The sequence below is a fragment of the Chitinophaga sp. 05T412 genome (assembly GCF_056396465.1).
Genome location: NZ_JBFTLN010000013.1, coordinates 173015 through 230685, shown reverse-complemented (window position 1 = coordinate 230685; position 57671 = coordinate 173015). Strand labels below are relative to the sequence as shown.

Here is a 57671-nt window from a genome sequence, read left to right as displayed (position 1 = left end):
TACTCTTTATCACTCCCTCCCGGAGCGGGATTGGATCGTACTACCAAAGTTTTACATCAGGCAGACAGCATCCTTAAAAAGCTGCCGATGGTAGAATCTGAAACCAGTATCTCTGGTTATAATATCCTGAGTAATGGCGCCAGTCCGGCTTATGCGATGGGGTTTGTGAAACTGAAACCGATTAAAGAACGTGGCGAAGTACAACAAATTGATGATATCGTAGGCCTGCTGAACATGAAGTTAGGGGCCCTCAAAGAAGGTACTTTCAGTGTATTTACTTTCCCGACCGTACCAGGGTTTGGTACTTTCAACGGACTGGAAATGGTGTTACAGGACCGCACCGGCGGATCTATTGAAAAATTCAGTGAGGTGACAAATCGCTTTATTGGTGAAATGATGCAGACACCGGAAATAGGCGTAGCGTTTACTATGTTCAAAGCGGACTTCCCTCAGTATGAAATCATGGTAGATGCGGTGAAAGCCAAACAGCTGGGCGTAAGTGTGAGCGACCTGATGATGACCGTACAAACTTATTATGGTAGCAACCAGGCGAACGACTTTAACCGCTTTGGTAAATACTACCGTGTAATGGTGCAGGCCACTCCTGAATCGCGCAGTAATGCAGCCAGCCTGGAAGGAATTTTTGTTAAAAATGATCAGGGACAGATGGTACCTGTCAACAGTATCATTACGCTGAAAAAAGTATATGGACCGGAGATGATGAACCGCTATAATCTTTTTAATTCCATTGCCATTAATGCCATGCCGAAACCCGGACACAGCACCGGCGAGGCTATCAAAGCAGTGGAAAAACTGGCAGCCGCTAAACTGCCTGTAGGTTATAGTTACGAGTGGACAGGGTTAAGTAAAGAAGAAACTACTGCCGGCAACCAGATGATCATGATTTTTGCACTGGCTATCATTTTCGTGTACTTCCTGCTGGCCGCGCAATACGAAAGTTATTTGCTGCCACTGGCCGTATTGTTCTCCATTCCTACCGGTATACTTGGTGTGTTTGTAGCCATTTCGCTGGCTGGTATTGATAACAATATTTATGTACAGGTAGGACTGGTGATGCTGATAGGCCTGCTGGCTAAAAATGCCATCCTCATTGTGGAGTTTGCAGTACAACGTCGCAGTGCAGGGAAAACACTTTTGTCGGCAGCACTGGAAGCAGCGAAGCTAAGGTTGCGGCCTATCATCATGACATCGCTGGCTTTTGTGGCCGGACTGATTCCGCTGATGGTGGTAAAAGGGCCGTCTGCACTGGGTAACCATTCCATCAGTATTGGCACCGCCGGTGGTATGTTATCCGGCGTTATCCTTGGTGTGTTTATCATCCCGGTATTATTCGTGGTATTCCAGTTTTTACAGGAGAAGGTAAGCAGTAAAAAAATCACCACGATACCTGAACCGACGATGGCCGCTACCACCGTTTAATCATCATCTTCCAAAACAGAAAAAAAATGAATAAATATATCACACCGTTGCTGATGGTGGCAGGATTAAGCAGTATGATGATGGCCTGCCGGGTGGGTAAGGATTTCAGCAGACCCGACACCGCGCTGCCCACCCAATACCGCAGCGCTACGTTGCCGGCAGACAGCAACAATATTGGTTTACTACCGGCCAAAGCATTTTTCACCGATCCGGTACTGCAAACGCTGATCGATAGCGCCCTGGTTAAAAACTTTGATATACAGGTAGCCATCCGGAATGTTGCCATTGCCGCCCAAACGGTTAAAACAGCCCGTTTAGGCGCCTTGCCCGATCTGAGTCTACAAGTACAAGGCAATCGCAACTATCCCTCTAAAAACAGCTTAAATGGCTCTTTATCGCAGGAGTTCATGGGAACCAAATACATGGACGACTACAACGCCAACCTGGGATTGAGCTGGGAAGTAATGGCGTGGGGGAAAATCAACCGGCTGAAAGAAGCCGCCCTGGCCACTTACCTGCAAAGTACGGAGGCCTCCAAAGCGGTGCAAACAAAAATTGTGAGTGATGTGGCACAGGGATACTACAACCTGCTGATGCTGGATACCCAACAGGAAATTGCTGCCAAAAACCTGGCGCTGACAGACAGCACCTTGCAGATCATGCAACTACAATTTACCTCCGGGCAGATCACGACACTGGCCATTGAGCAAACGCAGGCGCAGCGGCAGGTAGCCGCCGCCCTGATTCCTAAAATAGCACAGGAAATTACGCTGCAGGAAAATGCCTTGCAACTGCTCACCGGTGCCTTACCGGGCGCCATTATCCGCCAGAGCCGCCTGGAATCCATTCGTTACAACCTCCCACTATCAGCCGGCGTGCCAGCAGCCCTGCTCACGCAACGGCCAGACGTACATGCCGCTGAACTGGCCGCGAAAGCAGCCAATGCCCGTACCGGCGTAGCCCGGGCCAACATGTACCCCGCACTGAATATCACCGCCAGCGCAGGCGTCAACTCATTTAAAGCCAGTAATTGGTTCAACATACCAGGCAGCCTTTTTGAAACAGTAGGCGGCAGCATTACTCAACCCATCTTCCAACGGAAAAAGTTAAAAACAGACTGGGAAATAGCGAAACTGGAAGAAGAAAAGTCAGTCATTGAGTTTAAACAATCTGTACTCACGGCTGTTGGAGAAGTATCTGATGCGTTGGTCCGGTTAGACAAGCTGCAAGCGCAGCACGCCATCACACAGATAAGGGTGGAACAGCTGCAAAGCGCCACCCACCATGCCGGCCTGCTGTTTCAAAGTGGTATGGCCACCTACCTGGAAGTACTTAATGCACAAAGCAACGTACTGCAAAGTGAACTGGATCTGGCAGCCCTGCAACGCGATCAGCTAAGCGCCGCCGTAGATCTTTACCGCTCACTGGGAGGAGGCTGGAAGTAGGAAGTACCACCGAATTATCTATATTTAAGCGTGGCTAAATACGCAGCATGAATCAATATCAAAAAAAACAAAACAGATTATTCAACAGGTATTACAGGATACTTATTATTCCCATTATATTCCTCCTGTATTACCTGCTGTCTTACCTGGTAAACCCCTTTAGCAAATACTGGGACGACTTGTCTACCCGGCCCTGGAATGAACTGCTCATCGAATGGCTGGTGCTGATGATCTTCTGTGGACTGGTAACAGAAATCAGCCTGCTATCTGCCAGGTGGATGGACAAACGAATTCCCTGGGAACAATGGCCGTTAAGGCGATTCATTGCACAGCTGTTTTGTCAGATCATCTCTGTATTCCTCTTATTAACGATACTCACCATTGTACTCAACCTCATTTTTGGTCCGGCACCAGAGCCGAAAGACAATGGCCCTGAAAAGCTGGATGAATGGCAGGTAGTGTTTGTATGCGTCATGGTATCTATTCTCCTCAGCGCCGTGCAAACAGGTAATTACCTGCTACAACGCTGGAAAACATCCATGCTGGAAGCTGCCGCCCTGAAACTCAAAGCGGCAGAACTGAAACAGATTGCCATGCAGGCAGAGTTACAGTCGCTGAAACTGCAGCTGGACCCACATTTCATGTTCAATAACTTCAGCACACTTTCTGCCCTTATTGAAGAAGATAAAAATACCGCACTCGCTTTCCTGGAAAATCTTTCCAGGGTATACCGGTATATGATTATTAATCTCCACAACGATATTATCACCCTGCGGGAAGAACTGAAATTCATACAGGCGTTCACGTACCTGATTAAAATCCGCCACGGCGATAACGTAGATATACAAATCACCATTCCGGAATCGAGCCAGTCAAAAGGTATTCCCCCCATAACATTGCAGCTGCTCATTGAAAATGCCATCAAGCATAATGTAGCCTCCACTGCACAACCACTACATATACACATTTACCTGGATGACACCCACCAGCTTATTGTCAGCAACAATATACAGCTCATCCCAACTAATATCCCATCTACCAAACTGGGGCTGGAAAATATCCGGAACCGGTATCGGTTGTTATCTGATCAGTACACCACCATCAAACAGGAGCATGGTCAATTTATGGTGATACTGCCTTTACTTGATTTTTAAAAAATAACTGTCATGCGTGTTGTAATTATTGAAGATGAAAAACCAAATGCGACCCGTTTAAAAAACATACTGCTGGACATTGCGCCAGACATCATTATAGAAGCGGTCCTTGATACAGTATCTGCCAGTGTGGCCTGGTTTAAACAACACCCACACCCGGACGTAGCCCTGATGGATATCCGTTTGGCCGATGGCTTATCGTTCGATATATTTCCACAGGTAACGCTTACCTGCCCCGTTATTTTCACCACCGCCTACGATGAATACGCCATCCGCGCCTTCAAAGTAAATAGTGTTGATTACCTTTTAAAACCCATTGAAAAAGACGATCTCCAGCAAGCACTGGAACGTATACACCAACAACCCGCACCAGCCGGACCTACTGAAATGGTACAACAACTGCTCGAGTTTTTCAAACAAAAAGAAGTGACTTATCGCAGCCGGTTTATGCTGCCTTTCCGCGACGGTTATAAAACCGTATTGGTAGCAGATGTAGACTATATCTTCTATGCCTTCAATGTTACTCATCTTGCCCTGAAAGACAAAACACAAGTCGCCCTCACGCATACCATGGACGAACTGGAAGAGCAGCTGGACCCTTCGCAGTTTTTCCGCGCCAACCGCCAGCATATCATCAATATCAGCAGCATTGATAATATCCAGCATTACTTTAACGGAAAACTGAAAATCTCACTTAAACGAGATCCGGAGAGAGAAGTATTGGTGAGTAAAGAGAAAGTTCCTTTGTTTAAGCAATGGCTGGATAAATAATTACCATTTGTGAAGAAGCGCCAACCCCAACGGTGAAAGCGTATATCCGGGATCGTGGCTAATGGTAAGCCCCAGGTTCTTTAGCTTTCTGACATTCAGCTTTAATACTTCTTTTTCCTCCCCGGTTTTGGCAGCCAGATCTGCCGCCTTCAGCTTTGGATAAGCTTTTATCAGCGTCAATAGCTGGATGGTCCATGGGCCTGTTTTACTATATTGATCCAGCCGGTTCAGCTTTGTGCGGAGTATTTCCAAAGCGTCGACGGTTAACGTGTCTTGCTCCCGTAAAGCGATACGGGGATCTTCTCCCTGGTAGGACACTGCTATTTTATAAATTTCGCCGTCAGGTACGGCTGTCAATAGTTTCAGCAGATCCTCCAATTGCAGATAGCCAGCTGCGATCGCCTCCTTTTGCGTAATGGCGGATAATTGTATCGTTTTCACTTTACCGATATTCACTACTCCGATGGTTGTTTTCATTTCGCTATGTTCCTTAACAGCCGGCTGCTTCCACTTGCGAAAAGCCAGTGTAATGCTACCTGTTTTTATTCCGTTAAGATGTACCTGTTTAAACAGCATATGAGGAGAAGATTATTTTACCAACAATGCTACTTACACAGCAAATTAATCATTTTCATTGGACTGGTGGTTACAAAAAACAGTCGCCGGATTGGATACTTTAGGCGGAAGAGCATCTAATTAACTAAATTCGCCTTTCATGCCGTTTTTTTTAAACACCATCACAATTAGAAAACGATGATCCTGCCCAAAGATAGAGACCCAAGATTTATCACCATAAGACGAGGTGGAACGCTAACAGATTCAAATCATCATTTACTGGCCCTATGGGCCGCTGATTGCGCAGCGCATGTATTGCATTTTTTCGAAGCAGTACGGCCTTCTGACCCTCGTCCACGATTGGCTATCGAGCAGATTCAGGCATGGGTGCGTGGTGAGATTAAAATGATGGAGTGCCGGGCTGCAGGTGGCCATGCTATGGCTGCAGCAAGAGATTTAAAAGGCGCTGCCAGAAATGCGGCTTATGCTGCAGGGCAAGCAGCTGTGACGGCGCACGTGGCAGCCCATGAACTTGGAGCGGCCGCCTATGCCATTAAAGCAGTGAAGGCATCTGTTAAAGAAAATGAGAAAGAAGAGATGGGCAAAAAAGAATGTCAATGGCAGCGTAATCAACTACCGGATGATATTCGCGAGCTTGTAATGGAGGATCAAAAACTTAGAAATCATATCTGTTGGTTTGCATTCAATTGCTGAGATTACCTATTTCCAGTATTCCGGAGATAACGGGATTCGGATCTGCGCAGATGGGGGATACCCACACTTGCTTAAACCATGTCTAAAATAGAAATCAGTTCGCTATTAATAAATCTAGCAATTTTACTTTTTAGTACTTAATACCCCTTGTCTGGTTGTAGATAATGTTCTTTTCTTCATAAGCAAATCTTACAATCGAAACACCTGAAACAAACGGGATGCTTTTAATTTCTTCACCCCTCAAATTTACGAAATGCATAAGGCCTTTATAGTCGTCACCTCCTGACGAGGTAAGGGTAGGAAAAACAATACAGTTATTGGCAAACAGTGGTGCGGACATTTCACCATAACCATATTCTACATTCTCCTCAAATGTCAGCTCCCAACTCTGCGTCTGATTCAATAGATTAAAGCACCTGACATGTATTGAATCCTTATCACACCTGTTAGTTACAATCAATTTATTATCATGGTAAATGCAGCCTCCTCTAATATATTCAGGCTTACAACCTGCGGGAGGTACCTGAACACTTACCTTTTTAAAAATCGCTCCATCTGTAGTGTTTATCGTATAGACATCAAACTTGGGGTAAGATAACGCCGCCAAAATTAGCTGGCCATTTTCAAAAAAAATTGCCTGTCCATCCCAGGCATTACCACCCCAATTTGTTTGCCATTGCAATGATCCATCAGCGATACTATAGCAAGTTACCTTAGCAGCTTCGAACAAATAAACCTGGTTATTTTCCACTTTCAGCCTGGTACTCGAATAATTACTTACGGCAGAGGACCACAAAGCTGAACCATCCGATATTCGATAAGCAGTCAAATACTTCTCACTATTTTTGCCCGTAGTAATAAGTATCACTTTATCAGCCGCCAATACAGGAGTAGTATTAAATATAGAGCCTACAGCATTGCTGTCTACATTATTTGACCATTTCACTGCGCCGGTATTCTTGTTAACACAATGCAGCTTAGCAGGAACTGAGGTCATGTATTCATAGCTGGAGGAAGTAAACAAAATCAGGCTGTCAGTTACCACGGGTTCTCTATATTGAATTCCGGTCGTCCCATACAACAACCAGCGAAATAACCACAACGTTCCTCCATTCTTTTTACTGTATGCAGCCACAGCACCGGTACTTCCAGTATAAAAAGCTGTAGAATCCAATAACATTGGGCTTCCTGATGATGCAAATAAATTACCGCTACTATTTTGCCACACCAGAGAGCTATCAACGGCATTTATTTTGTAAAGCGTTATACCGCCATCAATATATAAAACAGCTGAAGATAGACCAGGCCCGGTAGGTAATTCAGGCCCTGAAGGCAATGCAGTATCCGCTCCTGTTCCTCTCGGTACCGGTTGATTATTTTTAGCGCAACCGAATAAGTACACTATTCCTAATAAAAGTAATAATGAGCGAGTTCCAAGGAATGAATTCATAAAGTAATGCTTAGGTATATAGGATTGTAGCGTTGATATATAAAGAAAGGCAAATCTATCCAAATTCTGGAAAGTTTTAAAAATTTAGTGGAAGCTTGAAAAGCATAATAGCGAAAGGATCTTTATAATCGTCCTAACAGAAAATACCAATTCTGTCAATTGGCGGTTTCACCTCCATAGTGACGGGCGGTGCTATCGCTTTGAAGGATATAAACATAGTGGGGCATAACAAACTAATTCTAAGAAAAACAAAGAAGCCTACTCGTTTCCAGGTAGGCTTCTTTCTTAAGCCAGGATAATTGGACCGGGTTCGAACCTTTTAATCGAAGATTTGGCCAACGGCGTAGGGGTGAATGGCTGGTAATTGAGCCACTATGATCTTTAACCACGGGCCATAAGAAGCATAATAAAAACCGGAGATTGCCTCTTTGGTCGGCCCAGGTATTACCAGGCTCCGCTCCCGTAAGCAATGGCAATATCTCCATTGCTTCCATCGATAATAAAATTCAGCAACTTATAATTCAGCGCAAGAGGCCAAACAGGCATGTTTGGGTTTTTCATTTTAAAATATGGGATTACATTGAGCGTGCGGCTCGTTAAAAGTATTCCGTTAGAAGCATCAGTTACTTCAACTATATAATTGGGGATATATTCCAAAATTACATCTTCGCCCGGCTCGGGGGTTCCTGTTGGAACCACATCCATCATATTCGTTTCAAAAGGGTCGGCATACACCACTGCACCATTTGCTGATGGGCTGTTAATGTCTACCTCTTTGAGCAGTTTAACCTTATGCATTCCGATGGCTGCATCTTCTTTGGCAAGGTAAACTTTTACTTTGACTGCTGTAGTTGTCAGGGGCCCCTGAGTAGCTCTCTTATAGCCCATTTTCAAGAAAACATTTGAACGGTTGGTGGGCTCTGCCCCAGTGTATACGTTGGGAACCATTTCGTCGCCATTCATAATAAAATCGACCGTTTGCCCTTCCTTAAATGGCCCCGGAATTACCCGGGCAAGCGTAGTATCTTTATCATTGTTGTTTATTTTATACAATCGTAATGTATCAGAAAGATTGTTCTTCAATACATAATTATCATAATTAGGCGACATCCAGTCATGTTTATAGGTATAGTACCAGTTGGTCCCACTTGGGCTGCCATAAACGATCCTTACATTCAGCGTGGTATATTGATTAGCTATTTCATCATTCCAGATCAACATAGGCGAACCTATCGGTTTGGCAAGCATAAAAGTTTCATTCCCGGCAATGGTAATATTTGGTATAACATTCTCCGGCGTCTGGATACTGGTATCGAATTTTCCTTCATACCTGTTCAGGTTATTGCCCCGGGCCTGATAAAAACGAAACGTTCCGGTCATTTTATCTTTAGGAATATAGTTAATACCAAATGTCTGGATCAATTCGCCATTGAATGTGACCATGGGAGCAAAGTACTTACTCCAGTCTGTCATTTGTTGAAAAGAGAAGCTTGTATAACGCTCCTCGTCTTCCGGTTTGCTTATCATCCGCAACTCGTCACCCAAGGCTTGGCGAAAACGCAGTTCAGTGCCGGCTTTGATGATCACATTAAATACGACCGGCTTTTGCCGTACTCCAAGATAGATGGGTGTTATCACCAAGTCTCCATTTACAGCACCATTCGCGTCCAACATAGACTTGGAAATACCTGGATTGTCAGTATATGAAGGGTTGGTCTTTACTATTTTATATGTCATATCACCGAACCGCGCCTCATATTCATAATTAGGCGAGGAATAATCGATCTTAATACTAAACTGGATAAAATCTTTGTCGTACAGGCCGTTGTAATCTTTTGCACAGCCTGTGATCAGCAGTACGAGTATATATATTATTAATCTTTTCATCTTACATCTGTTTTTGGGACCTTTAAAAATTATAACTTATAGACAAAGAGTAGCTGGACCCTCTGTTGAACTTGCGGTTCACCCAGTCTTTCCCCTTGTTATAGTTCATATCATCGGTATAGGGTTTAAAATAATCCTGCTGGTCTGTAAGACAACCCTTTATAGGATGTTTGAATCCCATATTTCTATAAATAATAAAAGGCTGCGCCAGCAGATCGCTTACGTTGGCTTTCACCAGCATTCTGTTCTTCAGAAAGCGGGCACTCAGTTGAAGGTCTACAACATGCCTGGGCGCCAGGTATTCATCCTCAAATTCAGTGATAGAAGACCGCGTAAGCTTGCGCCCTGTAGTTCCATAATTGACGGAGGCTCCAAAACGGCCTCCTTCATAGCTAAGCGCGGCATTGATGGAATAAGGCACGAGATCCTGCAACGGCCGGTTACGCACAGAATCTTTACCGTACCCTTCTTCCTGCTGATATTCCACGTTCATTTTCATATACATGGCGTTACCTGAAACATAGATATTTTTAAACCATTTGGGAGCGGAGTTGATGAATCCGAGGGATTTACGCAGATTCAGTTCAAGTCCTTTTCCGGTAGCAGATTTCAGGTTCATTGGCCTGGCGACTAATCTGCCTGCACGCATACTGACATTCAATTCAATAGGATCCGTAAATTTCTTCACAAAACCGGTGATACTAATAATCTCGTCCGGTGATGGATACCATTCCACCCGCAAATCATAATTCTTGATATAGGTATTACGAAGGGAGTCGGTACCATAGGTTTTCATATTCTGTGCAATGTCGAAGTAAGTAGAGGAAGACAGCTCCCGGAAATCGAAGCGGGAAATGGTCTTGGAATAACTACCCCGCAGATTGAGTTTGCTGGTGAGGTTATAGATCACACTGGCCGATGGATACCAGTTGATCTCATCGTCTATACGGGAAGAGTCAATAAATCTACTGTTACCAATGTCCAATTGCACTCCGTCTGTAAAAAAATGAGAATCCTCGCGGCGCACACCTCCGGAAACATGTAGTTTGTTAAAGAAGCTAAAATCACCCTGGATGAAAGAAGATCTTATATTCAGTGATCCATTATAATAGTCTTCCACTGCATTTGGCATCTGTACGCTTAAATATCCCATATAATAATAGGAAGAGTCCAGGAATTTTTCTGGTGTAAGGAGATCCTCCAGGGAGGTGGTGTTTCCATTCCCGGGCTTATTAATACCAACATTTAAAACACTTTGTGTGTAATGGGCGTCGCGGAAACTACTCTGGTAACCAGCCTTGATCTTTTGCAAATTACCCAGTATTGTAAATGGCACTTCTACATCTGCACCATAATTCTTTTTCTTTTCGCTTAGTTTGCCCCTGAAGATATGGGAATACCCGCCATCCGTTACTCCCAGATAACCCCAGGACACGAAGGGATTATATCCATTATCATTATCTCCGTTAATAACATCCCCCCTTATATTGCGCTCATCCAATTGTTCCCTGGTTAAATCATTGTAATCGGCATACCAGGAAAAATTAACCCGGTCATGTAAAACCTTATGTGATCCCTCCAGCCGGGTTTGCAAAACCTGCGTGCGGCGTGGGTCATTGAAAAAAGTAACGTTCTTGGTTTCATTTTCTTTGCGGGACTGTTGATAATAACTGCCATTCACAAAGCGGTTATTGTACATATTCTTCCAACTGATCTTATTGCCACCGTTTTGCCAACCTATATTGGCCAGTACACTCACACCTGTTATAAAATTGAATCTTTTGGAGGCATAGAGCTTGGTGAAATTTTCGTCATTATTATATTGTTCGTTATCGGGATCCAGTTCAGTATCTGAACCATAATCTTCTGTAAGTTCTTCATGACGGTAACTGGCACCGGCAACAATACCGAAACGATTTTTCTTTACCGTAATAGGAATGCCTGCGCTGATCGAATAACTCTGGGTAGGAGCACCTGTGTACCGGTAAAGATTCCAATGGTTAGGCACCTTTGCATTCATTTGATTAGCTGCACCCAGGTTCTTAAATTTATTCGGCGGTGTATTGTAAGCATCTCCGGCAGTTATGTCGCTATACCACCGTGGATTCCAATCCCGCCCGAACCAATAGCGTTCTTTCGCATTACCCAACTGAAAATCCGAACGGTAGCGTTTACCTCCCCAGAAGTCTTTACCCGTGCTGTTTGTATTAAAACCAGTACCGAGGCCCAGGGTCAGAAACTTTTTATTGGGAATGGAAAGTGTGTTTACGCTAACTGAACCTCCGGCAAATTCTGCGGACATTTCTGGTATAAAGGTTTTTGCCACAACGATATTGTCAACCAGTGCTGTCGGGATCACATCGAAAGAAAAGTTCTTGCGGTTAGGTTCCGTGGAAGGCATTTCAGCTCCGTTAAGTTTTACATTGTTATAACGTTCGCTAAGGCCGCGGATGGTAACAAATTTTCCTTCACTGATTGTTACACCCGGCATACGGCGCAATGCCTGGGCAACGTTATTATCTGCGGTTCGCCCTATCTGGGCAGCCGAGACACCATCGGTCATCGATATGCTGGCTTTTTGCTGGGCATATAATGCGGCTACCCCCTCCTTTTTGGCGGATGCCTTTACCACCACAACGGCCAGTTGCCCTTTCCCTCCTTTCAGGGTAATATTGAGCGGGAAAGTTTCATTGTCTTTTACTTCAATCTTATTCACTTCTTTAGTACCATAGCCTAGATAACTAACCGCAGCCGTGTAGCTGCCTTGGGGTAAGGAAATACTGAAAGAACCATCTATACCGGAAGTAATGCCCTTATTACCGATTCGGATGGTAGCTCCTTGCAAGGGCTGCCCGTTTTCTTCATCAATGACCTTTCCGGTTACTTTGCCAGGGTTAGCAGCAGGATTCTTCTCTTCTCTTTTTACTTGTGGGAAAAGTATAATATTGGCACCTTCCAACTTGTACCCAAAGTGGTACTGGCCTAGCAGATGGTTCAATACTTCCGCAAGACTTTTCTGCTGATAGGAGGCATGGGCCACTACCACTTTATCTACCTGCTGCCGGTTGTATATAAAAGGGGTACCGGTTTGTTTTTCAATAGCCGCTAACACAGCGGTGAGCGGCGCATTTGTCATGTCCAGACTTATTTTACCGGATGATTGCGCTTGTCCCAACACGCCAAACAGCATACAGAAAATAGCTATTAGAAATGCGGACCTTCCAGCAAATGTCAATTTTGTCATATTTTTAGAGCGTTAATACACCTTCGGGTGCGTTGATATACTTTAAATGATGCGCCGGTTCGTTCTTCCAAAATTCACCGGCCGTTATCGCAGTAGGACCGGAGCCTTCGTGGTTCCGGTTTTTTTTACTTTTTGGTTGTCTATGTTTCCATGTGCTGCTGTTGATGCCATACTTTTAAATGATGAAATAATTGTTTACTCACAGCCCTTCCCATTCAGGTAAATACTGTCACTTTTAGTGGTATAGCTGAACCCATTGGTCAGGCTCAACTGTTGTAATATTTTCTCCAGCGGAAGATCATTAAAGATGGCCCTGTAGCGGCAACCTTTCATTTCAGGGTTGTTAAACACCAGTGTTTTTCCGTAACGCCTGCCCAGCTCTGCTGCCAGGTCTTTAAAGGAAATATCATTAAAGTCCATCCGGTTTTGCCGCCAGTCCATGGCTTCATAGGATTGAGTAGCGACGGCAGTTGTTTTTTCCTGCACATGATAGGTAAGCAGTTGATTGGGGAGCAGTGAATCCGGTCCTTTTCCATTGGCATTTACCTGTACTTTACCAGTTGCTACCAATACGCTTTGTATTTCTTCGCCTTTATAAGCCCGCACGTTAAAGGAGGTTCCCAGTACCCTGGTATGTATGTCCCCGCTATGCACCACAAAAGGTTGACTGGCATTTTTGGTGACCTTAAAGAAAGCCTCCCCTTCCAAACGGATTTCCCGGATACTATCAGAAAAAGAAAGCGGGTATTCTAAATGAGAACCTGCATTGATATATACAATGGAACTATCTGCCAGCATTATTTTTTGCTGCTGACCGGGTAATACATCTATTGATGCCCATTGTACCGGACTATGAGTGGTTGGATTATTTTGAAAAAACCAATAAGAATAAAGGCTGATGCCTGCAAGAACAGCGGCAGCCGCCATCCATTTTTTCCAACCAGTTTTCCGGTTGGCTGGCAAGGTATAAACCGGGGTGTTTACAGCGGGTTCAAAAGGAGGCAATGAGGGGGCTTCCCGCTTCCCCGCTTCGTAATCTCTGATCTTCTGGTGGGTGCGGTGTAAAAGGCTGCTGTTGTATCCCGGTTCACTGTCCGCCGTTTGCTGCCACATTTTTTTTGCTTCCTGAAATTCCTCCTTCAGTAGAGGAGCACTTTCCAGCATTCCGAAAAGTTTGTCCTTTTCGTATTCGCTTATTTCACCGCTCAGATATTTACTGGTCAGCAACCAGAACTCATTTTTATCAACCATGTTCATCCTGTATTTGTATATAGAATTAAAGAGCCTCCATATACATATCTCATTTTACAGGATAAATGGCCTATTGGCCAATGTTACCATAATATTAAATGCAGGAAAAATAATAGTCTGCCGGAAAAGTGAGAAGGATAGCCATAGCAGCATTGAAAAGGGAAGGAGGGTAAACGGAAAGGTCGTTTCGTAGTGTTTTAATTGCTGTTGCCAATTGGTTCTTTACCGTGCTTTCCGATATATGTAAGACCTCAGCAATAGCTTTGTAGGAAAGTCCGTCAATGCGGCTGAGTTTAAAGATAAGCTTACGTTGGGCAGGGAGCCGTTCAATAAGGCCATGCAACGCTTCAGCCAGTTCTGTGGCATGTAGTTGCTGGAAGGGGTCTACGGGTGAATCCTGAGGCGGGGTTTCATAATTATCCAGCGAAACGATCTTTGTCCCCGCTTTCCTGAATTGGGCGGCTGTTTTCGCCCGATAGCGAATGGCGGTGAACAAATATGATTGAAACAGGGAAATGGGCGGAAGTTCCTGCCTTCTTACCCAAAAGCTAAAAAAAACGTCCGATACAATTTCTTCGGCTGTAAAATGATCGTCTGCTATAGTTGCAGCCAATTCCACCCCCCGACGGCTGTGCCGTTCAAAAAGAGTGTTGAATGCAGGCATTTCCCCCATACGCATCCGTTCCAGCAATGTTTCATCACTGGGTTCGGAATGTTTGGGCACGACACGGTCAACAGCCATGAATATAAATTAAATTGAGCTGGTACAAAATTAATCCATCCATGTTACGCTAACGTTAAGGGCTAGTTGCAAGCTTATGCTTATGCTTTTGATTGGCTCGTTTAATTGGTAAGACGCTAAATTGTGCAGCGTGTTTTTTTGTGCAACATTTACATCCTGAACAAGGTTTCATCGAAACTAAAAACAGGACAAACGAGAATAAATTTCATTTGTCCTGTCAGGTCGGGGCAGCAGCATGCAAACCTGCGACCTTGCCGCTTCCAGCGGTACGCGATATCAAAAACGCTACAATATAACTTACCAAAAACAAAAAAGCCTACTCGTTTCCAAGTAGGCTTCTTTCTTAAGTCGGGGCGGCAGGATTCGAACCTGCGACCTTGCCGCTTCCAGCGGTACGCGATATCATAACGCTACGCCATGGTCAAATAGCCAACGTGATATGCCCCGTTTCTTTATTTGTTTCTCCAAATGAAGCGCATCTGACCGGCTTTCACATGGAATTACGTGAATAACCCGCCAAGGCACTCCATGACGGGTACTTGTTGTTGATTTCGAATTGTGCTTATTTAACCGCGCAGACACATCGGCGGTTTCGCCTGCATAATAGCGCGCAGTGCTATCGCTTTGAAGGATATAAACATAGTGGGGCATAACAAACTAATTCTACCAAAAACAAAAAAGCCTACTCGTTTCCAAGTAGGCTTCTTTCTTAAGTCGGGGCGGCAGGATTCGAACCTGCGACCTCCTGCTCCCAAAGCAGGCGCGATACCGGGCTACGCTACGCCCCGAAATCCCTTCTTAAATCCGCTTTTGTTGCTTTAGCAGTAACCCTTGTGGTGTTCCTTTGCTTCAATTGCGGAGTGCAAATGTAGGAAATTGTTTCACATAAAAACAAATTTTTTTTCCTAAAAAAGGAAAAACACGCAAAATCCAGCCAGCACAAAGCATTTCCAGCCGACAATAAATACGCAAAAGAGGGAGCAGTGAACTGCTCCCTCTTTAACTTCAGGGGGTGAATATCCTTATTCTGCGCTCTTTTTAGAATTGTTCTGTGCATTCATCGCTTTCAGCTGGGTCAGCTGATCTGGTGTGAGAATGGTCTGATACTGCTGTTTGCGGTAAGTAGATATTTCTTTGCCACCAGGTCCGCCTTTTTGTCCGCTGGCTTTCAGGGCATCTTTACGTTTGATACACTCTGTATTTACCGCCAATACTTTCTGGTATTGATCATCCGTAAGGTGAAGCTTTGCTTTGAGCTCATCTGTATAAGCAATGGCACGCTTTTCAGGAGCAGGCAATGCTTTCGGGGTCGCGGCCGGCGTAGCAGCAGTGACTTGCTTTGTAGCTGGCGTTTGTTTTGGAGTAGCAGTTTGTGCGAAAGCCGGAGATACCGCCAGCAGGATAGCAATTGCAGTAATTAACTTTTTCATGTGTGTTTATTGTTTTGTAAGAAGGATAAACCAATTTTCCTGCCAGCGCTCCGAAACTGGGTTAATAGCAGCTTAAAATATCCTTAAAAGGCAATAGATGCTTGTTCAGCCAGACTTTCAGCATAGCCATATTTTCGCTACCTTAGGCTTATTTAAGGTACGCTGTCCATCTTTAAGCATCTCAAACGTCATGTGTGGCAAACTGGTTATTCCTACAACTTAATTAAACAAACATAATGTCATGCCTTTACCAAACATCTTTACCGAAGCCGTTTCAAACAACGTCATTCAACGTATTAATCAACTAACGCCTCAATCTACTCCTAACTGGGKCAAAATGAATGTAGCACAAATGCTGGCGCATTGCAATGTCACCTACGAACTGGTGTATGAAAACAAACATCCTGCACCGAATTTTTTCGCAAAGCTTCTCATGAAGGCATTCGTCAAAAAGTTGGTCACCAACGAAGTGCCGTACAAACACAACGGACCTACCGGCAAAGATTTTCTGATAACTGACAGCCGCAACTTTGAACCCGAAAAGCAACGACTGACTGATTATATCCGGAAAACACAGCAATTGGGCGAAGCACATTTTGATCAGCTACCCTCTCACTCCTTTGGGGTTTTAAATAAAAACGAATGGAATAATATGTTTTATAAACACCTGGACCACCACTTAACACAATTTGGGGTGTAATCAGTCATTTTCAGGCAGCGTACGACAAATAACATTGCCGTACACTGCMTCATCATCCCAATACGGCACAAAATCATTTTACAAAAAGCGAAATACAGCCGATTTCCGCCAATCAAAAACACCCTCACAGCCCCTCGATTAAGAACACTGTTTTTCGTCGCAAAATTAGCCTCATTTAGCATCAAAAAAGGCGTCAAAAACCTTGCACACACCGCATTTTCAAACTATCTTTACATTATCAACAATGCAGGTATTCAGACAACCGGTTGTTGCGTCTGAAAAATATTCACCGGCTTTTATCGCCACATATTTCCCCCGCTTTGCACAGCTATGATGAAAACTGATTATCCAACATAATCAGTCAGGCACTGCTATGCCCATAACGATTTGCAAAGCAACGGAGCAGACATTATTAATTATGGAAGGAACTACTAACACACATCCGGGGTTTAAAACAGCTTTGAAATTCTGGTTCAAATTAGGTTGGATCAGCTTCGGTGGCACAGCAGGACATATTGCCATTATGCACGACTACCTCGTAGACAAAAAGCAATGGATCAGCAACACCAAATTCCTGCATGCACTCAATCATTGTATGTTGTTACCGGGTCCGGAAGCCCAGCAGCTCTCCATCTATATCGGCTGGCTGTTACACGGAAAACGGGGAGGACTGGCAGCAGGGATATTGTTTGTATTACCATCCATGTTTATCCTGCTGGGATTAAGCATTACTTATGTGCTGTTTGGGAACATCCCTTGGGTAACAGCACTGTTTGCGGGATTGAAACCCGCCGTGATTGCACTCATCATAGTAGCGATGTATAAAATAGCAAAGAAAGCATTGCATAGCCCCCTGCATTATTTCCTGGCAGCTATCGCCTTTGTGTGCATCTTCTTCTTCAACATCTCCCTGCTCGCTATCATAGGAGGGGTGATTATATTTGCTATCTGCTGTAAAGTCATCTATCCACGGGCCCTGCAACCTGCTACCGGACAAGTACAGCATGCAGTTGAAAGTAGCTACGTACTGGATCAAAAAACGGCGCAGGTAAGTAATCAATTCACTATAAAAACGATCGTTCAAATACTGGCGGTAGGCATCATTCTCTGGCTACTCCCATTTCTGTTATTCTTTTTACTACTCCCGGATTTTACTTTCTGGAAACAGCTGAGCCTCTTTTTCACGCAAACGGCCTTTGTGACCGTGGGCGGCTCCTACACGGTGTTACCATATGTAGCGCAGTTTACCGTCACCAAATTAAACTGGCTCAGTAAACTACAAATGATGGATGGATTTGCACTGGCAGAAACCACTCCGGGCCCATTGATCATCGTGCTGTCATATGTAGGCTTTATGGCAGGCTACAACCATTTCAACGGCTCCTTATGGATGGGCACCATTGGATTATTAGCTACCACGTGGTTTACATTCCTCCCTTGCTTTGGGCTGATTTTCATCGGTGCCCCACTCATTGAAAAAACTCATGGGAATGCCTTAATTGAGAACACCCTGAGCTTCATTACCGCCGCCGTAGTAGGGGTTATCCTGCATCTTACTATTTACCTTGGGAAAGATGCATTATTCCCACAGGGTATCCATATCAACAACCTTGATTACATGGCGCTGATATGGATTATTGTTTCATTGGTGCTGATACTACGATGGCAGGTAAATATTTTATACCTGATCGGGTTAAGTATGGCGTATGGCTGGGTGCATTATGTCTTGCAATGACCATAATGGATTCATCCATGCAATATCCGTTTTTGTCCATGTTTAGGATGCTGTTTACATAATAGCTTTGTATCGTCAAATGAAACAATAAAAGAATAGCAACATGAAATCCTTAAAAATCCACCTGCTTATCCTTGGTATCTTATTCGCAGCATCCGCGAACGCTCAGCACAAAAAAACGTTTCAATGGATAGGCGGCCCCACCTACGTATTGCAACTGGGAAGCTTTAAAATACTAACAGACCCCATGTTCAGTGCCAAGGGAGATTCTGCATTTATGATTAAAAAGCATCCGTCTACCGGCGCTACCAATGCATATATTCAACGGTATATTGCACCTGCAGCATTTGATACTGCTCATATAGACGTACTCCTGGTAAGCCACCCACATGCGGATCATTTTGACCAGGAGGCAAGAAACGCACTGAATAAACAACTGTCGGTAGTAGCTCCCGGAGCCGATGCCTCCACCATACAAGGCTGGGGCTTTACCCACCTGACAGGGCTTAACTGGGGCGATAGCACAGAATTTAAAAAAGGCAATGAAACCCTGCGAATCATAGCAGTAGAAGCCATGCACGCCAAAGATGATCCATTAAAAACAGCATTAGGAAAAGGGAATGGTTACATCATTGAATATACCGTCAACCATAAAGTATATCGGATATACTGGACGGGAGATACCGTTTGGTTTGATGACATGCAACAATATACGCGTTACGGCAAAATCAACCTGTTTATCCCCGACATGGGCGCCGTAGGCTCCGACGGTAAAATTGGGCGCCGCGGATTAAACTCAACGGATTGTTTGAAAATTATAGAAACCCTGCATCCTGACCTGATTGCACCAGTGCATCATTCTACCTTCTCTATGTATATTGAGCCGATTACGAAACTTCAACAAACATTGGATAGTACGGCCTATGCAAAGAAATTAAGGATTGTTGCGGCGGGAAAAGTAGTGGTGTTGTGATAGCGTATCAAAATGATAAAAATAAAAGCCTTCAAATCGAAAAATTTGAAGGCTTTTATTTTTCCTGACGACCAGGTTCGAATTAATTTAAGATTGACTCCATTTTTTACGGTACCAATTCGTTTCATCATGTGTATATTTTGTACATGATAGAATAATCAGGTAGAAGAAACGTTACCTCTATCTATATACACCTATTTTGGTCATCATCCTTTTGTTTTATGAATCAAAACATTCAACAGAAAATAGAGCAGTATAAGAAATTTGCCCAGAGCAATCAGGACAATGCTCCTAAACCTGCACCATCTAAATCAGTTCGTGTTGATGGCTTAGCCCAGGTAATCCGTTCTCAAAAGGATGCTGAAAACTTCATGGCTGAACTTAATAGTATTGTTAAACGTGCACAATAAGTATTTATATTTCAAAATATAAAAAAGGATGGCCTAGGCCATCCTTTTTTTATTCAACTGACTTCCCTTTCGAACCAGCATAACGATACACAAAATACCACGTAATAAGTATCTGAAATAATATCACTGTTGGCAAAAGAAATGGATAATGTATAAAAGGAGTCAGCGCATCGCCATGTGCCAACATGATCGGCAGATCAATTACGTTGAACACAATAATTACCCAAAGCAATGCCTTGCTTCCTTTAAAATACCACCAGCAGAATATGCCATACGCAAATTCAATGATGAAATTAAGAATGGGGTAATCGATAATACCAAATCCTACAACAGGTGTGGCGGAGAAAGGCGATAACTGAATATCCTTTTCATGGAAAATCAGGTCAATGATAACATGCGACACMACACCAATAGCAAAGGCCACTGCAAGCTTTCTATTGTGATATCCCCAGTTAATCACACAAAATGAAAGGGCCGCCGCTACCACTCCCGAAAAAATGGAATGTGAATAAGGCAGGTAGTCGAGATGAATGTGGCCGGCGGAAATGGAGAAATGTTCCCATCCCAGGTAGTTAAAAAGCACCCATAATACTTCCACCAATTGCACGGCGATCAACAGCGGCAGTAATGGTAGTTTAGGCTCCTTTTTCTTTAACAACAAAGCTGTTGCTGCATGGTTAATTGCATACATAAAATAGCATTTGGATTTACTTATGCAAAGGTCTTACAGCTACTTTACATAAGCTTGTACGATTTGGCTATTCTTCAATAAGAATGAAGGTGCCAGCCCAAACATTCTTTTAAATGTCCGGTTGAAATGCGGAGCATCGGAGAAACCGGCTTCGAGGGCCGCATCTGTGATCCCCCTGGCGTTAAAGATGTACTGTAGTGCTGTTAAAATCCTGACCCACAGGATGTATTTCCTGATTGGAATACCTACCTGCGTTGTAAATAAGTGAATAAGACGACTGGGAGAAAGATAGACAATAGCGGACAAATGACTGATCTTTAGTGGTATCTTTCCCGGCTGCTTAAGCACTTCCAATACCCTGGCGATCCGGTCATCCATATCCTCATTACCCACTGTATTTGAAAGTTCCCAGAGGAATTGGAGCGTAATATTAAAAATACGGTCAACAGCAGTGTTATCCGCTAATAGTGGTTTTACTTCTTTCAATAATACCTCCACAGTTGCTTCAGGTAATGCCGCGATCTGTTTATCGGCCAGGTAAGCCTTCTTAAGACCTCTACCTATTTTACATTCCGGGTCTATATTGATCAGTAGAAAAGTATTGCTGTGGGTTCTGCATTCATGTGGCTCATCGGAGGCGATGATCACCGCCTGCTGTTTCAGCATTGAATTAGATGAGATGATGTCTATTTTATCTTCGAAACTGATAGCAATTTGTAGCGCGTGATGCTCGTGCACGACGGTATCTAAAGCACGACCTATATATATAAAGTATCCGGTTGAGAAAAATAATAGGGGCTGTTCCATGCAATGCCGATGTACATTTAAAAGACACCTTAATAAAGTTACATGATTCAGGCAGATCCAACAAGCATCTATTGCATTGATATTGAGAGCTAAATTGCAAAGCCGCTGAATCAGGAGAACAGGCGTTTTAAGTTTGTTGTAAATCTTAATAAATTAAACTGCGCAATTCCTTAAATTTAAGAATGGATTCCCGTTTCTTGAAGTAGAATAACCCTGACAAAATTTAAACCCAAACAACCATGAAAAGCAACGAATACCATATGATGGCCGGGTTGCGAAAGATCTCCATAGCATCAACCCTGAATTATTGCAGGACGATGCATAGGAAGATGCTCACCATGCTATTACTATTCATTCATCTGGGTGTTTTTGCGCAGAAAGCACCGTCCTATAACATTGGTCAGCGTACTTTTCATTTTAAAGATGAAAAACGTAACCGGCCTATAGTGACGGAGGTATGGTATCCAACAATAGATACACTTAAAGTAAGTGATAAAAAATATATCCCTTTTTTGCGCAACTACACGGTGCGTGATGGAAGTTTGCCAACGGGTAAGTACCCGCTTATTATGGTTTCACATGGTACTGGTGGAAACAGGCATTCATTGGAATGGTTAGCACAAAATTTGGTTCAATCCGGCTTTGTGGTAGCTGCGGTGGATCACTGGGGCAATACGAGCGATAATAAAATTCCGGCTGAATTTATGAAAGGCTGGGAAAGGCCCCAGGATATTAGCTTTGCGCTTACTCAACTGCTAAAAGAAAAGGATTTTAGTACCGTGATAGATGCACAAAGAATCGGCGCATTGGGTTTTTCATTTGGAGGTTATACCGTCATCGCTTTGGCAGGGGGGGTAGTTGATTATCCTTTTTTGATACATTATTATCGCACCATAGGCCGCCGGGAGGTGGAGTTTCCCGAATACCCGGGGTTGGGCCGCTTGTTGTACGACAGTACCTTACTTGCAGCCACTAAACACGTTCCCAATTTAAAAGATAGTCGCATCAGTGCCTTCTTCGCCTTATCTCCGGGCACAGGGCCGGGGTTTATCCGTAAACAGCAGTTTAAAAATGTTCATGGACCTGTTTTTATTACCGGCTCATTGGCAGATAGCATGGCACCTGTTAAAAGCAATGCGAGGGTATATCATCAGCTCATCAAAGGTGCCGGTTATTATGAGTTTGGTGGTAAAGTGGGGCATTATGTAATGTTAGGCGAAGCAGATGACGAACTAAAGAAAGAAGCCCCGATTCCCTTTGTAGATGATCCTTCTGTAAACAGGCATCAGGTACATTTAAAAGTAGACAGTCTTGTCACTGACTTTTTTAAAAGGAATTTGAAATGATGTTGATAAACATATATGGCTAAAAACAGAAAAGCCGCATAATTATATGCGGCTTTTCTGTTCTGCGGAGAGAGAGGGATTCGAACCCTCGATACAGTTTAACCCGTATGACGGTTTAGCAAACCGTTCCTTTCGGCCACTCAGGCATCTCTCCGTATTCCCCGTTAGGGGTTGCAAAAATAAACAAAGTTTTATATTCACCAAAAGTTTTTCATCTTTTTATAAAAAAAGTTGAAACCATTACTTGGCGCGCAGTATCACCCGTACACCCAACTTGCCTTCCATCCCGAAAGCTTTAACGATGACATCTTCGTCTTCCTCCTTTTGCGCATCTTTGTTCCGCGTGTTATCGTTATATAGGCGCGCTGTTTTAACGAATAAAGCATATTGGTTGCTTTCATATAATTCACCCGGATGCCCCCCATTTTCCAGGTTCATTGAATCGGGATCTTTAAAGTCTGGTACCTTTTTATACATCGCATTTTCAAAAGGATTCCCATTCCCCAGTTCCTCCAGCGGCATTACAACCGACACTAATACGCCCGGTTTCACGGTAACTGACCAGAGATTTGCCTGATTATTCCAGGTGATTAAATTGGATTCACTGTGCTTATCTTTAGTCCAGCGGGAATTGATCCGGTTCAAACGGGCGCCAACAGAATCTTCGTTGGTGACTTCTGTCAACAGCTTTTCAAGATCACTTATTTCAAGCCTCCTGCTTTTCTCACCGGTATCTCCCAAAGTAGTGGCATTATCCTTTACCATCCTGCAGATACTGGGATCTCCGGGATAATAGCGCACCATTACTTCCTGTCCACGATACCGACGATTAAACTCACCGGGATCAACTGTAATACCCTGTGAAATATCCTGCCCGTCTTTTGTAGTAAATCTGACGGTGAGGGCACTGGTTGGATTTCGGCCGCCTGTAATACTAACACCATCCTGTATTTGGCCCCATGCATTCACTCCTTGCGTTTCCAGCAGATGATCTACCCGATAGCCGCCCACGACATAGCAAATGATACCAAAGAAAATAGCTGCCAGTGGTGTGAATTTAATCAAGGGATGCCGCCAGTCTCTTTCATCTTCATAAGGACTTAAATCACTGATGCTGCGAAATCCGCAGATGGCCTGTAATAAACAAATGGCAGCCAATACACCGGCAATCAAGGGTAGAATAATCTCCGAATGATAGTACGTGGGAACGCCTATTTGAATATTAAAATAGTAGAGGCTTGCTAACAGTAATAGGCCCCAAATAATTCTTGTAATCATGTGTGGGTTATATACTGTAATAATAGTAATATTTTTTTACATATAAAATAGTATTAATTTATTTTTTTGGAAGAAATAAAAAAAGCTCCGCAATGATTACGGAGCTTTTTTAAATAGGTTATCAGGGTTATTGCTGGTCTTACATTGCAGCCAGTTGTACTTTCTGTTGCAATTCAATGACGCTGTCACGGAAGTTATTATCGGTATCCATCAGATCCTTCACGGTCTGACAACTATGAATCACTGTAGTATGATCACGACCACCAAAATGTTCACCAATAGTTTTGAGTGAATTTTTAGTAAATGATTTAGCGAGATACATGGTAATCTGTCTGGCTTGCACAATTTCACGTTTACGTGTTTTCTGCAGCAACTTATCATATGGTACATCAAAGTATTCACATACCATTTTCTGTATACTCTCGATGGTAATTTCTTTGGAAGATGTTTTCACAAAAGATTTCAATACACGCTTCGCCAACTCCAGGTCTATTTCTTTGCGGTTCAGTGAAGATTGTGCCAGCAAGGAAATTAATGCGCCTTCCAGTTCACGTACATTCGTTTGAATATTATAGGCTACATATTTCACTACTTCTTTGGGCATTTCCAGTCCATCGTTCCGCATTTTCATTTCAAGGATTTCCATCCTCGTTTCAAAATCCGGAATCTGAATGTCTGCGCTAAGGCCCCAACGGAAGCGGCTCAACAATCTTTCCTGTACACCATCCAGATCTTTAGGCGCCTTATCAGACGTTAAGATCAACTGCTTACCAGACTGGTGCAAATGGTTGAAGATCGCAAAGAACGCATCCTGCGTTTTCTCTGCACGTGCAAAAAATTGAATATCATCTACAATCAACACATCTATCAATTGGTAGAAGTGAATAAAGTCGTTGATGATATTATTCTTTGAGTGATCTATAAACTGGTTAATAAATTTCTCTGCACTAACATATAACACCGCTTTATTCGGATGTATACGTTTTACATCATTGCCTACAGCCTGCGCCAGATGGGTTTTCCCCAATCCTACGCCACCATATATTACCAGTGGATTAAAAGACGTACCACCTGGCTTTTCAGCCACGGTTTTCCCTGCGCGTCTTGCTACCCGATTACTGTCACCTTCTACATACGCGTCAAAGGTATAATTTGGATTGAGCTGTGAGTCAATCTGTACTCTTTTAATACCCGGAATAACAAAGGGGTTCTTAACCGGGTTGTGAATCGTTAAAGGAAAATCTACTTCATTGTCTTTCTGAGGTTTTGTAAACTGCGTGGGCATGTTTACTGTTCTGGGATGCTGATGTGGCGTACCGTTCTCGACTACAATGCGATACTCCAACCTGGCTTCTTTACCTAATTCTCTTTTAATAGTTTTTCCTAACAATCCCACATAATGCTCCTCAAGGTATTCATAAAAGAATTGGCTGGGGACCTGGATGGTTAAAACATTGTTTTCAAGTTTAATGGGTTTAATAGGTTCAAACCATGTCTTAAACGGCTGCCATTCTACTATATCCCTAATTATATTAAGACACTTTTCCCAAACTTGTTCGCAAGTTTTATTCATTGAGATAAAAAAAATTAGATTGTTTCTTAATTAAGGATGCTTAGTTCTCGAATTCGAAATTCCTCAACGCAGGATGTTGAAAAATTTTCAGACAGGACGACGAATATCTGTAGAAAATGTTGAAAAAAAAAATTTATCTACCCTTGTTTATATTCTCCTGATTACAGAGTACCCAAACCCCTCGTTCCAATACTGCCGTGGCTTTACAACCCTGACGTGACACGGTTTTCAATACTATGAACCCCATTGATTAACAGTACATTTATCTTCCTCATTCTCCTTTTTATCATAAATATGGATATATAATTGATAAAATAATATTGTATCCCATCTTCTGAAAAAAATCGTTCACTGGTGAAGTGTGAGATATTCACACTTTTTCCGGAGAGGGTGCAAAACTATGTTAGTATCTCCATTAAAAAAAATGAATTCAGCAATAGTTATTATGAAACTATTTTTTTATACCCGCGCGCACTGGGTTAATAAAAAATATTTGCCCGCACTAAGTCGAATACCTTATCTTTGACCCTTCTGAATTTAAAATAATTTTTCTATGAGTTTTGAAATTACCGGAAAGCTGATTGTGAAGTACAACACGGTACAACGTAGCGAAACTTTTAAAACAAGAGAGTTCGTTATAGAGAAGTCCGATGACATCAATGGCCGTGTTATCAATAACTACATTAAGTTTCAGTCGGTGCAAGACCGCACTGGTATTGTTGACCGGTTCAATGAAGGTGAAAACGTTAAAGTTTATTTCAATATCAAAGGCACCAGATGGGAAAAAGATGGTAAAGTAAATTACATCACCAACCTGGACGCATGGCGTATGGAATCTGTAATGGCAGCACCTGCTCCAGGCGCAGACCCAATGCCTAACTACAACGCACCACAAATGCCTGCTGGCGACGGTGGAGACGATCTTCCGTTCTAAAGGCTGAAAGCATAAAGCGAAAAGCACAAAGCTATTGAAGCGAATGACTGTTGCGAAAATATATACGCTACGGACATTCGCTTCAATAGCTTTGTGCTTTTCGCTTTATGCTTTCAGCTTTTCCTTATCTTTGCCACAGTTTTAGGATAAACACCTAACCGTTAGCATGATACAACAACTGTCTCTTAAATTACTGCCGGCTGATGCCGCCTCTCATACACATATCATACAGCACGCCGCTGCTGCACTGAGTGTAAAACCCACTGATATTACCGGTTTCAATCTGCTGAAACGCTCTATAGACGCCCGTTCCAGACAAGCATTCTTTGTACTTACCATACAGGTATTTGTAAACGAACCCTTTGCCGAACGCCAACATACCCATCCGGTATATCCTTCTCTCCCGGCCAATGCTCCAAGGGTACTAATCGCCGGCGCAGGTCCCGCAGGACTCTTTGCTGCATTACGACTCATAGAAGCTGGCCTGAAACCCATCATTATTGAACGAGGCAAAGATGTACGCGCCAGACGCAGAGACCTCGCCGCACTCAATAAAACCGGTATCGTAAACCCCAACTCCAACTACTGCTTCGGCGAAGGTGGCGCCGGCACTTACTCCGATGGTAAACTATATACCCGCTCCAATAAGCGTGGCGATATTAACCGCATACTCAATATTTTTGTTCACTTCGGCGCAGAAGAAAAAATCATGATCGATGCGCACCCACATATTGGTACCAACAAACTCCCGCATATCATCACCGCTATGCGTGAGCAAATTATCAACAGTGGCGGAGAAGTACACTTTGAACAAAAAGTATCATCTATACAAATAAAAGATGGCGCCGTTACCGGCGTACAAACCGCCTCCGGACAATACTTCGAAGGCAAACAACTCATCCTCGCTACCGGCCACTCTGCCCGCGATATTTTTATCATGCTGCACCAACAGGGTATTTTACTGGAAGCCAAACCCTTCGCCCTCGGCGTACGGGTAGAACATCCGCAAGAGCTGATCGACAGCGCCCAATATCACTGCCCTACACGCGGCGAATTCCTGCCACCCGCCAGCTATAGCCTGGTAGAACAGGTAGATGGTCGCGGTGTGTTCTCTTTCTGCATGTGCCCCGGAGGTATCATTGCACCCGCCGCTACTGATCCCGGCGAACTGGTGGTAAATGGATGGTCGCCTTCCAAACGCAACAACCCCTTCGCTAATTCCGGCATGGTGGTGACCGTAGACGAATCCGACTTCGCACCCTTCGCCAAACACGGCCCATTGGCCGCCATGTACTTCCAGCAAGCCGTAGAAAAACAGGCCTATATTGCCGGTGGTGGCAACTTCGTAGCTCCCGCACAAAGGATGACCGACTTCGTCAGCAAAAAAGTATCCGCTTCGTTGCCCGACTGCTCCTATGTGCCAGGCCTCCAAAGCGCCGACTTGCGCAGCGTATTACCTAAAGTAGTACACCAACGCCTGGCTGGCGCCTTCAAAGCATTTGGCCGCAAAATGAAAGGATACTATACAGAAAACGCGGTACTGGTAGCCACCGAATCGCGCACTTCTTCCCCGGTACGCATTCCCCGCGATAATGATACGCTCGAACACCCACAGGTAGCCGGACTGTATCCCTGCGCAGAAGGCGCCGGATATGCCGGTGGCATTGTTTCCGCTGCAATGGATGGAGAACGCGTAGCCGCCATCATTGCAGATAAACTGCGATAAGGAAGCAGGTAAACATTGATGATTATTTATTGCCGATTAATCATTAATTTTTCACCATGAACTTACTCGAAGTCAAACACCTGAAAAAACATTATCAAACCCATAAGGCAGTAGATGATGTAAGCTTTGATATACAGCAAGGCAGCATCTTCGGACTACTGGGCCCCAACGGCGCCGGCAAAACCACGCTACTACGCATGATTACCGGCATCTTCTATCCCGATGAAGGCGAAATACTTTTCAATGGTAAAAAGTTTAACCCTGAAAGCGATGTGCATTACATCGGTTATATGCCCGAAGAAAGAGGACTTTATAAAAAGATGATGGTAGGGGAACAAACCCTCTATCTCGCCCAGCTAAAAGGCCTCTCCAAAAAAGAGGCCACTCAAAAAATCAAATACTGGTTCGATAAGTTCGATATCAACTCCTGGTACCATAAGAAGGTAGACGAACTCAGTAAAGGCATGCAGCAAAAAGTACAGTTCATTTCCACCATCCTGCATGACCCTAAACTGCTGATACTCGATGAACCGTTTTCCGGACTTGACCCTATCAACTCCAACCTGATCAAACAGGAAATTTTTCAGCTCAGCAAACAAGGTACTACCATCATCTTTTCTACCCACCGTATGGAACAGGTAGAAGAGATCTGTGATCATATCATGCTCATCAACAAAGGGCATAAAATACTGGATGGCGGTGTACAACAAATACAACAGGACTTCAAACAGGGACTCTTCAAAATAGGTTTGGGTACCATGCCTAACCCGGCGCAAATGGCTACCTGGCACTTCAATATTGTGGAAACACATGATAAAGCGTTTACCGTAAAAATGAATGCAGACAGCACCACCAACGATATTCTACTGCATTTCATCCGCCAGGATATCCCGGTAACTTATTTCGAAGAAATGCTGCCCTCCATCAACGAGGTATTTATCACCCAGGTAGAGCAAACTGAAGCAGCCAATGCTAACCTGGCGGCGGCCCCACTCATCTGATTACACTATACATTTATGGAAAAAATCTGGCTCATTATAAAGCGGGAATTTTTTACCCGCGTTCGTAAAAAATCTTTCCTCGTTACTACACTACTGGTACCACTTGCCTTTGCGGCAATGATCATTGTACCCATCCTGCTGGCTACTTCGTCATCAGAACACAAGCGCATTGCGGTAATAGACGATAGTGGCTTATTTGATAATAAGTTCCCTGACTCCAAAGGCTCCTATTACAAGTACCTGTCTCATCAAAACATCGATAGCCTCAAACAGCACTACGAAGACCAGGGCTATCAAGGTCTGCTCTACATTCCAAAGTTTGACATCAGCCGCCCTTCAGGATTCGAATACTATAGCAGCGGCGCCAGTGTTACCATGGAAAGCAGCATCAACAAAGACATCAACGATGTCATTGAAAAGAAGCGGCTGGAGCTACAGGGAATTGACCAGTCTAAAATGGATGGTATCCGCTCCGATGTGGAAGTGACCTTCAAAAACGGACGCGATGAAAAGAAAGGCAGCTCCTGGGTTGCTTATGGGGTGGGTTATGCCAGTGGGTTTATCATCTACATTGTGCTGTTATTATTTGGTACCTCCGTCATGCGTGGGGTGATGGAAGAAAAAGTAAGCCGTATTGCGGAAGTGATGATATCCAGTGTAAAACCCTTTCAGCTTATGATGGGTAAAATCATTGGCATTGCCGCCGTTGGCCTGCTGCAGTTCTGCATCTGGGGCATCCTCATCACAGCCATATATTCATTGATACCGTTGTTCTTTTCTCCGGAAAGCGTGCAGGCTGCCTCACAGGGTAGTGGCGCAATGGCGCAGGTCAGTCATGCTGATCAGATAGAGATGATTCATAAAATCCGGGAACTGGTAGGCAGCATTTCATGGGGCCTGCTCATTCCCTGCTTCTTCTTATATTTCCTGGGTGGCTACCTGTTCTACTCCTCGTTGTATGCAGCCGTTGGCAGTTTAGCCAATGAAGATGCCAGCGATATCCAACAATTAACCATTCCTATTACGGTGCCCATTATCATTGGTATTATGATCATGATGAAAGCGGTGCGTGATCCGGATAGTGCGCTGGCAGTATGGGGTAGTATTATTCCTTTTACCTCACCAATGGTGATGATGGCCCGCCTGCCATACGGCGTGCCCGGCACGGTACCTTACTGGCAACTGGCACTGTCGTTATTATGCCTGATAGGGGGCTTTATTGGTACTACCTGGGCAGCCGGCAGAATATATCGTACAGGCATCCTGATGTATGGTAAAAAAATTACGCTGAAAGAGGCCATGAAGTGGGTGGTGAGAAAGCCGTGATAGCGATTAGCAGTTAGCTTTTAGCTTTTAGCAAAATGCAGCGAAGATGATGAGGATTATTCCCATATATCTCCGCTGCATTTTGCTAAAAGCTAACTGCTAAAAGCTAAAGGCTGGTTGCTAACCGCTGTATCGTTTCCCTGTACTCGGTCCAGATTTCTTCAACTACCAGTGCAGCAGGTTTTATTTCATGTATCAGCGCACTTACCTGGCCTATTTCCAGTTCTCCTTCTTCCAGATTGCCTTCAAACATACCGGTTTTTGCACGGGCCCGTCCCAGCAGGGTTTTCAGCGCTTCGGCATCGGCGCCGTTATCTTCTGCAGCCTTGATGGCCTGATAGAAATGATTTTTGATTAAACGCACGGGGGTCAGTTTCTTTAAACTGAGCATGGTATCCCCTTCTTTTGCGTTGATCACCGCTTGTTTAAAATTTATATGGGAAGATGCTTCAGGGGTAGCTACAAAACGGCTGCCTATCTGTACTCCGGAGGCGCCCAGCGCAAAAGCAGCTGCCATAGCCTTTCCGGTAGCAATACCGCCTGCGGCTATTACCGGAATTTTCACCTGTTCGCAAACAGATGGAATCAATACCATGGTGGTGGTTTCTTCGCGGCCATTGTGGCCACCTGCCTCGAAGCCTTCAGCCACTACGGCATCTACGCCGGCCGCTTCACTTTTCAAGGCAAAAGCGGCACTGGATACCACATGTACCACTTTTACGCCGGCGGCTTTCAATACCGGCGTCCACGTTTTGGGATTGCCGGCAGAAGTAAACACCACTTGTACCCCTTCTTCCAAAATAATATTTATCAGCTGTTCTATATCAGGATATAGCAAAGGTACATTCACGCCAAAAGGCTTACTCGTAGCTTTTTTACATTGCTGTATATGCTCCCGCAATACATCCGGATACATGCTCCCAGCACCGATCAGCCCCAGACCGCCGGCATTACTAACAGCGCTGGCTAAACGCCAACCGCTGGCCCAGATCATTCCTGCCTGGATCAACGGGTATTGAATATTGAATAAAGAAGAGATACGATTACTCATGAAGCGAATATACTTAAAAGCTAAAAGCGTAAAGCAAAAAGCTATTGTCGCGGATGTTACTCGTGACAATAGCTTTTTGCTTTACGCTTTATGCTTTTAGCTTATCCTAAATCTATTTCAGTATTATCGCCAATATTCAGGCTTTGACTCAGTCCCCGGATATTGGCATCGCTACCAATCAGGGAGGACTTCAGTACTACTTCATACAGGTTACTGAAGGAGCCAATAATGGAATCCTTCACAATAGAGTAGTTGATCACGGTGTTGTCGCCAATGGCCACATTAGGGCCTATAATAGCGTTTTTAATATTACAGCCTTCCCCTATACTCACCGGGGGAATGATGATCGTATTTTCGTACGGTAATACAGGATTATTAGCCAGTTTATACTTCTTCAGCAAGATAGCGTTGGTTTCCAGCAGGGTATCTTTACGACCGCAGTCAAACCAGTTAGATACTTTAAAGGAATTAAACTGAACGCCATGCTCAATCATGCATTCCAGCGCATCTGTGAGCTGGAACTCATCATGTGATTTGACCTTATTATCGATATTGCTTTGCAGGCAATCGTATAGTTGCGTAGTTTCTTTGATTTTGTAAAGGCCTACCAGTGCAAGGTTTGACTTAGGAATCTGCGGTTTTTCCACCACGCGGGTAATTTTACCATGTTCATCCAGTTCTGCCACGCCGAAATTACGCGGATCATCTACTTTCTTAAGCCCCAGCATAGAATACGGGGAGGCTATTATTTCTTTGAAATCACATTCACAAATGGTATCGCCTAATACAATCAGTATTTCGTCGTTGCCTACTATATCGCGGGTAAGTGATAATGCGTGTCCGGTGCCTTCGCGGCTGTTTTGTTGTACAAAGTGACAGGTCAGTTGTGGGTATTTCTTCTCCACATAATGCTGGATCTTTTCGCCCAGGTAACCAACCACAAATACAAACTCGGTGATACCTGCATCCCTCAGCTGATCAATAATGATACTAAGAATGGTTCTGCCGGCTAAAGGTATTAATGCTTTAGGCTGTGTATATGTATGTGGACGAAGCTTGGTGCCTGCCCCAGCCACGGGTATGATTGCCTTCATTATTTGTTGTAGTTAGGATGTTACTATTGCACTCGAATGTGCGAAAATACTATATTTAGCGGAAAGCATAAAGGCGAAAGCAAAAAGCCATTGTAGCGGATGATTGAAGCGATTAACCAGTCAAATATTACCTATTATCTTCGCTCTGATAGCTTTTTGCTTTATCCTTTCTGCTTTCCGCTTGCAATTCATCCTCCTTTCATTTAATTTTGCCCAAAAATTTGGGCAACATGCAAAGAGACCAGCAAATATTTGATTTAATTGGCCAGGAATTGGAGCGTCAGCGCCATGGCATTGAATTAATCGCATCTGAAAACTTCACCAGCTACCAGGTAATGCAGGCAATGGGGCAGGTGATGACAAATAAATATGCCGAGGGCTATCCTGGCAAAAGATATTATGCAGGCTGTGAAATTGTAGACCAAAGCGAGCAACTGGCAATAGACAGGGCTAAACAAATATTTGGTGCTGCTTACGTAAACGTACAACCTCACTCCGGCGCACAAGCCAATGCCGCAGTAATGCTGGCTATTCTCCAACCGGGCGATAAAATCCTCGGACTGGATCTGAGCATGGGCGGTCACTTAACCCATGGTTCTGCTGTAAACTACTCCGGAAAGCTCTACCAACCTCATTTCTACGGTGTTAACAAAGAAACCGGCCTGATAGAATATGATAAGATGGAAGAAGTGGCACAACGCGAAAAACCAAAGTTGATCGTGTGTGGTGCATCTGCTTACAGCCGCGACTGGGACTACAAACGTATCCGCGAGATTGCTGACTCAGTAGGCGCCTTTGTAATGGCTGATATTGCACACCCTGCAGGTTTGATCGCCAAAGGTTTGCTGAACTCTCCATTTGCACATTGCCATTTCGTTACTACTACTACTCACAAAACATTGCGTGGACCTCGCGGTGGTATGATCATGATGGGCGCCGATTTCGAAAATCCATTTGGTCTGAAAACACCAAAAGGCGAAACCCGCATGATGAGCTCCCTCATTGATACCGCTGTATTCCCAGGTATCCAGGGTGGTCCGCTCGAACATATCATTGCCGCTAAAGCAGTGTCTTTCTTCGAAATATTATCTGACGACTATACCGTTTACGCCAACCAAATCCTGAAAAATGCACAGGCGATGGCGAAAAGCCTGGTAGGTAAAGGCTACGAAATCATCTCCGGTGGTACCGATAACCACCTGATGCTGATTGACCTCCGCAACAAAAATATCTCCGGTAAAAAAGCAGAACAAACACTCGTTAAAGCCGATATCACTGTTAATAAAAACATGGTGCCTTTCGACGATAAATCTGCCTTCGTTACTTCCGGTATCCGCGTGGGCGTACCTGCTATCACTACCCGTGGCCTGCAGGAAGGCCATATGGGCCAGATCGTTGACTGGATCGATCAACTGCTGATGGATGCTGATAACGAAGCACTCATCACCAGCATCAGAGGTGAAGTAAATACCTTCATGAAACAGTTTACCCTGTATCCTGAACTGGGATAGAGGCGAAAGTATAAAGCAGAAAGCAAAAAGCCATTGTCGCGTATATCACTCGCGGCAATGGCTTTTTGCTTTTTGCTTTCTGCTTTATGCCTTTAGCTGATTAATCTTTTATCTCCCAAAAAAATTCTTTGAAATATTAAAATCTCTATTATCTTTACAGTGTACTAGTTAAGTAGTACACTAAATCACGAGATATGATTAACATCCAATCCCTGTCATTCAGCTATCGGAAAAACAAGCCACTGTTTGAGAACCTGCAACTCACCCTGGAAGCAGGCCACATCTATGGTTTGCTTGGAAAAAACGGGGCAGGTAAATCTACCCTGCTGAAGCAAATAGCCGGCCTGCTATTCCCCGATGGAGGCACCTGCGAGGTAATGGGCTATACCGCCGCCAAAAGACAACCGGCCTTTCTCCGCGAATTGTTCCTGGTACCGGAAGAATTCTACCTGCCTAAAGTGAGCGTGAAAAAATATGTGAACCTCTACGGTCCGTTTTATCCCAACTTCGACGAGGCCGCCTTTTTCCGCTACCTGAAAGAGTTTGAAATTCCCCGTGAACAACAATTAACGGAGATGTCGTACGGACAAAAGAAAAAAGTGCTGATCAGCTTTGCATTGGCTACCAACACCAAAGTACTGATCATGGACGAACCCACCAATGGCCTGGACATCCCCTCCAAAAGCCAGTTCCGTAAAGTAATTGCAGCCGCTGTTACAGAAGATAAATGCATTGTCATCTCCACCCACCAGGTTCGCGACCTCGACAACCTGATTGATAGTATTGTGATCATAGATGGTCATAAAATTATTTTCCGGGAAGATGTACAAACGGTAACGGATAAACTGAGCTTCAAAACAGTGAGCCGTATGGAAGAAACCTCCGGTGTATTGTTTGCCGACAGTAGCCTCCGCGGCCATACTATTATCACTAAAAACACCGGTAACGAACAAAGCAAAATCGACATGGAACTCTTGTTCAACGCGGTATTGACTAATCAGCAACCTATCCAGGAAATATTCAACTAATTATATCTCATGCAAGCAAATAACGTTTTCAATTTACAGCGCATGCAGCTTTACCTGCAGAAGCATTTAGCAGATCAACTCCGGTTTTACCTGATGGGGACCTTAGCGGTACTCGGATTAGCCGCTGCATTTGGCATACTAATGCCCCTCGCGCATACCGAGATTTTTCAAACCAGCAATATCGTTCCGTTTTACTATATAGGCTTGTTTGCCGGCGGCCTGCTGTTTACCAGCAGATCTTTTAATGAACTGGCTCATAAAGAAAAAGGAATGGATTATCTACTGCTCCCGGCCTCTCAATTCGAAAAATTCCTTACTACATTTCTTATCAGCACTATTGGCTTCTTCGTATTTTACCATATAAGTTGCTACCTGGCTATTAATATCTTTGAAAAGGTACAAATGGCTATGATAGACCGCCCCATACGGAGAGATTATCAATTCCTCAGTGACCCGGACGAAAAAGCCTATTTCTACTACGCGTACTTTGTATTGCAATCCATTTTCCTCTTTGGCGCTACCTGTTTTCATAAATATAGTTTCATTAAAACGCTGCTCTGCATATTCATCTTTCTGTTTGGGCTATATGTGATTAATTGTATACTGGTTACAGTACTCTTTGGCTGGCAAGGGGAATTCTGGAAAAGATCCGTACCGTTTTTCATGGTCGCCAAACTGGAAGGAGGGCCTGTCAGCTGGCATACTACCACCTATGTTATTCCGCGCTGGTTGTCAGATACATATCTCTTTATTGTCCGGTTTATATTAGCACCCGTATTTTGGACATTAGCCTATTTCAGGTTGAAAGACCAGGAAATATAAAATTTTTGTGAGATGGAATTCAAAGAAACACAAGCCATATACGTACAAATCGCGGATTATGTCTGCGAACAGGTACTCCTTCATAAGTGGCAACCAGAGGAGCGCATCCCTTCTGTAAGGGAACTCGCAGTATCACTGGAAGTAAATCCCAATACTGTGATGCGCACCTTCGAGCTGCTACAGCAACAGGAAATCATTTACAATAAAAGAGGTATCGGCTACTTCATCAGTCCTGATGCACTTAAAAAAATCAGGCAGGCTAAAAAAGATGCATTCATCAGTAATGAACTGCCCAGCTTCTTCCGCAACCTGTATTTGCTGGATCTCAGCGTTGATGAACTGAAACCTCATTATGAGAAATTCAAAAAAACTAATTTCAACTGATATGAAAACGAGTAAAAAATTAATGATCGGTTTTACTGGCATACTCGTGTTTTTGATGGTATTTTCTGCCATCACGTTGAGAGTGAATTATAGTAAAGGCGTTACCAACGAGGAACAATACAATAAGCACCGGTATGATGAACCTGATCCTAATTATAAAAAGGAAACACTGCAACCGTTTCAAACAGTAGTGTTTATAAACGGGCAGCAGGATTTAGCGACTACAAAAACAGAAGACTACGGTAACGGCAACACGGAGACACGAAGCATTAATAATGTCACCATCCGACACGGAGACGTATATACGCTGGAACATTACACCCCGGTAACTAGCCGGCAGTCAGGAGATACCTTGTTCATCAACCTGAGTGAACAAGGAGACATTACCCTTACCTGTCCGTCATTAAGTGCTATTCAGAACAACTATTGCCATGTATCCATATTTGAATTCAAACTACCGCGACTGCAGATTTCCGCCGGCCCTAAAGCAGGCGCTAATCTTTACAATTGTCAGATAAACGCTCTCATATATACCGGCGAGCTTGAAAATGACTTCTCCCTAAGCGGAGGCTCTACACTGGATAGCTTAAAGATAACAATGGGAAAAAAAGGAACGCTCCGGATGGATGATATCAAGTACAAAGTAGCTGATATTAAAGTAGATAGCCTAAGAGAACTGGCGGTGTATGGCGGTGCTATCAACAACATTAAACAAATACATTAACAAGCGTGACACACGCTCTAAGCAATAATTTCTATCGATATAGTAAGGGCTTATTTTCTAATCAGCCTTCTTTTCTTCAAAAAATAAAAAAGCTCCGATTTTCATCGGAGCTTTTTCTATATACGTAGTATCTTAAAACTGCGTCGCCAAATAAGCCATAGCGCCCATTCCTACTTCTATTGCATGTTCATCAATATCAAAAGTAGGGGTATGTACACCGGAAGTAATTCCCCTGGCTACATTGCCGGTACCTAATCTGAAAAAGCAGGCAGGTATTACCTGTGAATAAAAAGCAAAATCTTCTGCGCCCATTCTGATTTCAGTATCTCCTACATGTTCCGCGTCCAGGTATTCTGTAGCGAAATGACGTGCCTTGCGGGTCACTTCTTCATTGTTATACAGCGTAGGGTAGCCCACCAGTATTTCAATGTCTATTTCAGCCCCCATCGCTTCTGCAATACCAATGGCCTGCTTACGGATCAACTCATGTGCTTTGAAGCGCCAGGTTTCATCCATTGCCCGGAAAGTACCCATCAGCTTTACTTCGCTTGGAATTACGTTAGTAGTAAATCCGCCGTTGAAAGCACAGATAGATAATACAGAAGGAGAGAAAGGATTGTTGTTACGGGAAATAATTTGTTGCAGGCTCACTACCAGCTGAGACGCCACCAGGATGGTATCTACAGTAAGATGTGGCTGCGCTGCGTGGCCGCCTTTTCCTTTGATCGTGATATATATTTCATCTGCACTAGCCATGTATTTGCCTTCCCGGAAACCCAGCTTACCCGCTTCCAGCGTAGGATGCACGTGCATACCCAGGATAGCGTCTGGTCGTGGATTTTCGAGGGCGCCTTCTTCAATCATGATGCTGGCGCCACCGGGATGTTTTTCCTCTCCCGGCTGAAACAATACTTTGATAGTTCCTTCAAACTGATCTTTCAGTTCATTTAATATTTTGGTAGCGCCCAATACACAGGAAGTATGTACATCGTGACCGCAGGCGTGCATTACGCCCGGGTTAGTGGATTTGTAAATGACTTCATTGGCTTCCGTAATAGGCAGTGCATCCATATCGGCACGGAGCGCGATTACTTTGGAAGCAGGGTTCTTTCCTTCAATCAGGGCAATAATGCCGGTACCGGCAACACCTCCCTGAAAAGGAACACCATAGGCCGTTAGCTGCTGCTGTATGTAAGCAGCGGTTTCAAATTCCTGGAAGGATAGCTCCGGATGTGCATGTAAATGCCGCCTGATAGCAGTAAATTCCGGTGCATATGCCTTCGCCAGTTCTTTAATTCGATTCTTCATTCGATAATTCTTTATCCAGTGGCACGTTGATAATGGCAGGTACTACAAATACACCACCTGAAAACAGGTCAGATAATTTGTCCCGTAATTCAGCTGCTTCTTCACGGGTTTTAAAATCGCCTACGCGCACTTTAAAATAGGGGGCCTGGTAATCGAGATAGGTACGATAGTCGCCATAAAGCTGCATTACTTTCGCTTTGGCTTCATTGGCATCGCCGCGTTTGTTGGTGGAAATCACCTGTACCCGGAAACCGGACTGGTTGCGGATGGCCAGCGTGTTAATGTAGATCTGTTTTTTAATCAGCACATCCACACGACTATCTTTCACCACCCTTACACTTCCGTTGGTTGCTGTTGCATTGTCTTGCGCCATGGCCCAACTACTTCCCAACAGACAGCAAACCAGGATGAATAACTTTTGCATGAATACTGTATAATTAACTATGAATAATTACTTAATTCGCCGCTGCGTCCTTACTTTCCTTCACAATGTTCACACTGGCACTGGCTCCTATTCTGGTTGCTCCGGCGGCTATCAGCTCCTGGGCGAATACAAAGGTACGAATACCACCCGAAGCTTTTATTTGTATGTTAGCTGGTAAATTGGCCCGCATCAGTCTTACTGCTTCCACTGTAGCGCCTCTTTCTGCATAGCCGGTAGAGGTTTTCATGAAATCCACCCCGTATTTGGCATATAGCTCGCAGCATTTCACGATCTCCTCTTCCAATAATATGCCACTTTCAATAATGATCTTGATTACTTTTTTCTTCTCCCGGATGATATACATGATATTGGCGATCTCCTTTTCCAGGTATTCCCAGTCGTTGTTTTTGATAGCGGAGATGTTGATCACCAGATCCAGTTCGTCTGCCCCGTCTACAATGGCCAGTACTGTTTCAGCTACTTTAGCTTCAATAGCGGAATAACCAAAGGGGAATCCTATTACGGTGGCCACTTTGGTGTTGGTAGCACCCAGGAATTGCTTGGCCAGTTTCACGTACAGTGGGGGTATACAGGCGGCGGCAAAATCATACTCTACGCATTCCATGCACAATTTCTTTACATCTTCCAGCGTAGTGGTAGGTTTTAATATAGTATGGTCAATATAGCGGTTAATCTCCATCATCATTCATTTACGGATTACAGGGCGAAATTAATGCAAAACGGATTACGTTGCCGTAATCCGTTCTGATATCATTTACCGGTAAAGCTACCTACGCATTCTTACCATGGCATTGTTTATATTTCTTTCCGCTACCGCAAGGGCAAAGGTCGTTGCGGCCAATCTGTGGTCCCTGATGACGAACCGGCTCAGATTTTACTTCTTCTGCCTGGAAATCCGGGGTGCCAGCCTGATGACCGTTGTGGTCTACCAGATCTTCATGAGAGGCACGCATGCGGCTCATATCGGTTTTTTCTTCTACTGCTTCCCTTATTTCAGGCGCTGTTTCCTCTGCCTGATTATTTACAGGGATACCGCATTTAGATAAGAAGGAAACGATATCACGGCTGGTTTCACCGTCCATTTCTCTGAACAGGTTGAATGCTTCGAATTTATAGATCAGTAATGGATCTTTTTGTTCGTACACGGCACTCTGTACAGATTGTTTCAGGTCGTCCATCGCACGCAGGTGTTCTTTCCAGGACTCATCGATCAAGGCCAGGGTGATGCTGCGTTCCAGGGCATTCATGGTTTCCATGCCTTTGGTTTCTACTACTTTCTGCAGGTTGGCCATTACGTTGATACCTTTTTTACCGTCTGTGAACGGAATAGAGATATTTTCGATGTGCTGACCCTGTTCTTCGTAGATACGCTCAATTACMGGCAGCGTGTTGCTGATCAGTTCATTGACTTTGCGGGTATAGTTACCTTTTCCTTCGTGATATAATTTGGAAGCCAGTGAGTTGGCATCGGTTTTATTCAGCTCTTCACGGGTGATAGCGGTATCAATCGAGAAGTTCATGATAGCATCCATTTTGAAAGCTTCATAATCGCCGCTTGCTTTGTGGGTATTCACCATGTTTTCCGCAACGTCATAGAAGGCGTTGTCGATGTCGATGGCCAGACGTTCGCCAAACAATGCGTGGTTACGTTTTGAGTAGATCACGGTACGTTGTTTATTCATCACGTCATCATACTCCAGCAAACGCTTACGGATACCGAAGTTATTTTCTTCTACTTTCTTCTGTGCTCTTTCGATGGAGCGGGTGATCATGCTGTGCTGGATCACTTCTCCTTCTTTATAACCCATACGGTCCATGAGGCCGGCAATACGTTCTGAACCGAACATACGCATCAGGTCATCTTCCAGGGAAACGAAGAACTGGGAAGTTCCCGGATCACCCTGACGACCGGCACGACCACGTAACTGTCTGTCTACACGACGGCTTTCATGTCTTTCTGTACCAATAATGGCCAAACCACCTGCTTCTTTCACGCCAGGTCCGAGCTTGATATCCGTACCACGACCAGCCATGTTGGTGGCGATGGTCACCGCACCAGGCAAACCTGCTTCTGCTACGATCTGTGCTTCACGGGCGTGTTGTTTCGCGTTCAATACATTGTGAGGAACTTTATCGAAGGCCAGCATTTTACTGAGTAATTCGGATACTTCCACGGAGGTAGTACCTACCAGTACCGGGCGTCCTTTCTCTTGTAATTGCTTGATTTCATCGATAACGGCTTTATACTTATCCCTTTTGGTTTTATATACCAGGTCTTCCGCATCAATACGGGAGATAGGGAGGTTAGTAGGAATAGTTACCACATCCAGTTTGTAGATTTCCCACAGCTCACCAGCTTCTGTAGAGGCGGTACCGGTCATACCGGCCAGCTTGTGATACATACGGAAGAAGTTCTGCAGGGTAATGGTAGCAAAGGTTTGGGTGGCAGCTTCTACTTTCACATTTTCCTTGGCTTCAATGGCCTGGTGTAAACCGTCGGAGTAGCGGCGTCCATCGAGGATACGACCGGTTTGCTCATCTACGATTTTCACTTTACCATCCATTACTACGTATTCTACGTCTTTATCAAATAAAGTGTAGGCTTTTAATAATTGCTGTACGGAGTGGATACGATCTGACTTAGCGGCAAAGTCCTGTAGTAATACATCTTTCTGCTGCAGTTTCTCTTCTGGTGATACTGACAGTTTTTCAATTTCTGCCAATTCAGAACCCACGTCTGGCAGGATAAAGAAGTTAGCATCTTCTCCGCCTTGTGTGATCAGGTGAATACCTTTATCGGTGAGGTCTACGCTGTTTTGTTTTTCTTCGATTACAAAGAACAGGCCTTCATCTACTTTTGGCATTTCGCGTTGCTGATCTGCCAGGTAGTAGTTTTCTGCTTTTTGTAACAATACGCGGTTACCAGCTTCACTGAGGAATTTGATCAGGGCGCTGCTCTTAGGCAAGCCTCTCCAGGCGCGCATCAGGGCCAGACCACCGGTTTTAGGATCATCTTTACCTTCAGCGATCAGCTTTTTAGCCTCCTGCAGGTATTGGTTCACCGCTTTTTTCTGCATTTCCACCAGGTATTCGATACGTGGTTTCAGTGCATGGAATTCCTGTTCTTCTCCGCGTGGGATAGGACCGGAAATGATCAATGGCGTACGGGCATCATCCACCAATACGCTATCCACCTCATCCACCATGGCGTAGTGATGTTTACGCTGCACCATTTCATCGGGATTGTGTACCATGTTATCACGGAGGTAGTCAAAGCCGAATTCATTGTTGGTACCGTAGGTAATATCCGCCAGGTAAGCGTTACGACGCTCAGCGGTATTAGGTTGGTGTTTATCGATACAGTCTACTGTAATATCGAGGAATTCGAAGATAGGGCCGTTCCACTCAGAGTCACGACGCGCCAGGTAATCGTTCACGGTAACGATGTGAACACCTTGTCCGGCTAATGCGTTGAGGTAAGCGGGCAGGGTAGATACKAGGGTTTTACCTTCACCCGTGGCCATTTCAGAGATTTTACCCTGGTGCAATACGGTACCACCAATCAGCTGTACATCGTAGTGAACCATGTTCCAGGTAACGCGGCTGCCGGCAGCATTCCAGCTATTTTGCCAGATGGCTTTATCGCCCTGAATGCTTACGTAGTCGCCTTTCAGCGCCAGTTGGCGATCCAGGTCGGTAGCGGTTACGGTGAGTGAAGTATTATTGGTAAACCGGCGGGCGGTTTCTTTTACAACGGCAAAAGCCGCAGGCAGCAATTCTTTCAGTACTACTTCCAGTTGCTTGTCGCGGTCTTTTTTAAGTATATCTATTTCCTGGTAAATGGCATCTTTTTCGGTTACATCTGCTGCTTCGTCTGCAGCCACCTTCTTATCCGCTATTTCTTTATCAATACTGGCGAGATGTTCGGCGATGCGGGCGCGGAATTCCTGCGTTTTATGACGCAGCTCATCTATTGACAGGGATGATAGCTTTTCGTACTCCTCATTAATCTGCTGCACCACTGGAGTGATGGATTTGATATCCCTTTCTGATTTATTCCCTCCAAATAGCTTTGATAAAAAACCTAACATGTTAAATGTTTAATTACGAATTACGATTTCTATTTATTGTAACCTACCCCCATCCAGGCTGAGTTCATGATCAGTTGATATTTCCTGCTTTCCCGGCCTGTGGCACTTAGGCTGTGGGCTTAGTCAGTTGGATAGACGGCATCCTGATTACTCAAATACTGTGCTTGTAAAGGAAAACTGTCAAGGTGTCAGTTTAACCGTTTTCCGGGCAAGGCCTGTAAAAGTAGGAATAAATTTGGTGATTTGGGAGAGATTTTACCGGGATTTCGCAATTTATCTACATCAATTAACATATCCTTGATATTTGAGAGAAAAGCTACGAGGGCAGGGAGTTTGGAGAGAAAAAAAGGGGTGTTAAATACGTCATTTCTGCGTTTATTGGTTACGTGCTGCAATAACAGGGCATTAGTGAGCGTAGCTGCATATATGGCACAGTACCACTGGTTTGGCAGGAGCATGAAGCAAAAAGTGTCCTGGGTGTATGATAAGCGTGAGTAACTTAACCACTCGCGCTTATCATACACCCAGGACACTTTCTGCTTTCAGCTATTTCTTATATACCAGTTGTATCGCCTTTCCTAATCCGCTAAATGATTTCACTGGTTGCAACGGCTCCAACCGGCCCCCAACAGTATAGAAGGCAATGGTACCATTCTGCCCTTCCGGTAAACCCGGATTATAAGAGCAAACCGCCAACATTTTGTTGTAAGCCCTATACATATCACCACCTCCGTTAGTCATTGGACAAAGCAGCGAACTAACCCTGGATACTCCCAGGTCCAGCATTAACTGCGACTGTTTCGTGAACATATCGAACTGGTATACCTTTCCGCCATTGGAATAAAACAGCGTACCATATTCATTACTCACAGCAAATTGTTCTGCTCCGTTTATGCCAGGCAAGCCCGTTAACTCCGTAACATCTATCGGTGTAATGCTACCATAGTTAATATTGAAACGGTATAAAAAATATTGGTTGGTGCCAGGCTTCTTCATCACCGCATAGGTATCACGATTAGCCGTATAGGTACTTAGCATGAACAACAAATCATTACCAGTATTAAAGTCAAGTTTCTCGTTACCAATTAACAGGTTGCAATAACTCTTGTTCATAAAGAGACTATGCTGCACAAAACGCCGGTTCGTCATATCATACAACACCGCAGAAAGCATATCACCGCATACATAAGGCGATACTTTAAATTCTTCCAGTTCGCCCTGTAGTCTGTTAAATGGCAGCGCAAAACCAGGAGCGCCCATCACTGTATTTTCAAAGTAGGCGTTACCATTAGCCACCAGGTAACTCATACCAGTTGCAACAGTTTTATACCCCTCCGGCTTGAAGCCCGCAGGAATAGGCCCCATCATATTATACTTGATATCATAGGTAGATTTCCATCTCATGGTGGCGAGATCTATTTTGTTAGCGCCATTCCCGGAAAAAATATAATAGCAATTGCCGGTGATATTGTCTTGCAGGCTAATACTGACAGGAGCCCCCTGATCCGGAAATCCGGCGTTGGTATAAGTCAGCACATCAGTAATTAACGTATCCCGGTTATTCAGGTAAGAAATCATATCCAACCGGGTTTTACCGTTTACGTTACAAAGAGCCACCCATCCTTCCTGTATGAAAGTTTGAACATGTATGGAAAACCGCGACTGAAAGCTAACACCACTTTGTTTATCTGTAACAATATAATAACAGGTATAAACACCCGGTTTCAACAATATCCTATATCGCAGATCTTTTGTGGTAGCCAGATGAAGACGAATGGTATCTCCTTTTACAGCATTCTCTAAAACAGCATCCCAGGCATAACTATAACGGGTAGTATCGTCAAAGCGTTGGGGATTGCTTTCTAAAGTTCCTTTCAGTGTGGGCATTATTTCCAGTAAATCTCCATTCTGCAGATAATAATCTTTAGAAATGTTATCCGCAGCCACCTGGTTAATGGCTACATAATCATAATTACCTTTATCCTTGTAACATCCGCTCCAGATCAGGCAAATGAGCAAACCTGTGATGAGCAGTTTTATATTGTTTGTCTTCATGTTATAATTTTTAACGACCCATTAATTAGCCCATATACCCAATACCATAGGTGATCCATCTTCTTCTGTAATCGGATGACCAGCCAGTTCATTGTCTTCCAGGTAACGCTTCATAAAGCTGGCTATATACCTGTATTGCCCAATGGGAAATATACTGATATCAGGAGGATTGAATTCTTCGAGTTTCATGGGAATCATTTCACTCATCAGTAGTAATTTCTTCTTTGAAAAGGGACCAAAATACTCCACCATCCATGTCTTTGGCACATTGAGCATATTTGTAACGGTAACCACGTGCCGTAAAACGTAGCGCTTCTTTTTCAGGGTATTATCAATCACGGCGTATTGCAAGCTGGTATCAAAATTTTGATTAGGTACCAGTTGCAGTGTCACGGAAAACATTTTCGTTTCCATGTCCGTTGTTTTATGTAAAGTAACCGGCAATATCGTTTCCAGCTGGCCGGCTGGCATCACCAGTTTAGCCGGCAGCTGAAAATGTGTGCCTTGTTTAGCCGCTGCCTGTGCCGTATCAATTACACTTACACTGTATTCCCGGTCTTGTGTAGACATTGATCCCAGTCCCCTTACCCGCAACCTTACTATCGTATCATTTGTGTTAGTGGTAAATGCAAACGAAAAATTGGTAGTATCCTGAATAACCCCCAACCCATCTGTTACAGAAAAATAAATATCCTTAGATGCGTTATAATGGGGTATCTCACTTTTTTTGCAGGCTGCCAGTAATAATAGGCAGCCTCCCAGTATATATAATATCTTCTTCATGATAGGCTGATTTAATTTCTGAACTGAATTTCGCTGTCTGGTAACGGCAACGTATACTCGTTTACACCCAGTGACTTGTTACCACTACCGGTACCACTTGGAATGCTGGTGGTGAAGTTCCTTTTATAGTAAAAGAACATTTGTCCTTCTGCATAAAACTCCCGCTTATAGTCTTTCAGCAATTCCTTGCTGATAACTGCATTGGTAGCGGCATCCGGCACTCCTCTTGCTTTCCGGATTACATTAATATCAGCTACTGCTGCCACCGGATCAGTTTCACATTCCGCGGCAATGAAATACATTTCACTCATGCGGATCATAGGAATCTGGTTTACATAAGGCAAAGACATGTCTGCGATATCTGCATACTTATACAAACAGCGATAGGATTTCTTATTACCAGAAGGTATCAGCCAGGTTTTTGAATAACGGGGATCATTCTMATTCTTCTCAAACTCATTATCCAGCCGGTTGGTAGCTGCTGCCAGAATTTCCTTTTCGCCCAGATCCGGACTGAAATATGCCATATAGGCCAGGTTGATGTATCTATACTGTAAGGCAAATAATAATTCAGAAGCGAAAATCCGGTTAGGATTAGCACCATTCCCTACAACAGAGGTAGTCAAAGGGAAAGTAGCGCCAGCACGGCTAATCACCTCCTTCGCAGTCTGCAATGCCGCCGGCTTATTGTTAGCATATAAATATACTCTTGCTTTCAGCGCCATTACGGCAAAGTAGTTCATGCGCAAAGACCGGTATCGCCAGGTATTATCATCGTTCTCGTCCGGCGAGAAACGAGTCCCTAATGTAATCACCGGATCTTTTGCCAGGCAGATCATTGCACTATCCAGGTCTTTCAGCACTTTATCCATTACCTCACGCCCTGGTAAAAATGGCAGGTATTGCGGTGTAAAACGGTCGTAGTAGGGTACCCTGGCCTGCAGCGAATCGTTCTTATACACCGGCCCATAAAGCCGGAAGGCATCAAAATGCAGATAGGCCCTCAATGCATATAACTCCCCTTTCATCAGGGTATAATTATCACCGGTAAACAAGCGCTGCTTCTCATCTATCACCGAAAAAATCTTATTTACATTGGCGATATTACTGTACAATCCTTCCCAACTGTTAGCCAGGATCTTCTTTACGCCAGGATCTGTGTACTGATAAGTAGACAGTCTATACAGAAAATGATCTGCACCGATATTATACCGTTGCGCCAATACCTCCGTCATTTGCATGGTCAACTGTCCACCATACACTTTATCAGCACTCATACCCAGGTATACGCCGTTGAGCGCAGTGAAAAAACCATCCTGCGTAGAAAAAAGATCTTCGTCCACCACCTTGTCACGGGGCTTCACATCCAACCACTTTTTGCAAGAGGAAAGCATCAACAGTGACAGCAGCGCTCCAAATAAAATGCTATATTTTTTCATGTTTGTTATCATTTAGAATCCTACACTGATAGAAAAAGAAGCGCTATTCGCAAAAGGATATTCAATCCCTCTTTCCCTTGTGATAGAAGAAATGCGGAAGATGTCATTCATATAAGCGTTTACACGCAAAGAAGACATTCGCCAGTTTTTAATAATACGATTCGGAAAGTCATATCCCAGATTAATTGACTCACCTGCCAGTGTATTTTCGCGTTGCACAAAGCGGGAAGTCATTTTGGAAGTAATAGCGGCTATCGCATTCTTATCTGTATAAAGCCATATCTTGCGATACTGCGCTTCATCTCCCGGCTGCATCCAGCGGCCATAATAAGCTCTCTTATCCTGGTTATACCGCAGATTGTTGGCATCAATGTTTTCTACCTTGTTATACAATGCCTCATTAAACACATCTCCGCCGGTACGATAGCGCAGGTATACGCCCACCGTGATACCTTTCAGGGATACATTGGTACCAATAATACCATCCAGTTTGGGTCTTTCATCACCCAATACTACCTCATCATTCGCGTCATAACTAAAGGTGAGGCTACCATCTTTCTTAATAAATACTTCATTACCCGTACCTGGATCTATGCCTCCGGAACGTACACCCCATATAGCTGTTGGGCTACCACCATCATAATATCTTGTCAGGCTTTTCGATTGATTCTCTTTATTCACACCAGCCAGACCGCTACCGATGCCCGCATATTCCGCTTTCTCATGTTTGGCGGAAATAGATACACTCCAGGTAAATCTTTCCTGTGGCCGGTAAATGGGGAAGAACATAGCCTGGAAGTTATATCCCGTACTCTTTTGCAATCCCAGGTTGGTACTGTAATCGGTAGTACCGGTAGAAGTGGGCACGTTGAAAATGGCTACCAGCGGATCAGTGGTACGTTGATACAYATCTGCATTCAACCGGAATTTATTATTAAACAATACGATGTCGGCGCCAATATTTTTATCCAACGTTTTTTGCCAGAGTAAATCTTTGTTACCAAATTTCAGCAGTACCGCACCCAGGCCAAAATTATTGTTCAGATAAGCATAGTAGCCATAGGTAGAAAAAGACTGATACGCCCCAAAGTTCTGATTACCAGGCGTACCGATGGAGGCTCTCAACTTCAGCATGTTTACCTGTGTGGTATGTTGCAGGAAGTCTTCGTTGTGTACGTTCCAGGAACCACCCACTGACCAGGAGTTAGTGAAGTAGTGTTTGGATCCAAATACAGAAGAACCATCAAGGCGGTAGTTAGCTTCCAGTACAAATCTTCTGTCGTATACATATCCCCCATTCACATAGAAGCTGGTGCTGCGGGTAGTAGATTCCCAGGACAGCGGCATACCATTAGGATTATATCCTGAAGCAAATGCAGGGGTGGTGATTTTATCGGGGAATCCTACCGCTTCGTATCCTTCGAGGCTACCTTGCTTCTGAGAGAAATTCCAACCAGCTACCGCATTAATCTGGTGCTTATTGCCAATAATACGGCCGTAAGTGGTAGTGAGTTCTCCGTCGTAGTTGAAGTCCCGTCTTTCTGTGTTGTGATAAAGTCCTTTGAGTGCAGGATCTTTCGCATCGAAAACAGTATTCCTGGGAGAAATAAATATGGCTTGTTTCGTTTGTTCACGGGTAATGCCCAGTCGCCCTCTTATACGCAGGTCTTTATTAACCTGGTATTCGGTAATAAAGTTGTTAATAAGCCCCAGTCCTTTGGTACGATCCGTCGTATTTTGCATGGCATTATACAACGGGTTGGCAGTAGTATCCGTCCCTGTGCTGGGACTGGGACTGATATCCAGGTATTTCGGGATGGAGCCATCCTCGTTTCTTTTGCGATAGTAAGGATTCGCCTTTGCAAATTCAGCAAAAGACCCATAGGGCGACTCATCGGCGGTATAAAAAGAAACGGAGAGATTGTTACTGAAGCTCAGCTTATTTCTGCGGTACATCAATTTCAGATTGGCGCCGCCCATATCTCTGCCGGAACCCTTCATGACACCTGAAATTTTCTTATAGTTAACGCCAGCGCTATACCGCATCTGGTTGTCGCCTCCATCTACATAGAGGGAGTGACCAGTAGTAAAGCCAGTGCGTAGCGGCTCACTCAACCAGTAAGTATTTACACCCCGCTTTACTTCCATTAAACGCTTGTTATATAAGCTATCAAGCAACTGTTGGGAGTTATCGCCGGGATTTCCCCATCCTTTTGTGAGCGTATAACGACCTACTGCTTTTTCAAATGCCAGTTTCTCAGTAGCATCCATCAGGTTGTAATCGCGCAAATCTGGTACGGTAACGCTGTTGTCAGTAGTATAGGACACCTTCAGTTCTCCCGGCTTCGGCTTTTTCGTTTCAATAACAATTACGCCATTAGCCGCCTTGGAACCATATATCGCAGTAGAAGCGGCATCCTTCAGGATAGTCACGCTTTCTACGCGGTTCATATCCAGATCGATGATAGTGCGCAAACTGGTTTCAAATCCGTCCAGGATAAATAAGGGTTGGTTAGGATCTGTACCATATTGTTCTTTCAATCCCAGTACGCTGGTCTTACCACGGATTTCCAGGTTAGGCAGCATGTTGGGATTAGATCCTGCCAGATTATTTTCAAACACGGTGAAAGCCGGGTCCAGTGAGCGTAAGCTCTGGATAACGTTTTGGTTGCCCACCTGTTTTAATTCTTTGGCAGTATAGGTAGATACCGATCCACTGAAGCTTTCTTTGGCGCGTTCGTAGATACCGGTGATGACTACCTCTTTAATTTTAGCGGCATCTTCGTCGAGGGTAATGTTGATGGTGTTACGTCCTTTTACAGGAACCTCCACTGGTTTATATCCTACAAAAGTGAACAGCAGGATATCATCTTCGTTTACGGTTAACCGGTAGTTTCCGTCGGCGTCGGTGTGGGTGCCTTTGTTAGCGCCTTTCACCCGTATAGTGATGCCTGGCACCTGTTGCAGGTTTTCTTTGGCATCCCGCAGCGTAACTTTTCCGGATACTACAATTTCTTTTACCTGCTCCGCTTGGGCTGTAGTTTCAGCTGCTGGTGCGGGTTTGTTGTTAACTTGCTTTACAATCACCTGATTACCGACTACGGTATAGTGTGCATCTTTTTTAAAGATGTTACGCAGTACTTCCTTCAGGGGCGTACGATTAGCGTTAATGTTCAGGGGTTGAGAGCGATCCACCTGGCTACCGTCGTACACAAAACTGAGATGTGTTTGTTTCTCGATGTCGGACAATACATTGGCTACAGATTGATTCCGGGCTTTTACCGTTACCGGTGTGTTGAGTGCAAAAGTATCCTGCGCCCATGAGGGGAGTGCAGTCATCAGCAGGGCGGCGGTGGCCAGCCTGCATGATATTTTGCGCCATTGGAGATGAAAAGATGACACGTAAATTTGCTTCATGGCATAAGCTTGTTTAGTATTGATAAATGGTTGGCAACCGCAATAAATGCGTTGATATAATTGGTTGATTAGTGTACGTAAATGGTATCTCCCCGATGTTCGAAATGATAATCATAGAGTGCAGACAAGGTGCGTAGTACTTCTTCCAGGTTTTTATCGCGGAAGTTGGCGTTGAGCTTTTTGCTGGCAGATAAATTTTTATCTATGATAATTTCTACATGGTAGTAATCGGATAGTGTGGCGCAGACCTCCTGTATGGAAGTATCTTCAAAATGTAATTCCCTGGTGCGCCAGGACAGCTGGTTGACATCTGCTTCAGAATCGTTGCTGATCACATTCCTGCCGGGATAAAACACACCACCTTTCCCTGCTTCCAATGGTAAGGACACCTCGCCTTTTCCCAGGGCTACTTTTCCGGATAATACAAATACCCGGATAGCATCATCTCCTTTTTTCAGGTTAAAAGAAGTGCCCAGTACACGAACCTGCACCGGGCCACTTGCGACAGTAAAGGGAATAGTAGGATAGGTAATCACATTGAAAAAAGCTTCCCCGGCCTGCAACTCTACCTGACGTAGCTTGCCATCAAAAGCGGCCGGATACTTTATCCGGGTATTTTTATTGAGGTAAACAATGGAGCCATCACTCAGGAGCAGGGAATCCGGCTGTTGGCCGGTAGTTTTGCTCAACCAGGTGGTGGCTGGTTCATGTTGCCAGTACCAGGCGCCCGCAGTAGCGGCAATCAGAATGGCGGCGGCAGCAGCTACTTTCCACCATTTGGAACGCATAGGCACTACGGATGCTGGTGGTAACAGTTGCAGAAACCTTTGGGTAGCGGCTTCGGAATCGGCATCTTCAAACCAGGCCGCTTCGGGGCTTTGTTCCCATAACCCCTTTACCTGGCTGTATAATGTCCGATGTGTGCTATCTGCTTCCAGCCATGACTGTAGCGCAGCCTGCAATTCCTGGTCTTGCGGCGCCTGTAAACATGACAGAATAAAATAATAATGGTCGGTTGATCTCATGATTAATACGAAAAACGGCGGTTGTATTGCTGAGACAAATCAGCAAACATTTACCCCCAAAGGGGACAAAAAAAATTTCAGACGTGGGGAACTACTACTAAACAGGCTGTTATATCCCTGCCAGCCATAATAATAACTGCATGCGCGAAATGACTGACATAGGTTTTTCCGGATTATCCAGCAGCGCCGCTTTTAATTGCTTTAGCGCTATGGTCATCTGGTTTTCTACAGTTTTAACAGATAAATCAAGTTGGTGTGCGATTTCATTGTTCTTTAACCCTTCGTAACGACTCAGCTTAAAAATCTGCCGGCATTTTTCCGGCAGCCGGGACACCGCGTGGTGAATGCGTTCCCGTAACTCTTGTTCTTCTATGAATGTACACAGGTAACTCTCGTCCTGTAAATATTTAATAGCGGTATGGTGTTCCCGCAATAATTGTGTTCGTTGTAAATGATTTAACGACCGGTTAATCACTGCCCTGAACAGGTAACTCTTTAAAGCTGCGGCATGTTCCAGTTCCAGCGCTTTCTCCCATAACTGCAAAAAAACGTCCTGTACAATTTCTTCTGCCACTGCCTTGTCTTCCACATATTTCCGCGCTGTTGCAAATAACAAAGGATAAAAATGCCGGTATACGCCTGCAAATACAGCACGATCGCGGGCCTGGAGGCCCTCCAAAACATCTTCGCTGCGTAAACCGTTTATCATAATATTATTACAGCCCCGGCGGGTATAGAAGGCTGACTTCCCGGCTAAGTTAACCCATTACCCAACGAAAAGGAAATTTTCAAGCAAAAAAGAAGCGGGTCGCGGTATACCGCTTACTTTCAGGGACGGCGTTCCTAATACCAGCAAGGAAAATATAGGGGCATTTTTTTTCATCTTGCCGCGGCAGGCACCTCTAACCGCTTATCCTGAAATTTAACCGCCCTAATACTGCATTAACACTTCATTTAAAATGTAAAACAAGACATTAGCAGCGTAAATTAAATTTTTCCCAAAAAATGGGCGGGAACCATACAAAAAGATGGAAATATGCAAATACTTTTTATAAATTTAAAGGTTTAATCGCCGTTTTTTAACTTTTATTTAGACAAAACATCCACGTTTATGGCAAATGTAATACAGCCACAAAAACTGTTCGTAGCCAGCTGCATGGCCCTGCTGGTAACATCGTTGTCCTTTGGTATCCGCGCCGGTATTCTGGGCGGACTTGGCGTTGAATTTCACCTGGATATTCAACAATTGAGTATTATTGCCGGTACTGCTTTCTGGGGTTTTCCACTGGCAGTAGTATTAGGTGGTTTTATCGTAGATGCAATAGGCATGAAACGATTGCTCCTCGCAGCTTTCGTTCTGCACCTGCTGGGTATTGTGCTGACAATATTTGCCAATGGTTTCTGGTCGCTGTTTATATCCACCCTGTTTATAGGAATGGCCAACGGTACCGTAGAAGCGGCCTGTAACCCGCTGGTAGCCACCATTTTCCCGGATAACAAAACAACTAAGCTCAACCACTTTCACTTGTGGTTCCCCGGCGGTATCGTAGTAGGTACCCTGCTGGTATTCCTGCTCTCTAAAATTGGTCTGAGCTGGCAGCTGCAGGTAGCTACCATGATCATCCCTACCCTGATCTATGGTTACCTCTTCCTGAAACTCGACTTCCCGGTTACGGAAAGAGTAGCCTCCGGCGTTTCTTCCGCCCAAATGTACAAATCCATCGCCAGTCCGCTGTTCATCGTGATGTTCATCCTCATGTTTGGTACCGCTATCACAGAACTGTTCACCGGACAATGGATCAACGTATTGTTAAGCAACGTAACACAAAATGCCATTCTCATCCTGGCCTTAACTGCTGGTGTACAAACACTGGGTAGGGGGATAGCCGGACCAGTGGTACATAAAATATCTCCTACCGGCGTATTGTTGTTCTCCGCCATCTTCTCTGCATTGGGTCTGTATTTATTATCCCATGTATCTGGTAATATGGTGTTTGTGGCAGCATTTATTTTCGGCATGGGCGTTACCTATTTCTGGCCTACCATGCTGGGCTTTATCTCTGAAAACATTCCACAATCCGGCGCCCTCGGTATGAACCTGATGGGTGGTGCAGGTATGTTTGCAGTATCTGTTTACATGTACTTCATGGGGGGTTTCTATGATAGCATCATCACCAAACAATTACCTGCCGGTGCTTCCCTGGATGCATACCGCTCTGCAGCTCCCGGTAGCGCCGAAGCGACTGCCTTCTCTCAGGCCACCGCTGTAGCCGGTCCCGAAATCCTCAATGCTACACTGATCATTCCAGTGATGCTGATTGTTGCTTTTGCAGGCCTGTTCTTTTATATGCGTAACCGCAAAAAAGTAACCGTACCGGTTAATCATGTTGAAATAGTATAACTAACAAAAGATAATTGTATATATGACACGGAAACTCAGAATGGGAATGATAGGAGGCGGTAAAGACGCCTTCATTGGAGCGATTCATCGTATTGCTGCCAACATGGACGGACTGATTGAACTGGTGGCAGGCGCGCTCAGTATCAATAATGATATCGCCATAGAATCAGGTAAAATGCTGTTCCTCGATCCGGAGCGTACTTACCTCGACTTCAAAACCATGTTGGAAAAAGAAGCGAAAATGCCGGCAGATAAACGCATGGACTTTGTGACCATCGTTACGCCGAATTTCGCCCACTTTGAACCAGCTATGATGGCACTCGACCTCGGTTTCAACGTAGTAATAGAAAAGCCTATCACCTTCTCACTCGATGAAGCCAAACAATTAGATGCTAAAGTAAAAGCAACCGGCTTAACCCTGTTGCTCACACATACATACACCGGCTACCCTATGGTGAAACAAGCCAGACAAATGGTGAAAGACGGTGCATTGGGTAAAATCCGTAAAGTATGGGTAGAATATCCACAAGGCTGGCTCAGCAAACTCAGTGAAAGAGAAGGCAACGCCCAGGCAGCCTGGAGAACAGATCCTAAAAAATCAGGTAAAAGTGGTTGTATGGGCGATATTGGTACCCATGCGGCTAACCTGGCAGAATATATTTCCGGCGCTCAAATTGAAAAGTTATGTGCCGATCTGAACATCATGGTACCAGGCCGTGCACTGGATGATGATGGCGCGGTATTACTCCGCTTCGACAATGGCGCTGCTGGTGTGCTGATGGCATCACAGGTAGCTGCCGGTGAAGAAAATGCACTGAAAATCCGTGTATACGGAGAAAAAGGCGGTCTCGAATGGGCACAACACGAACCCAATACCCTGCTGGTAAAATGGCTGGATAAACCTACTGAGATCTACCGTGCAGGTGGCGGATACACTTTCCAATCCAGCTACATGACCCACAATACCCGTACTCCGGGCGGTCATCCGGAAGGATACCTGGAAGCATTCGGTAACCTGTATCGCAACTTCGCACAAACTTTATCGGCGAAAATCGACGGTGTTACCCCATCTCCGGAATCCCTGGACTTCCCGGGTACCGCAGAAGGCATACGTGGTATGGCTTTCATCGACAACGTAGTTCGTTCTTCCCAGAGCGATGCGAAATGGACAAACTTCGAGATATAGTATTCATAACCAGAACGAGCGTATGAAAACGATCAAAGGACCCGGCATTTTTTTGGCGCAATTCATGGGAGATGAAGCGCCTTTTAATAATCTGAAAACCATCTGTGAATGGGCAGCTTCCATCGGCTTTAAAGGCGTGCAGATCCCTTCCTGGGATAGCCGCCTGATAGACCTGCAAAAGGCAGCGGAAAGCAAAACCTACGCAGATGAAATCAAAGGCATCGTGAATGCAGCAGGACTGGAAATCACAGAACTGAGCAGCCACCTGCAAGGACAGCTGGTAGCAGTCAATCCTGCTTTCACTGAAATGTTCGACGGATTTGCGCCTGCACAATATCATAATAACCTGGCTGCCCGTACCGAATGGGCCGTTAACCAGCTGAAATACGCGGCGAAAGCCAGCCGTAACCTGGGACTCAATGCACACGCTACTTTCAGCGGTGCTTTGTTATGGGCGCCCGCCATGTATCCATGGCCACAACGTCCGGCAGGACTGGTAGAAACCGGCTTCGCCGAACTGGCAAAACGCTGGCTGCCGATCCTCAATGAATTTGATGCCAACGGAGTAGATGTATGTTATGAAATACATCCGGGAGAAGACCTGCACGACGGTATTACCTTCGAGCGCTTCCTGGAAGCTACCGGTAATCATAGCCGCGCCAACCTCTTGTACGATCCAAGCCACCTGTTGCTGCAATGCCTCGACTATCTCGAGTACATTGATATCTACCACGAACGAATCAAAGCTTTCCACGTAAAAGACGCGGAATTCAATGCTACCGGACGCTCCGGCGTTTATGGCGGATACCAGTCGTGGATCAATCGCCCCGGACGTTTCCGCTCACTCGGCGATGGACAGGTCGACTTTAAATCCATCTTCAGTAAAATGGCCCAATACGATTTTGCCGGCTGGGCCGTAATGGAATGGGAATGCTGTATCAAACATCCGGAAGACGGCGCCAGAGAAGGAGCTCCGTTTATCAAGGATCATATTATCCGGGTAACAGAAAAAGCATTTGATGATTTTGCCGGTGCTGGCACGGATGATGCTTTTAATAAAAGAATACTCGGTATTTAATTCAAATTTATCCATCGATCGTTTACGTAAACAATAACCAAATAAAAAAATCAACAAATGAGAAAGAGATATCTGGCGCCGCTGGTACTAAGTGTTTTATTCTTTGCAGCATGCGGAGGAGGTGAAAAAAAACAAGAGAAAGCTGACAGCGCAAGCACTCACGAAAGCGCAGCAGCAGATAATTCCATGGTATCACCTACTGCCAACAAACCAGTTAGCAAAGGCGAAACCCTGATGGCAGAAAGCGATTGCAAAACCTGCCACAAAGAAGAAATGAAAGTGGTAGGACCTGCACTGAAAGATATTGCAGGCAAATACCCTAATACGCCGGAAAATGTTGCTAAACTGGCCGATAAAGTAATCAAAGGCGGTTCTGGCAACTGGGGAGAAGTAGCGATGTTACCTCACCCACAGGTATCAAAAGAAGATGCAAAAGAAATGGTAAGCTATATCTTATCATTATCTGCAGCCAAATAATTGTTATCCTAACACAAACACAATTCATCCGGCATGAAAAAATTAATCATCGGAGCCTTCGCGATAGGTGCACTATTAGGCACTTCCGCGGTGAAAGCCCAACAATTAAATACCTTATCGGCTAAAGAAAAGAAGCAGGGATGGGTATTGCTGTTCGATGGTACCTCTACCAAAGGCTGGCATACTTACCTGCAATCTACTGCTAGCCCGGCATGGAGCGTAGCAGATGGCGCTATCGGCCTGAATCAGGCAGCTAAAAAGAATGGCGCTCCTGGTGGTGACCTCGTTACTGACGCAGAATATGAAAACTATGAGCTGACGTACGAATGGAAAATTTCTCCGGGTGGTAACAGTGGCCTGATTTTCAGCGTACACGAAGATCCCGCTTTAGGCCAGACTTACCTGTCCGGTCCAGAAATGCAGGTACTCGACGACGCCGGACATCCGGATGGCAAAAATCCCAAACACAATGCAGGTGAATTATACGATCTCGTAAAAGCCTCCAGCAGACCGGCCAAACCGGTGGGTGAATGGAATTCCGCCAAAATATACAAGAAAAATAGCCACCTGATCCTCTGGCTCAACGGTGTGAAAATGGCAGAAACTACCATGGGTACCCCTGAATGGGATGCACTGGTAGCCAAAAGCAAATTCCACGATTGGAAAGACTTTGGCAAATATGCCAAAGGACATATCGCACTGCAGGATCACGGTAACGATGTATGGTACCGTAACATGAAAATAAAAGCTCTTTAACATAAGCAGAAAG

48 protein-coding genes and 3 tRNA genes (1 of these 51 cut by a window edge) are annotated in these 57671 nt (G+C 44.5%); 24 read left to right on the top strand and 27 right to left on the bottom strand.

The annotated features are described in order from the left end of the window. The 4 genes in view from AC1DFM_RS26050 to AC1DFM_RS26035 are tightly spaced (at most 47 nt apart) and all read left to right on the top strand, a layout consistent with a single transcriptional unit that may run on beyond the window. Positions 1-1440 carry the 3' portion of an efflux RND transporter permease subunit gene (locus AC1DFM_RS26050; protein WP_477079701.1) on the top strand. Its footprint begins 1734 nt before the window's first position, so the window shows 1440 of its 3174 coding nt (coding positions 1735-3174); its start codon lies beyond the left edge, outside the window; the stop codon is at positions 1438-1440. 26 nt (positions 1441-1466) lie between these two features. Beyond that, entirely contained in the window at positions 1467-2885 is a 1419-nt protein-coding gene (locus AC1DFM_RS26045; protein ID WP_477079700.1) for an efflux transporter outer membrane subunit, read from the top strand. A gap of 47 nt (positions 2886-2932) precedes the next feature. Next, complete coding sequence (locus AC1DFM_RS26040; protein WP_477079699.1) at positions 2933-4039, top strand: sensor histidine kinase; 1107 nt, start codon at positions 2933-2935, stop codon at positions 4037-4039. Positions 4040-4051: 12 nt separating this feature from the next. Beyond that, on the top strand, positions 4052-4810 hold the full coding sequence (locus AC1DFM_RS26035) for a LytR/AlgR family response regulator transcription factor (RefSeq protein ID WP_477079698.1): 759 nt from the start codon (positions 4052-4054) through the stop codon (positions 4808-4810). On the opposite strand, the gene AC1DFM_RS26030 is transcribed toward AC1DFM_RS26035, so the two are convergent. After that, positions 4811-5386, bottom strand: coding sequence for a hypothetical protein (locus AC1DFM_RS26030; protein WP_477079697.1), 576 nt, complete (start codon positions 5384-5386; stop codon positions 4811-4813). Positions 5387-5563: 177 nt separating this feature from the next. Here AC1DFM_RS26030 and AC1DFM_RS26025 point away from each other — a divergent pair, with 177 nt between their 5' ends. Continuing rightward, positions 5564-6079, top strand: coding sequence for a putative immunity protein (locus tag AC1DFM_RS26025; RefSeq protein ID WP_477079696.1), 516 nt, complete (start codon positions 5564-5566; stop codon positions 6077-6079). A gap of 130 nt (positions 6080-6209) precedes the next feature. On the opposite strand, the gene AC1DFM_RS26020 is transcribed toward AC1DFM_RS26025, so the two are convergent. The 9 genes from AC1DFM_RS26020 to AC1DFM_RS25980 all read right to left on the bottom strand — a co-directional run bounded on the left by AC1DFM_RS26020 (position 6210) and on the right by AC1DFM_RS25980 (position 16083). Then, positions 6210-7529 carry an outer membrane protein assembly factor BamB family protein gene (locus AC1DFM_RS26020; RefSeq protein WP_477079695.1) on the bottom strand — a complete coding sequence of 440 codons (1320 nt, stop codon included), beginning with the start codon at positions 7527-7529 and terminating at the stop codon, positions 6210-6212. A gap of 444 nt (positions 7530-7973) precedes the next feature. Further along, positions 7974-9416 carry a hypothetical protein gene (locus AC1DFM_RS26015; protein WP_477079694.1) on the bottom strand — a complete coding sequence of 481 codons (1443 nt, stop codon included), beginning with the start codon at positions 9414-9416 and terminating at the stop codon, positions 7974-7976. A gap of 22 nt (positions 9417-9438) precedes the next feature. After that, a complete protein-coding gene (locus AC1DFM_RS26010; protein WP_477079693.1) occupies positions 9439-12660 on the bottom strand; it encodes a TonB-dependent receptor in 3222 nt (1073 codons plus the stop codon). Positions 12661-12855: 195 nt separating this feature from the next. Continuing rightward, a complete protein-coding gene (locus AC1DFM_RS26005; RefSeq protein ID WP_477079692.1) occupies positions 12856-13911 on the bottom strand; it encodes a FecR family protein in 1056 nt (351 codons plus the stop codon). A 94-nt stretch (positions 13912-14005) separates the two neighbouring features. Continuing rightward, on the bottom strand, positions 14006-14653 hold the full coding sequence (locus AC1DFM_RS26000; protein WP_477079691.1) for an RNA polymerase sigma factor: 648 nt from the start codon (positions 14651-14653) through the stop codon (positions 14006-14008). Positions 14654-15001: 348 nt separating this feature from the next. Then, positions 15002-15073 (bottom strand) — tRNA-Ser (locus tag AC1DFM_RS25995). Beyond that, entirely contained in the window at positions 15056-15304 is a 249-nt protein-coding gene (locus AC1DFM_RS25990) for a GIY-YIG nuclease family protein (protein ID WP_477079690.1), read from the bottom strand. Before AC1DFM_RS25990 ends, AC1DFM_RS25995 begins: the two co-directional genes overlap by 18 nt. 63 nt (positions 15305-15367) lie before the next feature. Next, positions 15368-15441: transfer RNA gene (locus tag AC1DFM_RS25985), tRNA-Pro, on the bottom strand. A gap of 234 nt (positions 15442-15675) precedes the next feature. Continuing rightward, positions 15676-16083 (bottom strand): hypothetical protein, encoded by a 408-nt coding sequence (locus tag AC1DFM_RS25980; protein ID WP_477079689.1) that lies wholly within the window; start codon positions 16081-16083, stop codon positions 15676-15678. Positions 16084-16324: 241 nt separating this feature from the next. Between AC1DFM_RS25980 and AC1DFM_RS25975 the strand changes: the two genes are divergently transcribed. The 4 genes from AC1DFM_RS25975 to AC1DFM_RS25960 all read left to right on the top strand — a co-directional run bounded on the left by AC1DFM_RS25975 (position 16325) and on the right by AC1DFM_RS25960 (position 19901). Beyond that, the gene (locus AC1DFM_RS25975; RefSeq protein ID WP_477079688.1) at positions 16325-16783 is read left to right on the top strand and encodes a DUF1569 domain-containing protein; all 459 of its coding nucleotides are present in this window, start codon (positions 16325-16327) and stop codon (positions 16781-16783) included. A 373-nt stretch (positions 16784-17156) separates the two neighbouring features. Further along, entirely contained in the window at positions 17157-18518 is a 1362-nt protein-coding gene (gene chrA, locus AC1DFM_RS25970; RefSeq protein WP_477079687.1) for a chromate efflux transporter, read from the top strand. A gap of 103 nt (positions 18519-18621) precedes the next feature. Next, positions 18622-19491 carry an MBL fold metallo-hydrolase gene (locus AC1DFM_RS25965; RefSeq protein ID WP_477079686.1) on the top strand — a complete coding sequence of 290 codons (870 nt, stop codon included), beginning with the start codon at positions 18622-18624 and terminating at the stop codon, positions 19489-19491. 221 nt (positions 19492-19712) lie between these two features. Beyond that, the gene (locus AC1DFM_RS25960; RefSeq protein WP_477079685.1) at positions 19713-19901 is read left to right on the top strand and encodes a hypothetical protein; all 189 of its coding nucleotides are present in this window, start codon (positions 19713-19715) and stop codon (positions 19899-19901) included. Positions 19902-19950: 49 nt separating this feature from the next. Here AC1DFM_RS25960 and AC1DFM_RS25955 read toward each other — a convergent pair whose 3' ends face one another. Next, a complete protein-coding gene (locus tag AC1DFM_RS25955; protein WP_477079684.1) occupies positions 19951-20592 on the bottom strand; it encodes a hypothetical protein in 642 nt (213 codons plus the stop codon). A 39-nt stretch (positions 20593-20631) separates the two neighbouring features. Further along, on the bottom strand, positions 20632-21399 hold the full coding sequence (locus tag AC1DFM_RS25950) for an AraC family transcriptional regulator (protein WP_477079683.1): 768 nt from the start codon (positions 21397-21399) through the stop codon (positions 20632-20634). A 239-nt stretch (positions 21400-21638) separates the two neighbouring features. Here AC1DFM_RS25950 and AC1DFM_RS25945 point away from each other — a divergent pair, with 239 nt between their 5' ends. Continuing rightward, complete coding sequence (locus AC1DFM_RS25945; protein ID WP_477079682.1) at positions 21639-22745, top strand: alpha/beta hydrolase family protein; 1107 nt, start codon at positions 21639-21641, stop codon at positions 22743-22745. Positions 22746-22810: 65 nt separating this feature from the next. On the opposite strand, the gene AC1DFM_RS25940 is transcribed toward AC1DFM_RS25945, so the two are convergent. From AC1DFM_RS25940 to dnaA, 3 genes are all read right to left on the bottom strand, one after another. Then, a tRNA-Ser gene (locus tag AC1DFM_RS25940) sits at positions 22811-22899 on the bottom strand. A gap of 86 nt (positions 22900-22985) precedes the next feature. Beyond that, positions 22986-24023, bottom strand: coding sequence for a DUF3592 domain-containing protein (locus AC1DFM_RS25935; protein ID WP_477079681.1), 1038 nt, complete (start codon positions 24021-24023; stop codon positions 22986-22988). Positions 24024-24162: 139 nt separating this feature from the next. Continuing rightward, positions 24163-25596 carry a chromosomal replication initiator protein DnaA gene (gene dnaA / locus AC1DFM_RS25930; RefSeq protein WP_079469646.1) on the bottom strand — a complete coding sequence of 478 codons (1434 nt, stop codon included), beginning with the start codon at positions 25594-25596 and terminating at the stop codon, positions 24163-24165. A gap of 553 nt (positions 25597-26149) precedes the next feature. On the opposite strand from dnaA, the gene AC1DFM_RS25925 reads away from it, so the two are divergent. The 4 genes from AC1DFM_RS25925 (at position 26150) to AC1DFM_RS25910 (ending at position 30583) form a co-directional block, all read left to right on the top strand. Beyond that, positions 26150-26530 (top strand): DUF3127 domain-containing protein, encoded by a 381-nt coding sequence (locus AC1DFM_RS25925; protein ID WP_291920533.1) that lies wholly within the window; start codon positions 26150-26152, stop codon positions 26528-26530. Between the two features lie 166 nt (positions 26531-26696). Further along, complete coding sequence (locus AC1DFM_RS25920) at positions 26697-28256, top strand: NAD(P)/FAD-dependent oxidoreductase (RefSeq protein WP_477079680.1); 1560 nt, start codon at positions 26697-26699, stop codon at positions 28254-28256. Positions 28257-28312: 56 nt separating this feature from the next. Then, a complete protein-coding gene (locus AC1DFM_RS25915) occupies positions 28313-29257 on the top strand; it encodes an ABC transporter ATP-binding protein (protein ID WP_477079679.1) in 945 nt (314 codons plus the stop codon). Between the two features lie 15 nt (positions 29258-29272). After that, positions 29273-30583: an ABC transporter permease gene (locus tag AC1DFM_RS25910; protein WP_477079678.1), complete on the top strand. Its 1311-nt coding sequence runs from the start codon at positions 29273-29275 to the stop codon at positions 30581-30583. Between the two features lie 106 nt (positions 30584-30689). On the opposite strand, the gene AC1DFM_RS25905 is transcribed toward AC1DFM_RS25910, so the two are convergent. After that, entirely contained in the window at positions 30690-31634 is a 945-nt protein-coding gene (locus tag AC1DFM_RS25905; protein WP_477079677.1) for an NAD(P)H-dependent flavin oxidoreductase, read from the bottom strand. 101 nt (positions 31635-31735) lie between these two features. Next, positions 31736-32728, bottom strand: a complete 993-nt coding sequence (locus AC1DFM_RS25900) for a sugar phosphate nucleotidyltransferase (RefSeq protein WP_477079676.1) — start codon at positions 32726-32728, stop codon at positions 31736-31738. A 230-nt stretch (positions 32729-32958) separates the two neighbouring features. Between AC1DFM_RS25900 and AC1DFM_RS25895 the strand changes: the two genes are divergently transcribed. The 5 genes from AC1DFM_RS25895 to AC1DFM_RS25875 all read left to right on the top strand — a co-directional run bounded on the left by AC1DFM_RS25895 (position 32959) and on the right by AC1DFM_RS25875 (position 37197). Then, on the top strand, positions 32959-34239 hold the full coding sequence (locus tag AC1DFM_RS25895) for a serine hydroxymethyltransferase (protein WP_477079675.1): 1281 nt from the start codon (positions 32959-32961) through the stop codon (positions 34237-34239). A 194-nt stretch (positions 34240-34433) separates the two neighbouring features. Next, entirely contained in the window at positions 34434-35267 is an 834-nt protein-coding gene (locus tag AC1DFM_RS25890; protein WP_477079674.1) for an ABC transporter ATP-binding protein, read from the top strand. 9 nt (positions 35268-35276) lie between these two features. Next, entirely contained in the window at positions 35277-36089 is an 813-nt protein-coding gene (locus AC1DFM_RS25885; RefSeq protein ID WP_477079673.1) for a hypothetical protein, read from the top strand. A gap of 12 nt (positions 36090-36101) precedes the next feature. Further along, positions 36102-36473, top strand: a complete 372-nt coding sequence (locus tag AC1DFM_RS25880) for a GntR family transcriptional regulator (protein ID WP_477079672.1) — start codon at positions 36102-36104, stop codon at positions 36471-36473. Between the two features lies 1 nt (position 36474). Continuing rightward, positions 36475-37197, top strand: a complete 723-nt coding sequence (locus AC1DFM_RS25875; RefSeq protein WP_477079671.1) for a hypothetical protein — start codon at positions 36475-36477, stop codon at positions 37195-37197. 132 nt (positions 37198-37329) lie between these two features. Here AC1DFM_RS25875 and AC1DFM_RS25870 read toward each other — a convergent pair whose 3' ends face one another. From AC1DFM_RS25870 to AC1DFM_RS25825, 10 genes are all read right to left on the bottom strand, one after another. Further along, positions 37330-38505 carry a M20 metallopeptidase family protein gene (locus tag AC1DFM_RS25870; protein WP_477079670.1) on the bottom strand — a complete coding sequence of 392 codons (1176 nt, stop codon included), beginning with the start codon at positions 38503-38505 and terminating at the stop codon, positions 37330-37332. Further along, a complete protein-coding gene (locus AC1DFM_RS25865; protein WP_477079669.1) occupies positions 38489-38929 on the bottom strand; it encodes an SPOR domain-containing protein in 441 nt (146 codons plus the stop codon). The genes AC1DFM_RS25870 and AC1DFM_RS25865 overlap by 17 nt, the downstream gene beginning before the upstream one ends. A gap of 31 nt (positions 38930-38960) precedes the next feature. Beyond that, entirely contained in the window at positions 38961-39635 is a 675-nt protein-coding gene (deoC, locus tag AC1DFM_RS25860) for a deoxyribose-phosphate aldolase (protein WP_477079668.1), read from the bottom strand. Positions 39636-39720: 85 nt separating this feature from the next. Then, positions 39721-43041 (bottom strand): preprotein translocase subunit SecA, encoded by a 3321-nt coding sequence (gene secA / locus AC1DFM_RS25855; protein WP_477079667.1) that lies wholly within the window; start codon positions 43039-43041, stop codon positions 39721-39723. Positions 43042-43587: 546 nt separating this feature from the next. Next, positions 43588-45096 (bottom strand): PKD-like family lipoprotein, encoded by a 1509-nt coding sequence (locus AC1DFM_RS25850; protein WP_477079666.1) that lies wholly within the window; start codon positions 45094-45096, stop codon positions 43588-43590. A gap of 21 nt (positions 45097-45117) precedes the next feature. Further along, the gene (locus tag AC1DFM_RS25845) at positions 45118-45879 is read right to left on the bottom strand and encodes a DUF4843 domain-containing protein (protein ID WP_477079665.1); all 762 of its coding nucleotides are present in this window, start codon (positions 45877-45879) and stop codon (positions 45118-45120) included. Positions 45880-45890: 11 nt separating this feature from the next. Next, positions 45891-47318 (bottom strand): RagB/SusD family nutrient uptake outer membrane protein, encoded by a 1428-nt coding sequence (locus tag AC1DFM_RS25840; RefSeq protein WP_477079664.1) that lies wholly within the window; start codon positions 47316-47318, stop codon positions 45891-45893. A 12-nt stretch (positions 47319-47330) separates the two neighbouring features. Next, entirely contained in the window at positions 47331-50735 is a 3405-nt protein-coding gene (locus AC1DFM_RS25835) for a SusC/RagA family TonB-linked outer membrane protein (protein WP_477079663.1), read from the bottom strand. 68 nt (positions 50736-50803) lie between these two features. Then, positions 50804-51760, bottom strand: a complete 957-nt coding sequence (locus AC1DFM_RS25830) for a FecR family protein (RefSeq protein ID WP_477079662.1) — start codon at positions 51758-51760, stop codon at positions 50804-50806. Positions 51761-51869: 109 nt separating this feature from the next. After that, on the bottom strand, positions 51870-52469 hold the full coding sequence (locus tag AC1DFM_RS25825; protein ID WP_477079661.1) for an RNA polymerase sigma-70 factor: 600 nt from the start codon (positions 52467-52469) through the stop codon (positions 51870-51872). A gap of 402 nt (positions 52470-52871) precedes the next feature. Here AC1DFM_RS25825 and AC1DFM_RS25820 point away from each other — a divergent pair, with 402 nt between their 5' ends. Genes AC1DFM_RS25820 through AC1DFM_RS25800 form a run of 5 tightly spaced genes read left to right on the top strand, consistent with a single transcriptional unit; the run spans position 52872 to position 57658 of the window. Then, positions 52872-54161, top strand: coding sequence for an MFS transporter (locus AC1DFM_RS25820; RefSeq protein ID WP_477079660.1), 1290 nt, complete (start codon positions 52872-52874; stop codon positions 54159-54161). 22 nt (positions 54162-54183) lie between these two features. Next, positions 54184-55347 carry a Gfo/Idh/MocA family protein gene (locus AC1DFM_RS25815; RefSeq protein WP_477079659.1) on the top strand — a complete coding sequence of 388 codons (1164 nt, stop codon included), beginning with the start codon at positions 54184-54186 and terminating at the stop codon, positions 55345-55347. Between the two features lie 22 nt (positions 55348-55369). Continuing rightward, positions 55370-56425: a sugar phosphate isomerase/epimerase family protein gene (locus AC1DFM_RS25810; RefSeq protein WP_291920499.1), complete on the top strand. Its 1056-nt coding sequence runs from the start codon at positions 55370-55372 to the stop codon at positions 56423-56425. A 57-nt stretch (positions 56426-56482) separates the two neighbouring features. Continuing rightward, the gene (locus AC1DFM_RS25805; RefSeq protein ID WP_477079658.1) at positions 56483-56902 is read left to right on the top strand and encodes a c-type cytochrome; all 420 of its coding nucleotides are present in this window, start codon (positions 56483-56485) and stop codon (positions 56900-56902) included. 33 nt (positions 56903-56935) lie between these two features. Beyond that, on the top strand, positions 56936-57658 hold the full coding sequence (locus AC1DFM_RS25800; protein WP_477079657.1) for a 3-keto-disaccharide hydrolase: 723 nt from the start codon (positions 56936-56938) through the stop codon (positions 57656-57658). Positions 57659-57671 lie beyond the last annotated feature (13 nt).

Excerpts from the sequence above, each read along its gene's own strand:
- AC1DFM_RS26045 (WP_477079700.1), top strand. The coding sequence starts at position 1,467 with ATGAATAAATATATCACACCGTTGCTGATGGTGGCAGGATTAAGCAGT.
- AC1DFM_RS26040 (WP_477079699.1), top strand. The coding sequence starts at position 2,933 with ATGAATCAATATCAAAAAAAACAAAACAGATTATTCAACAGGTATTAC.
- AC1DFM_RS26035 (WP_477079698.1), top strand. The coding sequence starts at position 4,052 with ATGCGTGTTGTAATTATTGAAGATGAAAAACCAAATGCGACCCGTTTA.
- AC1DFM_RS26030 (WP_477079697.1), bottom strand. The coding sequence starts at position 5,386 with ATGCTGTTTAAACAGGTACATCTTAACGGAATAAAAACAGGTAGCATT.
- AC1DFM_RS26025 (WP_477079696.1), top strand. The coding sequence starts at position 5,564 with ATGATCCTGCCCAAAGATAGAGACCCAAGATTTATCACCATAAGACGA.
- AC1DFM_RS26020 (WP_477079695.1), bottom strand. The coding sequence starts at position 7,529 with ATGAATTCATTCCTTGGAACTCGCTCATTATTACTTTTATTAGGAATA.
- AC1DFM_RS26015 (WP_477079694.1), bottom strand. The coding sequence starts at position 9,416 with ATGAAAAGATTAATAATATATATACTCGTACTGCTGATCACAGGCTGT.
- AC1DFM_RS26010 (WP_477079693.1), bottom strand. The coding sequence starts at position 12,660 with ATGACAAAATTGACATTTGCTGGAAGGTCCGCATTTCTAATAGCTATT.
- AC1DFM_RS26005 (WP_477079692.1), bottom strand. The coding sequence starts at position 13,911 with ATGGTTGATAAAAATGAGTTCTGGTTGCTGACCAGTAAATATCTGAGC.
- AC1DFM_RS26000 (WP_477079691.1), bottom strand. The coding sequence starts at position 14,653 with ATGGCTGTTGACCGTGTCGTGCCCAAACATTCCGAACCCAGTGATGAA.
- AC1DFM_RS25990 (WP_477079690.1), bottom strand. The coding sequence starts at position 15,304 with ATGCCCCACTATGTTTATATCCTTCAAAGCGATAGCACTGCGCGCTAT.
- AC1DFM_RS25980 (WP_477079689.1), bottom strand. The coding sequence starts at position 16,083 with ATGAAAAAGTTAATTACTGCAATTGCTATCCTGCTGGCGGTATCTCCG.
- chrA (WP_477079687.1), top strand. The coding sequence starts at position 17,157 with ATGCCCATAACGATTTGCAAAGCAACGGAGCAGACATTATTAATTATG.
- AC1DFM_RS25965 (WP_477079686.1), top strand. The coding sequence starts at position 18,622 with ATGAAATCCTTAAAAATCCACCTGCTTATCCTTGGTATCTTATTCGCA.
- AC1DFM_RS25960 (WP_477079685.1), top strand. The coding sequence starts at position 19,713 with ATGAATCAAAACATTCAACAGAAAATAGAGCAGTATAAGAAATTTGCC.
- AC1DFM_RS25950 (WP_477079683.1), bottom strand. The coding sequence starts at position 21,399 with ATGGAACAGCCCCTATTATTTTTCTCAACCGGATACTTTATATATATA.
- AC1DFM_RS25945 (WP_477079682.1), top strand. The coding sequence starts at position 21,639 with ATGAAAAGCAACGAATACCATATGATGGCCGGGTTGCGAAAGATCTCC.
- AC1DFM_RS25935 (WP_477079681.1), bottom strand. The coding sequence starts at position 24,023 with ATGATTACAAGAATTATTTGGGGCCTATTACTGTTAGCAAGCCTCTAC.
- dnaA (WP_079469646.1), bottom strand. The coding sequence starts at position 25,596 with ATGAATAAAACTTGCGAACAAGTTTGGGAAAAGTGTCTTAATATAATT.
- AC1DFM_RS25925 (WP_291920533.1), top strand. The coding sequence starts at position 26,150 with ATGAGTTTTGAAATTACCGGAAAGCTGATTGTGAAGTACAACACGGTA.
- AC1DFM_RS25920 (WP_477079680.1), top strand. The coding sequence starts at position 26,697 with ATGATACAACAACTGTCTCTTAAATTACTGCCGGCTGATGCCGCCTCT.
- AC1DFM_RS25915 (WP_477079679.1), top strand. The coding sequence starts at position 28,313 with ATGAACTTACTCGAAGTCAAACACCTGAAAAAACATTATCAAACCCAT.
- AC1DFM_RS25910 (WP_477079678.1), top strand. The coding sequence starts at position 29,273 with ATGGAAAAAATCTGGCTCATTATAAAGCGGGAATTTTTTACCCGCGTT.
- AC1DFM_RS25905 (WP_477079677.1), bottom strand. The coding sequence starts at position 31,634 with ATGAGTAATCGTATCTCTTCTTTATTCAATATTCAATACCCGTTGATC.
- AC1DFM_RS25900 (WP_477079676.1), bottom strand. The coding sequence starts at position 32,728 with ATGAAGGCAATCATACCCGTGGCTGGGGCAGGCACCAAGCTTCGTCCA.
- AC1DFM_RS25895 (WP_477079675.1), top strand. The coding sequence starts at position 32,959 with ATGCAAAGAGACCAGCAAATATTTGATTTAATTGGCCAGGAATTGGAG.
- AC1DFM_RS25890 (WP_477079674.1), top strand. The coding sequence starts at position 34,434 with ATGATTAACATCCAATCCCTGTCATTCAGCTATCGGAAAAACAAGCCA.
- AC1DFM_RS25885 (WP_477079673.1), top strand. The coding sequence starts at position 35,277 with ATGCAAGCAAATAACGTTTTCAATTTACAGCGCATGCAGCTTTACCTG.
- AC1DFM_RS25880 (WP_477079672.1), top strand. The coding sequence starts at position 36,102 with ATGGAATTCAAAGAAACACAAGCCATATACGTACAAATCGCGGATTAT.
- AC1DFM_RS25875 (WP_477079671.1), top strand. The coding sequence starts at position 36,475 with ATGAAAACGAGTAAAAAATTAATGATCGGTTTTACTGGCATACTCGTG.
- AC1DFM_RS25870 (WP_477079670.1), bottom strand. The coding sequence starts at position 38,505 with ATGAAGAATCGAATTAAAGAACTGGCGAAGGCATATGCACCGGAATTT.
- AC1DFM_RS25865 (WP_477079669.1), bottom strand. The coding sequence starts at position 38,929 with ATGCAAAAGTTATTCATCCTGGTTTGCTGTCTGTTGGGAAGTAGTTGG.
- deoC (WP_477079668.1), bottom strand. The coding sequence starts at position 39,635 with ATGATGATGGAGATTAACCGCTATATTGACCATACTATATTAAAACCT.
- AC1DFM_RS25850 (WP_477079666.1), bottom strand. The coding sequence starts at position 45,096 with ATGAAGACAAACAATATAAAACTGCTCATCACAGGTTTGCTCATTTGC.
- AC1DFM_RS25845 (WP_477079665.1), bottom strand. The coding sequence starts at position 45,879 with ATGAAGAAGATATTATATATACTGGGAGGCTGCCTATTATTACTGGCA.
- AC1DFM_RS25830 (WP_477079662.1), bottom strand. The coding sequence starts at position 51,760 with ATGAGATCAACCGACCATTATTATTTTATTCTGTCATGTTTACAGGCG.
- AC1DFM_RS25825 (WP_477079661.1), bottom strand. The coding sequence starts at position 52,469 with ATGATAAACGGTTTACGCAGCGAAGATGTTTTGGAGGGCCTCCAGGCC.
- AC1DFM_RS25820 (WP_477079660.1), top strand. The coding sequence starts at position 52,872 with ATGGCAAATGTAATACAGCCACAAAAACTGTTCGTAGCCAGCTGCATG.
- AC1DFM_RS25815 (WP_477079659.1), top strand. The coding sequence starts at position 54,184 with ATGACACGGAAACTCAGAATGGGAATGATAGGAGGCGGTAAAGACGCC.
- AC1DFM_RS25810 (WP_291920499.1), top strand. The coding sequence starts at position 55,370 with ATGAAAACGATCAAAGGACCCGGCATTTTTTTGGCGCAATTCATGGGA.
- AC1DFM_RS25805 (WP_477079658.1), top strand. The coding sequence starts at position 56,483 with ATGAGAAAGAGATATCTGGCGCCGCTGGTACTAAGTGTTTTATTCTTT.
- AC1DFM_RS25800 (WP_477079657.1), top strand. The coding sequence starts at position 56,936 with ATGAAAAAATTAATCATCGGAGCCTTCGCGATAGGTGCACTATTAGGC.